The organism is Prevotella sp. TCVGH, from assembly GCF_023522295.1.
GTDB lineage: Bacteria > Bacteroidota > Bacteroidia > Bacteroidales > Bacteroidaceae > Prevotella > Prevotella timonensis.
Window position 1 is genome coordinate 1 of the sequence record NZ_QFFX01000018.1, and the last position, 52528, is coordinate 52528.

General features: G+C 42.3%; 35 protein-coding genes and 1 pseudogene. 19 read left to right on the forward strand and 17 right to left on the reverse strand.

Translation table 11 applies throughout. The features are described from left to right. Positions 1–478 precede the first annotated feature (478 nt). Positions 479–2041 carry a phosphatase PAP2 family protein gene (locus tag DEM91_RS04985; protein WP_249858173.1) on the reverse strand — a complete coding sequence of 521 codons (1563 nt, stop codon included), beginning with the start codon at positions 2039–2041 and terminating at the stop codon, positions 479–481. A gap of 298 nt (positions 2042–2339) precedes the next feature. Between DEM91_RS04985 and DEM91_RS04990 the strand changes: the two genes are divergently transcribed. Together DEM91_RS04990 and DEM91_RS04995 are read left to right on the forward strand one after the other, a co-directional pair. Beyond that, positions 2340–3017, forward strand: coding sequence for a DUF4230 domain-containing protein (locus DEM91_RS04990; protein WP_249858174.1), 678 nt, complete (start codon positions 2340–2342; stop codon positions 3015–3017). After that, entirely contained in the window at positions 2998–3645 is a 648-nt protein-coding gene (locus DEM91_RS04995; RefSeq protein WP_232504121.1) for a DUF4230 domain-containing protein, read from the forward strand. Before DEM91_RS04990 ends, DEM91_RS04995 begins: the two co-directional genes overlap by 20 nt. A 3-nt stretch (positions 3646–3648) precedes the next feature. On the opposite strand, the gene DEM91_RS05000 is transcribed toward DEM91_RS04995, so the two are convergent. After that, positions 3649–6195, reverse strand: coding sequence for a DUF5686 family protein (locus tag DEM91_RS05000; RefSeq protein ID WP_249858175.1), 2547 nt, complete (start codon positions 6193–6195; stop codon positions 3649–3651). A 258-nt stretch (positions 6196–6453) separates the two neighbouring features. Here DEM91_RS05000 and DEM91_RS05005 point away from each other — a divergent pair, with 258 nt between their 5' ends. The 5 genes from DEM91_RS05005 (at position 6454) to DEM91_RS05025 (ending at position 9835) form a co-directional block, all read left to right on the forward strand. Then, complete coding sequence (locus tag DEM91_RS05005) at positions 6454–6924, forward strand: phosphatidylglycerophosphatase A (protein ID WP_249858176.1); 471 nt, start codon at positions 6454–6456, stop codon at positions 6922–6924. Continuing rightward, positions 6912–7385 carry a GtrA family protein gene (locus DEM91_RS05010; RefSeq protein ID WP_249858177.1) on the forward strand — a complete coding sequence of 158 codons (474 nt, stop codon included), beginning with the start codon at positions 6912–6914 and terminating at the stop codon, positions 7383–7385. Before DEM91_RS05005 ends, DEM91_RS05010 begins: the two co-directional genes overlap by 13 nt. A gap of 31 nt (positions 7386–7416) precedes the next feature. Further along, a complete protein-coding gene (locus DEM91_RS05015; protein ID WP_249858178.1) occupies positions 7417–8055 on the forward strand; it encodes a CDP-alcohol phosphatidyltransferase family protein in 639 nt (212 codons plus the stop codon). Beyond that, complete coding sequence (locus DEM91_RS05020; RefSeq protein WP_249858179.1) at positions 8056–8892, forward strand: phosphatase PAP2 family protein; 837 nt, start codon at positions 8056–8058, stop codon at positions 8890–8892. Positions 8893–9019: 127 nt separating this feature from the next. Continuing rightward, a complete protein-coding gene (locus tag DEM91_RS05025; protein ID WP_249858180.1) occupies positions 9020–9835 on the forward strand; it encodes a hypothetical protein in 816 nt (271 codons plus the stop codon). A 422-nt stretch (positions 9836–10257) separates the two neighbouring features. Here the strand turns inward: DEM91_RS05025 and DEM91_RS05030 are convergent, their stop codons facing one another. Next, entirely contained in the window at positions 10258–12501 is a 2244-nt protein-coding gene (locus tag DEM91_RS05030; RefSeq protein WP_249858181.1) for an inorganic phosphate transporter, read from the reverse strand. 517 nt (positions 12502–13018) lie between these two features. Here DEM91_RS05030 and DEM91_RS05035 point away from each other — a divergent pair. The 7 genes from DEM91_RS05035 to DEM91_RS05065 all read left to right on the forward strand — a co-directional run bounded on the left by DEM91_RS05035 (position 13019) and on the right by DEM91_RS05065 (position 21049). Further along, a complete protein-coding gene (locus tag DEM91_RS05035) occupies positions 13019–14500 on the forward strand; it encodes a class I SAM-dependent RNA methyltransferase (RefSeq protein ID WP_036927364.1) in 1482 nt (493 codons plus the stop codon). Then, positions 14493–16652: a S9 family peptidase gene (locus DEM91_RS05040; protein WP_249858182.1), complete on the forward strand. Its 2160-nt coding sequence runs from the start codon at positions 14493–14495 to the stop codon at positions 16650–16652. The genes DEM91_RS05035 and DEM91_RS05040 overlap by 8 nt, the downstream gene beginning before the upstream one ends. Before the next feature lie 16 nt (positions 16653–16668). Further along, positions 16669–17937 (forward strand): phosphoribosylamine--glycine ligase, encoded by a 1269-nt coding sequence (gene purD / locus DEM91_RS05045; protein ID WP_249858183.1) that lies wholly within the window; start codon positions 16669–16671, stop codon positions 17935–17937. A 157-nt stretch (positions 17938–18094) separates the two neighbouring features. Continuing rightward, positions 18095–19024: a hypothetical protein gene (locus DEM91_RS05050; RefSeq protein ID WP_249858184.1), complete on the forward strand. Its 930-nt coding sequence runs from the start codon at positions 18095–18097 to the stop codon at positions 19022–19024. Continuing rightward, positions 19009–19461, forward strand: coding sequence for a YqaA family protein (locus DEM91_RS05055; RefSeq protein ID WP_102188875.1), 453 nt, complete (start codon positions 19009–19011; stop codon positions 19459–19461). Before DEM91_RS05050 ends, DEM91_RS05055 begins: the two co-directional genes overlap by 16 nt. 21 nt (positions 19462–19482) lie before the next feature. Beyond that, positions 19483–20310, forward strand: a complete 828-nt coding sequence (locus tag DEM91_RS05060) for a metal ABC transporter solute-binding protein, Zn/Mn family (protein ID WP_249858185.1) — start codon at positions 19483–19485, stop codon at positions 20308–20310. A gap of 4 nt (positions 20311–20314) precedes the next feature. Continuing rightward, a complete protein-coding gene (locus DEM91_RS05065) occupies positions 20315–21049 on the forward strand; it encodes a metal ABC transporter ATP-binding protein (RefSeq protein ID WP_249858186.1) in 735 nt (244 codons plus the stop codon). Positions 21050–21171: 122 nt separating this feature from the next. Here the strand turns inward: DEM91_RS05065 and pgl are convergent, their stop codons facing one another. From pgl to gnd, 3 genes are read right to left on the reverse strand one after another with little or no spacing between them, the layout of a single operon-like run. Next, a complete protein-coding gene (gene pgl / locus DEM91_RS05070) occupies positions 21172–21882 on the reverse strand; it encodes a 6-phosphogluconolactonase (protein ID WP_249858187.1) in 711 nt (236 codons plus the stop codon). Beyond that, entirely contained in the window at positions 21879–23375 is a 1497-nt protein-coding gene (gene zwf / locus DEM91_RS05075) for a glucose-6-phosphate dehydrogenase (RefSeq protein WP_249858200.1), read from the reverse strand. The genes pgl and zwf overlap by 4 nt, the downstream gene beginning before the upstream one ends. A 32-nt stretch (positions 23376–23407) precedes the next feature. Beyond that, the gene (gene gnd / locus DEM91_RS05080; RefSeq protein ID WP_249858188.1) at positions 23408–24883 is read right to left on the reverse strand and encodes a decarboxylating NADP(+)-dependent phosphogluconate dehydrogenase; all 1476 of its coding nucleotides are present in this window, start codon (positions 24881–24883) and stop codon (positions 23408–23410) included. A gap of 976 nt (positions 24884–25859) precedes the next feature. Here gnd and DEM91_RS05085 point away from each other — a divergent pair. The 4 genes from DEM91_RS05085 to DEM91_RS05100 all read left to right on the forward strand — a co-directional run bounded on the left by DEM91_RS05085 (position 25860) and on the right by DEM91_RS05100 (position 31141). Then, complete coding sequence (locus DEM91_RS05085; RefSeq protein ID WP_249858189.1) at positions 25860–29186, forward strand: DUF2723 domain-containing protein; 3327 nt, start codon at positions 25860–25862, stop codon at positions 29184–29186. A gap of 90 nt (positions 29187–29276) precedes the next feature. Further along, positions 29277–29888, forward strand: coding sequence for a polysaccharide deacetylase family protein (locus DEM91_RS05090; RefSeq protein ID WP_249858190.1), 612 nt, complete (start codon positions 29277–29279; stop codon positions 29886–29888). Beyond that, on the forward strand, positions 29866–30843 hold the full coding sequence (gene queG / locus DEM91_RS05095) for a tRNA epoxyqueuosine(34) reductase QueG (RefSeq protein WP_249858191.1): 978 nt from the start codon (positions 29866–29868) through the stop codon (positions 30841–30843). The genes DEM91_RS05090 and queG overlap by 23 nt, the downstream gene beginning before the upstream one ends. Before the next feature lie 13 nt (positions 30844–30856). Continuing rightward, positions 30857–31141 carry a hypothetical protein gene (locus DEM91_RS05100; RefSeq protein ID WP_249858192.1) on the forward strand — a complete coding sequence of 95 codons (285 nt, stop codon included), beginning with the start codon at positions 30857–30859 and terminating at the stop codon, positions 31139–31141. 137 nt (positions 31142–31278) lie between these two features. Here the strand turns inward: DEM91_RS05100 and glmM are convergent, their stop codons facing one another. The 11 genes from glmM to sucC form a co-directional block, all read right to left on the reverse strand. Then, complete coding sequence (gene glmM, locus DEM91_RS05105; RefSeq protein WP_036927556.1) at positions 31279–32661, reverse strand: phosphoglucosamine mutase; 1383 nt, start codon at positions 32659–32661, stop codon at positions 31279–31281. A gap of 51 nt (positions 32662–32712) precedes the next feature. Then, on the reverse strand, positions 32713–33351 hold the full coding sequence (locus tag DEM91_RS05110; RefSeq protein WP_249858193.1) for a DUF4827 domain-containing protein: 639 nt from the start codon (positions 33349–33351) through the stop codon (positions 32713–32715). 116 nt (positions 33352–33467) lie between these two features. After that, positions 33468–34508, reverse strand: a complete 1041-nt coding sequence (locus DEM91_RS05115; RefSeq protein WP_249858194.1) for a DHH family phosphoesterase — start codon at positions 34506–34508, stop codon at positions 33468–33470. A 167-nt stretch (positions 34509–34675) separates the two neighbouring features. Continuing rightward, positions 34676–35587 carry a hypothetical protein gene (locus DEM91_RS05120; protein ID WP_008122051.1) on the reverse strand — a complete coding sequence of 304 codons (912 nt, stop codon included), beginning with the start codon at positions 35585–35587 and terminating at the stop codon, positions 34676–34678. Between the two features lie 297 nt (positions 35588–35884). Then, a complete protein-coding gene (locus DEM91_RS05125) occupies positions 35885–38263 on the reverse strand; it encodes a BamA/TamA family outer membrane protein (protein WP_249858195.1) in 2379 nt (792 codons plus the stop codon). Then, a complete protein-coding gene (locus tag DEM91_RS05130) occupies positions 38241–42869 on the reverse strand; it encodes a translocation/assembly module TamB domain-containing protein (protein WP_249858196.1) in 4629 nt (1542 codons plus the stop codon). The genes DEM91_RS05125 and DEM91_RS05130 overlap by 23 nt, the downstream gene beginning before the upstream one ends. A 333-nt stretch (positions 42870–43202) precedes the next feature. Beyond that, the gene (locus DEM91_RS05135; RefSeq protein ID WP_249858201.1) at positions 43203–44150 is read right to left on the reverse strand and encodes a zinc ribbon domain-containing protein; all 948 of its coding nucleotides are present in this window, start codon (positions 44148–44150) and stop codon (positions 43203–43205) included. Positions 44151–44229: 79 nt separating this feature from the next. After that, complete coding sequence (locus tag DEM91_RS05140; RefSeq protein ID WP_249858197.1) at positions 44230–46104, reverse strand: peptidase U32 family protein; 1875 nt, start codon at positions 46102–46104, stop codon at positions 44230–44232. 33 nt (positions 46105–46137) lie between these two features. Beyond that, entirely contained in the window at positions 46138–47025 is an 888-nt protein-coding gene (gene metA / locus DEM91_RS05145) for a homoserine O-succinyltransferase (RefSeq protein WP_249858198.1), read from the reverse strand. Positions 47026–47852: 827 nt separating this feature from the next. Next, positions 47853–48719 (reverse strand): succinate--CoA ligase subunit alpha, encoded by an 867-nt coding sequence (gene sucD / locus DEM91_RS05150; protein WP_004350736.1) that lies wholly within the window; start codon positions 48717–48719, stop codon positions 47853–47855. A gap of 30 nt (positions 48720–48749) precedes the next feature. Next, positions 48750–49898, reverse strand: a complete 1149-nt coding sequence (gene sucC, locus DEM91_RS05155; protein ID WP_249858199.1) for an ADP-forming succinate--CoA ligase subunit beta — start codon at positions 49896–49898, stop codon at positions 48750–48752. A 236-nt stretch (positions 49899–50134) separates the two neighbouring features. On the opposite strand from sucC, the pseudogene DEM91_RS05160 reads away from it, so the two are divergent. Beyond that, positions 50135–52459: pseudogene (locus DEM91_RS05160) on the forward strand (TonB-dependent receptor); the annotation flags it as partial. Between the last annotated feature and the right edge of the window lie 69 nt (positions 52460–52528).

The window sequence follows — 52528 nt, forward strand, 5'->3', positions numbered from 1 at the left end:
AATTATTCCGTTTCCTACTCATTATCAGTCAGTTTACACCAACTTCGATATTTCTTCATTTTCGCTGATTAGTTGCATTGCTAAAGCATGCAAATTGCAGGCTTAACTCAATGCTTTAATCGCAAAAAGATGGTGAAAACAGAAAGAAAAAGAGCAGGACTAAACGTAACAAGTTCAATCACAAGAGGTTATAAAACTTTCTCATATTTCGCGTATTTGCGACCAACTTTGCTGTTGGATGTTTTCACGCGAGTTTTGAGAGGCACTTTGTAAAGATAATTCAGCATTTATAATCAGTCCAAACAGCATGCCTCCAAGTTCATATACACAGTGTTGTTGGGGCAGTTTTTCTCGAAGAGTACGCATCAATTTACCAGCAAAAAATGAGGAAAATGTGATTTGTGACGCAACTACCAACGAAACATAATGACGCCAAATTTTTAAGTTACAACGAGTAAGTTACACGCTTTATTCCTGTTCAGAATGACAAAAACATACCAAATCCTGCATGAAAGAGATGCAACGCAATCTTGTTTTTAAAGGTATGCGTGTGACTTAATTCCACTGGCTCTCCCTGTTGCTGAAATGAGTGCTTCGCTTGGAAGGTGTACTTGGGTGAAGAATAATCGTAACCGATATATCCCTTAAAAGACAAACCGGGTCGATAAGCCCAAGTTAGAGATGCCTCAGTGGAATAAACCATCGCACGAGTTGACTCTTGTGACATCAGTTCGGAGACACGAGCTTGCTGACCGTCGCCCCAACTATCAAGCGTTTTCAACAATCGAGCTTTGATTTCGGGAGAGGCAAACGCCAATTTGTTGTTGTCTGGAATAGAGTTGATTTGCGCTCTTAAATCATCTACATCCACTTGCGCAACAGCATAAACGTGTTGATCGGTTATCACTCTACGTCCAACAAGGAGCTTACTTCCAACTCGCAAACGATTAAAAATAGGATAAGAGAAATACACTCCCCCACTAAAATCAAACAATCCCATGGGATAAGCTTCTGTTCCTATCAGCTTCATATAAGAGGCAATTAACTGCTTATCTACCCCTTCGATGGACAGATAGTTGTCTGGATTGACATCAAAGGTCGCTTTGATAGGGATTGCGGTAGCTCGTATCTGTCCTCCTAATCCCACATAATTGTTCAAGAAGTACGCTCCTTCCATACTCACACTGACATTTGTTCCTAAATGCAGGTGTAAATCGAAAGCGTGATCATCAACTTGATAGTTTTTAGAAGTAGAAGACTGAACGGCAACGTGCGAAACAGAAAGCTGTTCAGTACCCATGCCAGCATCTACAGTGATGCCCAAAAAAGACGGATTTTGCTGTTCGTTGGAAGAGAAAGCTTTTAGCACACTACGTTTTTTACCTTTTCCCTTCATCAGCAAGTCTGTCACGAAGTAACCCAAATCTGTTGCTATAATACCCACGCCAGCACCTACCAACACATCTGTCACCCAGTGACGATTGTTTAATACGCGTCCAACAGCGGTTGCGGTAGCCATAGAATATCCAGCAACACTATACCATGGGCTCTGCGTTTGTCCGTATTCTTTGTGTAGAATGGTGGCCGCCATAAAAGCTGTCGCAGTATGTCCTGACGGAAAAGAATTGCTGGAAGAACCATCAGGACGTCTTTCACGAACGGTGTACTTCAGTGTATTCGTAAGACCTGCCATGAACATCGCCGAGATAGCATTACTCGCAGCTAAACGTTTCCACGAGCTTTGTCCTTCAACACCCGCTGCATGAAGTCCCCAAGTGGCAACGAGCGGAGCATATTGTGTAAAATTATCCCATGGTTGATGATAGTCTTTCTGAAACAAGTTCCGCATCTCTCTAAAATCATGTTGCCGTGATTTGATAAGAAGTCCTGCGGCAACGAATCCCAACCCTTGATAGGTGATATCAATCTTGTAATCTTTTTTTGTAGTAACGCTATCGTTTACGTGCGGACGTGGAAGCACCATACTGGCAGTAGAGTCAGGCTTTTGGGCATAAAGTGCTTGCGTCCATAAGCCCAACATACAAAGCATCAGAATGAAAATAACCCCCCGAAAAAGAGAAGACGAATAAAAAAATAAGTTTATTAGTAGATACTTTCTACACATCATACATTTGTTTCAAAATAAAGTGCAAAGGTACAGTATCTTTCTGTTTTACACAAAGTTTTTTTATTCAGCAATGATGAAATTCGTTTAAGTTATTGACAGATATCAAATTATTTTGCTATCTTTGTGCAAGGAATAAGGGATATAAGCCAGCAATACCAGTCATTGTTTGGTTCATTATCCATTTCTTTTTAATGACTATTAATTCATTGTTATGAGGTTACAGCTCATTCTCTTTTCTATCTTCATGCTATGCTGCTCTTGCTCTCGCCACAAAACAGAACAAGAGACGGTAACCATTGACACCATTCCCATGATGGTGATGCAAATACAGAAATGCTCAAAACTATATACCGCAGAATATAAGGTTCATAAAATCATCACCCATGATGACAAGATGAAGCTAAATGGCTCTTTTATGAAAAAAGATTTTAGCATTAACCTGCCATTGGGAAGTCGAAAGATAGCCATTCCGATGGATGCAACACTGAAGGCTTATATCGATTTCGCTGACTTTAATGAAGACAAGGTGAAAAGACAAGGTGACAAAATCGAGATTATCTTACCAGACCCTCATGTTACTCTCACCTCTACACGAATCAATCACGACGAAATAAAGCAATATGTTGCCCTCACTCGGAGCCGATTCAGCGATGAAGAATTATCCTCCTACGAACGGCAAGGACGAGAGGCAATTATCAAAGACATTCCTTCCATGGGTATGATGGATATGGCACGTGAGAGTGCTGCAAGGACACTTATCCCGATGATAGAACAGATGGGGTTTGAAGAGTCAAACATTACCATCTCTTTTCGTAAGCATTATACACTTAATGACATCAAGTCTTTACTTGACAAAACGACCATAGAACATGGAAACAATGCCAAATAAGCAGTTCAATCGTAACCACAGATTTTCATTGATGACACGACTCAAGATTGCAATCGCAATAGTCGTGGTGGTGTGTTTGGGCATTTTTGTCTGGAAACTCTTCTCCAGCAAGAATGGTTTCTCACTCTCTCCCAATAACGATATCAACATTACTCCTACTCAAATACAAAGTATTCGAGACATTGGGCAATGGGAGTTTTTGGCTATCAATAATGAGGAAATCATCGATACGGTGAGACATGGCTTCTTTGGAGATGCCGAATTGGTACGCATTTATTATGGAACATTACGTTTAGGAATTGATTTGCAAGACACAGATAAGGACTTCATCCGTGTTCAGGGCGACTCTATTCTCGTTCAACTCCCTCCTATAAAACTGCTGGATCATCAGTTTATTGACGAAGCCCGCACCACCTCGTTCTTCGAAAAAGGTGACTGGACCGCAAAAGACCGCGATGATATGTACCAAAGAGCGTATGAAGCGATGTTAGAAAGATGTCTTGTAGAACAGAATATCAAAAGTGCTGAACGCAATGCCAATCAACAATTTTTCCGTTTGATGAAAGCCATGGGACATGAGAATGTGATTATTAGAAATACGCCCTACATGCAGAAGCCCAAGAAGTAACACCTAAAAACTCATCATAAATCCAAATCTCACACCGTTTTTGTTGACACCTGGGTGATCGTTGTAATTAAATCTGTGAACAAAATCAATGGAGAAGACTTTAAGAACGTTATGAACACCTGCCACCAACTCCATATACGGCACCTTTTTATCCATGATGTACGAACCTTCAGGGAAGACAAAAAGGTTGTCCTGACTTTGATTTTGACTCAATGAGGGGTTATTCTTGTCGGTCACTGTACCAAACATTCCCTTGAAAGCAACGTATTCGCGCCACTTCAACCGCTTAATCAAAGGTATTCGATTTAAGATTTTACCGTTCAAGTCCCATGAGATAGACCAGAAAGCATATCGATCATTGAGAAATTCCATGTTACGCATCAACGAGAAGGTCTCCTTATGTTCAAAGAAAGAAAGGTTGACCGGTGGCATAATTAGCAAGGGGAAAGGAACCCGATCCCACTGTGCACCCACATTGATGATGCCATCTACATAGCCCCAGCTGCCCAACCATTGTCGCTTGTACATACCTAACTCCGTAAAATTTAAGCGATATTGTCCGCCTAAGAAGTTTTTTAATCCTACCGTATGTGATAAGGTAAACTCGGGACTGTCTAAGTTGATGGGAACTCTTTTCTGCTTTGTATTGATAAAAGTCTGCCCAGGACAGTATCTAACTCCGAATTTCAATTCTGTTGTTCGTATCTGGTTCATTTCTTCACCGTCTGTCAGACGAATGAAATGTAAATCTCCTGCCACTTCATTACTTTCGGCTTTGAGCGAACTGTTGACGCTGAAACCCCAATCAGTCTCATACACAAACGAAAGTTTCTGTCGGTTATAGAAGTACATCTGCTGCACCTTTTGCGTCTTGAAAGCCATAAAAGCATTGTCTTTGTTATGAATTAAAAACTTATCAGCAGGCGACATCACATCATAAGCTGTTTCAAAAATAAGGTTTCGTTGTGGAAACTCGAAAGGCGAATTCTTCTTCTTATTCAACGAATAAGTGAGTTCTGTGCCATAATATGCTTTCTTAGATTTTGTTCCGTAAGCTGCATAACCATTCCAAAAGAGGTGAGGATTTAGTGCTGCCATCGTACGTCCACTTAATCGAAAACGAAGACCATCTACGAAATTCGATGAAATCAACGTATTCACAGGACCCAAATCGAACTTACTTGGACGCTGACTACTGCTGGTTTCCACATAGTTTTCTACCAAAGCCTTAACGCCTATTATCAACCATTTAAAGTTTTTAGATTGCTCCATGCGATGCACAAACGCATCCATAGACGACTCTCCCTTGGTCAATTCCACTGCTCGATAACGATTCCAGAAGTTGTCATCTCTGACCATTGCATCGGCTTCGTGCCGGACTTTCAATCGTCCTTTGAATAATTTGTTAGGCAATTCATCAAATGCATAATCGTGCAAACGCGTATTTCGCACCACCAATGCCTTGGAAAGGAAACTCGTTAAGGATAATTCTGCCCACATATCGTCCTTCGTCAGCACCCATTCACCGTTGTCAAGTCGTGTAAATTCCTGATCTACATGTAGATTTTCTACAAAGTTTACATCGCTCTTTTTAGGCATAGTCAGCTTACATTTTTTTACATGTAATGATGAATCTGCCAAGACATACAATTCACCTCTAAAGCCAAAGTCTTGCTGATTGTTTGGAATGAATTGCAGATGATAGCACAAGTCTCTGTCCACATACACCGTATCTTCTATATAATAACGATAAAAGGAAATGGCTGTACGCCCTATCGGACTGACAAACGGATATTGGAGCAAACGGATGTAATCGTCATAGATATCTACACTCTGGAAAACATCTTTCAGAATGACATTCAAAGCATCGCCTGTTTGTAAGAGTTTGTTCACTCCTTGACTCTGTTGTCCTTTAATAATCTCTTTCTCTGATTTAGGTTCTTTTCTGTAAATGTGCTGGGTCACCGTTTCATCTACAGACACAGGAAGCACTAATTTGTTGTTGTAAGGACTGGTTTCTATCTGATCCAACACCCATTGTGACTTACCAAATCTGCCCGACTCAATATCTTCAGGCTTGACATCATTCAGCGATAAGGTGAGTTTTTGATACCTATTGTATTGATAATAAGGATAATTGTCGAGGTGACTCTGCTTCTTTGCTTCAATCACCCGCTTCATCAATTCTACTGCTGGATTATTCTTCCGAGAGTACCTCCCTCTCTTGCTCTTCACCACAACTTCATTTAAGCTTTTCGAATCTTCTTTTAATACGATTTTAAGATACGTTGGAGTGTGCGCATCTACCTTGATTGTCTGCGATTTGAAGCCCACAGAACTGAACGTGAGCACCCACCCTTCGTGTCTGGGAATGCTAAATTTACCTTCTATATCACTGGCTGCAGCCACATGATTGCCCTTATACATGGCACTGGCAAACGGAATAGCATAGCCATCTGTATCCACAATTTCACCTGTAATCTGGGCGTTGGCGGTCAACACCATCGCCATCGTCAATATCATGCATGTAATTAATCTTCTCACCTTCATCAATATCTTTCCTCATCTGATAGCACAGACGTATCGTTGTCTTTTATTTTCCTTATTCTTCAGCATCTCCTTCCAGCATCATGGACGAAGAACAGCACATTTGCTTGCGATAGTAGATGCCATTCAAGCCAAAAGCGAAGCAAGTTTTCTTACGCTCTTGAGCCATCGACTACTACATACAAAGGTATACATATTCTTGCAATTTTAATGAAAACTCTTTGGATATTAATATTTTTTCTGTTATTTTTGCACCCTAATATGAATCGTCCGCCATTATTAGCCGTAGTCTTTGGCACTGGATTCGGAAGTGGATTCTGGCCTTGGGGGCCAGGAACTGCAGGTGCATTATTGGCCTCATTGATGTGGCTAAGCATGATTCATTTCTTCTCTCCCACTGCTCTTTTTATCCTAACTTTGGCATTGATTGTCCTTGGTACTATCATTGGCACATGGGCAACGAACCAACTGGAACCTTTTTGGGGACCAGATCCCAAGCGTGTTGTCATTGATGAAATGGTGGGAGTGTGGATTCCATTACTTATCTCACCCACCAACAACTTATGGTTTGCATTGGGTGCGTTTGGTTTATTCCGCTTTTTTGATATTCTGAAGCCATTGGGAATCCGACAATTGGACCAGCGACAAGGCGGTTTTTGGGTAATGGCAGACGACATCTTAGCAGGTACTTATAGTCTAATCGTATTAGCAATTATACAATGGGCTATCTAAAGAATGCAATGGTTACGTTTGGAAAGGCACAAGTGTCGGCATGGATTGCTTCCATCGTCGACTTTTCCATCACCGTTGGTCTATCTCAGTTGGTGAACTTGTGGTATGGCTACTGCACGTTTACTGGAGCACTGATGGGAGGTATCATCAACTGTCTCATCAACTATAAGTGGGTATTTCATCCAGACGATGTAAAGAAAAAGAGTATTGTCACACGCTATATGATAGTATGGGCAGGAAGTATTGGACTCAATACCTTTGGAACATTAACCTTAACCGAGCTCACTGGCATCAATTTTGTCGTTATCAAAGCTATTGTTGCCATTGCTGTTGCTATTTTATGGAATTACCAATTACAGAAACTATTTGTATTCCGTTCGTCCAACTATATCCCCTTAAGAAAGAAAATTAGAAGAAAACGTCACCATAGTGACCTTTCTGATGCACCAACATCCAAATAGTTGGTGTCACCAGCTCTTAAACAAAACAAAAATGAAGTACAGAGATTATTTACAAGACCGCATCTATAAAATCATCAATCCCATCATTCACGGAATGATAAAGATAGGTATCACCCCCAACATGGTAACCACCATCGGATTCTTAGGAAACGTATTAGCCACCGCGATGTTTATCCTTGCCAGCGAACAAGCCACTCCTGAAGCGGGTTATGCCATGATTGGATGGGGCGGAGCCATACTTATTTTCTCAGGATTGTTTGATATGATGGACGGTCGATTGGCACGCTTAGGCAACATGTCCACTGCCTTTGGTGCTTTTTGGGATAGCACTTTGGATCGTTATAGCGAACTCTTTTCGCTCTTTGGTCTCACACTTTATCTTCTCAATACCGTAGGTACATGGGCTGGTGTCATCTCTTTCTTGGCATTGGTTGGCTCTATCATGGTGAGTTATGTACGTGCCAGAGCCGAAGGACTTGACATTGAGTGCAAAGTGGGACTGATGCAACGTCCCGAACGAGTGGTCGTTACCTCCCTCGTTGCCATACTTACGGGTATTTTTAACAGCAATGGGTGGCTCATAGGGGGCATGATTCTCATTGCCGTATTAGCCAACATCACCGCTTTTTGGCGTGTAGCGCATTGCTACAAGCTGCTCAAAAATCAATAAATGTTCAGCATTTACATCGTCATCTTATACCTTACGTTATTCGCCTATAAGCCGACACGCAAAATAGCCTTAGTATTAACGCCTTGGGCTATCTTTGGTTGTTCGTACGATTGCATGCGACTCCTCCCCAACTATGAGGTAAATCCCATTGATATTCGTGGACTATACGAAACCGAGAAACAGTGGTTTGGCATCGTAACAGCTTCTGGCACCGTGACACCCAACGAGTTTTTTGCACTTCACCACCACGCTGTCGCCGACCTCTTGGCAGGCTTTTTCTATCTTTGTTGGGTGCCTGTGCCCATTGGATTCAGCATATATCTATATATAAAAGGTGATAGTAAGAATTATCTTCGTTTCTCTACCGCCTTTCTTCTCATCAACTTTGTAGGCTTTGCAGGTTATTACATCCACCCTGCTGCCCCACCCTGGTACGTCATGCAATATGGTTTTGAACCCATACTGCATACCCCTGGCAATGTTGCTGGCTTAGGACGCTTCGACCAACTCACGGGCATCCCAGTATTCCAAGCCCTCTATGGTAAAAACTCCAACGTGTTCGCTGCCGTTCCCTCCTTGCACGCAGCCTACATGTTAGTCACCACTATTTATGCCATTATCAGCAAGCAGCGCAAGGCAACCATTGGTATTTTTGCCATTATTTGTGTGGGCATTTGGTTCACCGCTATTTATAGTGGGCATCATTATGTCATAGATGTGCTGTTGGGCATTCTCACCTGCTTTGTTGGAATAGGGATATTAGAATTTGTTTTGCTAAAGATGCCGACCATACAGCAGTTCATGAAGCAATATGTGCAGCTTATTTCGCCAAAATAACGCATCTACCCCAAATCTTTTGTAAAGTATCATTGCTATTCTATCTGTCACATTTCGTTCCAAAAATGTAGACCATACACACTTTTTTCATAAATTTGCAGTCTCACTTTAACGAAACGATTCATAGATGGACAAACGACTATTTTTTATACTTCTCATGTGTCCAATGTTTATTACGACATGGGCTACTACCACCAAAGATAACGACAAGGAACAACAATGGAGCGTGAAAGCAGGAATTGGCACTTCAGCGGCAGAAACAGAAAGTTCTGATAACCGCACTTTTTACAGCAGTCCTGATGCATCGAGCAATCTCTTCTATCTTCAAGGCGATTATTATCTCACGCCCAAACTTACGCTTTCGGGTGGAGTGTACTTTGAACAAACAGGACTACTGGATAACTTTTCGCAAGATATCGGGTTGCTACGGGTCAACACAGCAGGTCTCACAGTCGGTTCAAAATATTATTTTTTACCTAAGAAGTGGGTGGTTCAAGCATACGCAGGAGCCTTTGCACAAACCAACTTCCTTAACTTAAAATGTACTACAGGTAAAAAATATTACGTTTCTAACAATCAGTATCGGGGAGCAGGACTTGATGTTAATTACGACATTCAGCGTCCTGCATTAAGCATTGTTCCACAAGTGGGCTTAGACCTACGCATTTTTAGTTCGGTTTCTCTATGTGTAGATTTTAACTATCAGTTTGGTTTGTGGGGACATCAGCGTTGCGACTTCCGCTTTAACAGTGGACCTTTACAAGGTGTATCCAGTTCACAAACAACAAGCAACATAAAACCGGGAATATCCATTGGTGTAAAAGTAGACTTTCCGATGCGCAAATTCACCTCAGGCGAGCTTGACAATCTGCTTGAGATGCTTTTCAGTATCTTGTCTGGACCAAGAGCTCAAGATAGATATCAATCGCCTTACTTACGTTAAATGGTCACATCAAAAAGTGCTATTTGCCAACGCTTAAAACTTTGAATTATTTTTACATACGTTCAAAATACGAGCGTTTTAGTCACCAACTGTACATTTGCTCGCAAATACGCGAGTTTTGCAAACATCTGTTTATCAGCGCATTAAGCTGTTTTCACCCTTTCTCAACTTCATTAGAAGCATGCTTTAAGCGCGTTAAGTCATTGGATTAAGGCTACTAAAGTATGCGAATAGAGGCACAATTTGCATGTAATAGCGGCATTAACTCAATGGGATAACAAAAACGAAGACCGAAAAACACATTTTTAACGGCATTTTCTCGGTCTTCATTTTCTATTTTGCAACTTTCAAAAAATCAATTATTTTTACATATCACCTGTTTTTCTTCCGTATTTCATACAGTGCAACATTCTTGCTATGTCCTATTGACCTTCCATGAATTTCTTGGCTGCACGCAACTGATGACGCATATTGGTTAACAATTGTTCGCTCTCTTGTAACAAGTTGAGATACACCAATGATAGCTGGAATGTTTCGTTTCCTTCTGCCATTTGTATGCGGTCGATGTGTTGCTTACGAATACGACTCAGTTCGGTTTCAAACTGTTCTGCCTCATCCAGTACCTGTCGATAATTTTCAAAACGCCCTGTTGCGATGGTTTTCTCTGTTTGTGATATCAAATCTATCACCTTTCTGTAAATCGGTTGATATTCTTCCACCAATTCAGGTGTAATAGGTGTGAAGTTATTATCAACGTGTTCCTTAATCGGATCGAGCATACGACGCAGCACATAAATATACTGTTGCGAGGCATTGATGCCAACATGGAACCAAGTGTTGCGCTCTATGGCAATGTCCATCGGTGCTTTGCGAAGTGCCAGTAACTCTTGCCGACGATACTTCAACAAAATGGTTTTCTCGTTGTGCAAATCACGTGCAGCATGTCGCAACAAGCTGGGCTTGTCTGTCACAAAGCCTTCAATAATCGTTTTGTATTGTTCAATGGCAAAATTTGCCATATAACTTTGGGTTCTGCTCACGTGCTTGCTAAGCAAGTCCCACAAAATAACGGGGTCTTGCGTTCGCATCATCAAGCGGAAACTATTATCTTTGTCGGTATCACCCACCGATTTTCCAGTGTTATTTCTAAACAATCGATAAACCACCAAGCCCATAAAGGCTGCCTGAATGACAATGCCGCCATAGTACATGAGCAAACCAACCAAGGCAGAGGCAACAAACGCTACGCCTGCTGTGATGAACCAACCACCAATCACCGATATGACTCCAGTGACACGGAACACTGCACTCTCCCTACTCCACGCACGATCGGCAAGGCTGGAACCCATGGCAACCATGAAAGTGACGTAGGTTGTTGACAAAGGGAGCTTATAATTCGTACCAATAGTGATGAGCAGAGACGCCAACACTAAGTTCACTGCCGCACGAACCACATCGAATGCTGCCCCATGATCGAGCGTCACAGACCGCTGGTTGAAGCGATTATCCAGCCAACCTCGCACACGCTCAGGAATGATATTGCTCACATAGGTGTTGCTATTCTGCGTAAAACGCACGATACTACGGGCTGCCGCACTCGAGCCGAACATCTCGTCGCCCTCGTCTTGACGCGATAAATCCACAGAAGTTTTGATAACACGGTGGGCTTTCTTAGAAGTTGCCATTGCCACAATCATAATCAAACCAGCCAAAAGCAAATAAAAAGGAGGTGTCTTGGCACTCTCTATCAAACTGGTCATCAAGAAAGAAGTGGGAGCAGCACCGCTACTTTGTGCCATATAAGTTTGGTATGAATCAAGTCCTGCGAGAGGAACACCAATGAAGTTGACCAAGTCGTTTCCTGCAAAAGCCATTGCCAAGGCAAACGTTCCCATCAACACCACAAACTTAAAGATATTGACGCCTACCAAATGCATGAACTGCATCACGATGGCTGAACCTATAAAGGTATAAATGAGCAATGTACCAATATGCCCGTTAATCCAAGATTGAGCATCTTCGGGTATGTAGGGAGATTTTCCAACCCCTTTCATAAAAATGAAATAAGCAAGGGCTGTAAAAGCAATTCCTCCAAAGATAGCAATGGTGTAACGTGAGTGTTTCTGGTAATTAAAGGTGAACACCACACGTGTGATGTACTGCACAACAACACCAAACACAAAGGCAATGGCAACACTCACAAAGATGGCGATAATTACTTGTAAGGCTTTTTCGGTGTTCAGCAAGTCGCTAAATGCCAAACTGTCATCTCCTATCATCTTAATGGTTGCCACCATAAAGGTTGCTCCCAATAACTCGAAGACCAAAGAAACTGTGGTGGAAGTGGGCATTCCCAAGGTATTGAAGATGTCCAGTACAATGACATCGGTCACCATCACGGCTAAAAAGATAACCATCACTTCGTGAAAACTGTATTGGGCAGGATTCATAATGCCGTGACGAGCCACATCCATCATACCCGAGGACATCACCGCACCCAAGATAACACCACAAGAAGCAACGATGAGAATGGTGCGGAATGTGGCAACCTTAGCACCAACAGCCGACTGCAAGAAGTTGACAGCATCGTTGGACACACCTACAAACAAGTCAAATACTGCCAAACAAAGCAGAAAAACGACGATGCACAAATAAATTGTTAACATTGATATCAGTTAAAAATGAATAATCTTTGTTCAGTTTGCCATTGGACATCCTGATTTCTGGTGCAAAACTAATAGAGCGATGTTACAAGACTTTTAAACACATATTACAATTGTGTGACGAACGAAAATATTTAAAATATTGACTACTCTATGGGATGATTTCAATTTTATATTGTATCTTTGTACACAAAATATTGAGACAAGACATAGAGATGAGTCATGCCAATTACACTCATACGCTGAGACGCACGGTAGAACAATTATCAACATTCACTTCACTCAACAGCCTGCGCAACAGTCAACGCAACAGATACCCCCTCCCTTCAAGTAAGGCACTTGAAGTATTATTGGGTAGCATGTGGTCTTGCAAGTACAAAGAGAAATGGTCTGCAATACATGAAAAACGCTCAACGAATGTCATTGCAGGCTTTTTTGACATTCCCTTTCAAAAGAGAACACTACAACAAAGAATTAAATCACATTTTTCAATATAACCATTAATTATCAATTCAATCAAATGGAATTTGAACTCATCGCCAAAACTTTTATGGGATTAGAGCCTGTTTTGGCACAAGAGCTAACCCAACTGGGTGCAAACAATGTACAGATAGGACGCAGAATGGTGTCGTTTTCGGGCAATCAAGAAATGATGTACCGTGCCAATTTCCAACTCCATACAGCTATTCGGATTCTCAAACCCATTAAACATTTCAAAGCACGGAGTGCAGAGGATGTATACGAAGAGGTGAAACATGTAGACTGGAGTCAATACATAGAACAAGGAAAGACTTTCTCGGTAGACTCTGTTGTCTATTCTGAAGAGTTTAGAAACTCAAGATTTGTTACCTATAAAGTGAAAGATGCCATCGTAGACCAATTCCGTGAAAACACAGGAACACGTCCAAATATCTCGGTGAGCAATCCAGATATTCGGCTACATATACACATTGCCGAGGACGACGCAACACTTTCTTTGGACTCGAGTGGCGAGTCATTGCATCGAAGAGGCTATCGCCAAGAGTCAGTAGAGGCTCCTTTGAACGAGGTGTTGGCTGCCGGAATGATTATGATGACAGGCTGGAAGGGTGAAACAGATTTCATTGACCCCATGTGTGGCAGTGGTACACTACTGATAGAAGCTGCCATGATTGCTCGAAACATGAGTCCTGGCATCTTCAGAAAGGAGTTTGCATTTGAGAAATGGCCTGACTTTAACCAAGAACTTTTCGACCATATCTATAATGATGACTCGCAAGAAAGGGAGTTCGAGCATCACATCTATGGCTATGATATTGATATGAAAGCCGTGAATACTGCACGATTGAACGCAAAAGCTGCAGGCTTTACAAAAGATATTACAATAGAACAGGCTGACTTTAAGAACTTTACACAGCCCTCACAACCAAGCATCATCATCACAAACCCACCGTATGGTGAGCGTATCTCCACACCCAATTTGCTCGGAACGTACAAGATGATTGGCGAACGACTGAAACATGAATTCATGGGGAACGATGCGTGGATATTGAGTTATCGTGAGGAATGCTTTGAACAGATAGGGCTCAAGCCGTCTATCAAAATTCCTGTGTTCAACGGAAGCTTAGAGTGTGAGTTTAGAAAATATGCTATTTTCGGTGGCAGAATGAAGGATTTCCGTGCAGAAGGAGGCATTGTAAAGACTGCAGAAGAGAAGAAGGCGATGGCTGAGAAGCATCGGTTTAAGAAAAATCGCGAGTTCAAAAAACGCTTAGAAGAAAACGAAGAGAACGAAATTGCGGACATCCGTTCGTTCAAATTTCATTCTTTAGAACGAGTACAGGAAAGAGACGAGCGCAAAAAAGGCGGTAACCGTCGCAACGATCGCTCGTATGATAATGATGATATGCCTGCTTACAAAGGCAAGAAACGCTTTGACAAAGACGGACGTGGACGGTCATTTGGTAAACGAGGTGGTAAAGAACATGGAAGAAAGAATTATCAAATAGACGATTATGAATAAAACTTGGTTCAGTTTTCTTACCCTCATTGCCCTATTCGTAGGTGGACAAAAGGTTATGGGACAAAAACTATTCACACTCGAAGAGTTAAACTTTGGAGGGAAAAACTATCGAAAGTTCGTCCCAGAAAATCGCTACACTACATGGTGGGGCGATGAACTGATTCGCACAGACGCTAACCAATGCTGTGTTATCGACAAGAAATCGGGCAAGGAAACGCCTCTCTTTACCTTAGAAGACATAAAAAAACATGCCACAACCAATGATGCGAACGAGATAAAAGATTTATACAACGTCTCTTTCCCTTATCCTAACAAGTCGTTGGTATTACTACAATATGGCACTACGAGATGTTTATACAATTGGAAAACGCACAAAACAGTATGGAAAGGGAGTACTGCTAACGAGGAAATTTCTGAATGGAATCCTGTTTCAAAGGCTACCTCTTATATCCAATCTGAAAGTCATCAACTCTTTATCCGCACCGCTGATGGCAACGACACCCAGTTGACAACCGACGGAAGTCGTGAGATCGTGTATGGTCAAAGCGTACACCGTGACGAATTTGGCATACACAAAGGTATGTTTTGGGCACCCAATGGACAGAAATTGGCATTCTATCGCATGGATCAGAGCATGGTGGCTGATTACCCACAAGTGAACATTTTCGGTAGAATAGCGAAATGCGAGCCCGACAAATACCCCATGGCAGGCGAGACAAGTCACAAGGTAACGGTGTTAGTGTATGATTTAACCACAAAAAAGACGGTTACTTTGCAGGCTGGTGACCCCACCGACCGATATTTTACCAACATTGCATGGAGTCCAGACAGCAAGACCATCTATATGTTTGAGCTGAATAGAGACCAAAATGACTGTCGGTTGGTGAGCTACGATGCGCAAACAGGCAAGAAAATCGCAGAGCTTTACCGAGAGACGCACGATAAATATGTAGAGCCGCAGCACCCCATTGTATTCTTACCTTGGGACAACAACCTCTTCATCATGCAAAGTCAACGTGACGGTTACAACCATTTATATCTCTATCAATCAAACGGTAAGTTGGTAAAACAACTTACCAAAGGCAAATGGGTGGTGTTGGACGTGATAGGATTCAACGTAAAAGACAAGTCGATTGTCTATACTTCTACCGAAAAGCATGCGCTGCAAACCAACACATACACCGTGAATGTTAAGACTGGAAAGCGCAGATTGTTGGACAACGGGCGTGGCTATCACAGTCCGTCATTATCTCCTTCCGGAACATTTATCGTAGATAAGTACAGCGAACCCACCGTTCCACGCAACATCGAGATTGTCAATACTGCCAACGGAAAGCGCACCCAGTACTTTGAAGCGGCTGATCCGTGGAAAGGATATCAAGTACCAACCTTTACATGTGGCACTCTCAAAGCCGCTGACGGCACGACCGACTTGTACTATCGCATGGTGAAACCAGCCAACTTTGATGAAAACAAGAAATATCCTTTGGTGCTTTATGTGTACGGAGGACCTCATGCACACAACGTAGATGCACGTTGGCATTACGCTTCTCGCAGTTGGGAAACTTACATGGCACAGAAGGGATACATCCTCCTCATACTCGATAACAGAGGAAGTGAGCGGCGAGGAAGGGATTTTGAACAAGCAACATTCCGCCAATTAGGTCAGATAGAGATGCAAGACCAAATGAAGGGCATTGAATATGTGAAGACTTTGCCATACGTAGATGCCAACAGAATAGGCGTGCATGGTTGGAGTTTCGGTGGTTTTATGACCATTTCGCTGATGACAAATTATCCCGAAACCTTCAAAGTGGGTGTTGCTGGTGGTCCTGTTATTGATTGGAAATGGTACGAAGTGATGTATGGAGAGCGCTATATGGACACACCGCAAGCCAATCCCGAAGGTTACAGCAAGACTTCCTTGATACCACAAGCCAAGAATTTGAAAGGAAAGTTACAAATTATTCAAGGCACTAACGACAAAACGGTAGTGCCTCAACACTGCTTGTCGTTCATTGCTGAGTGTATCAAACAAGGCACTCAACCCGATTTCTTCGTCTATCCAGGTGAACCACACAATATGAGAGGACACCAAAGTGTTCACCTCCACGAACGCATTACACAGTACTTTGAAGATTATCTGAAATAAAAAAGGAAACATACGCATGAAGATATTATTATTAGGTAGTGGCGGAAGAGAACACGCCTTGGGCTGGAAAATAGCACAGAGCAAACGAGTGACACAACTATTCATCGCTCCCGGCAATGCTGGAACAAGTGAAGTAGGCACCAACGTCGACATTCAGGTGAACGATTTCGATGCCATCAAAGATTTTATTTGCAACCAAAAGATTGAAATGGTTGTCGTTGGACCCGAAGATCCACTTGTGAATGGCATCTACGATGCGTTGAAAAATGACTCTCGAACCAAAGACACCGTGGTCATAGGCCCATCGAAAGAAGGGGCAAAACTGGAAGGTAGCAAGGATTTTGCCAAGGCTTTCATGCAACGCCACCATATTCCAACCGCCCGATACCACACCTTTACGGGTGAGACGTTAGATGAAGGACTTCGCTTCTTGGAGACTTTAGAGGCTCCATACGTGTTAAAAGCCGACGGACTATGTGCTGGTAAGGGCGTTTTAATACTCCCTACGCTGGCAGAAGCACAGCGAGAATTAAAGGAAATGTTAGGTGGGATGTTTGGAAAAGCGTCGGCACGAGTCGTCATAGAGGAATATTTAAGTGGAATAGAGTGTTCTGTTTTCGTCTTAACCGATGGCAAACATTATCAAATTTTGCCAGAAGCAAAGGATTACAAGCGTATTGGTGAAGGCGATACAGGACTGAATACAGGCGGCATGGGCAGCGTCTCACCGGTCCCATTTGCAGATAATGACTGGATGAAGAAGGTGGAGGAACGAATCATTCAGCCAACGATAAAGGGACTATCTGAAGAAGGTATCGACTACAAAGGCTTTATCTTCTTTGGCTTAATCAATGTAAAAGGCGAACCCATGGTGATAGAATACAACTGTAGAATGGGCGATCCGGAGACAGAAAGCGTGATGCTGAGACTTGAAAGCGACCTTGTCGATTTGTTTGAGGGCATTGCAGAAGGCAACTTAGACAAGCGTGTTGTCACCTTTGACAAACGAGCTGCCATTTGTATCATGCTCGTTAGTGGGGGTTATCCACAAAAATATGTCAAAGGATATCCTATCTCTGGGCTTGAAGAAACAGGAGACAGCATCGTTTTTCATAGTGGAACAAAACGGGAAAACAATCAAATTGTAACTGCAGGTGGGCGAGTTTTGGCAGTTACCTCTTATGGTAAAAATAAAGAAGACGCGCTAAAAAAGAGTTTTGAAATAGCCCAAAAGATTCAATTTCAAGATAAATACTTTAGAAAAGATATTGGGCAAGATATATAAGAAGTCAAGATTTGGCACACAAACAGAGACAAGGAAGGTGTCAAGCAAAAACGTCTTTTCGCTGAAAGATAGATATGCAAGTGAACAATCATGCGGTGTGAAAATCGCACAATGCATCAACTTGCAGATATGGAAATAAGGTAGATTGGTTTTATTCATGGCAAACAGATTACAACACAAGATAGCTTGTAGCCGTTATGCATTCCCACTTACGATTGTTTACGCATGTGGGATTTGGCTATTTGGCGGACTCTTTCAACATCAGCTGTGGGTTCCATTTATCCTCATGCTCGTTACCACCGTTGTAATGGCAGAGCTTAACAACCAACATGCGCTGATACGAACATATAGTAGAATGCTATCTTGTTCGTTCCTAATCATGAGTGCGAGTACCTTACCACTATTTTTTGATATAGAAAGTGGTATTATCCAACTCTGTATGGCATTGACTTATCTTTATTTATTCAAGGCTTATCAAAACAAAATGGCGATTGGCAGCGTATTCAATGCATTCTTTTTCATTGGATTAGCCAGTGTGTGGTTCGTCCAAGCTATATTCCTTTTGCCTCTTTGGTGGCTTGCATTGCGGTTTTACATCGTTGGGATGAGTTGGCGAACATTCTTTGCTTCCCTCATTGGCGTCATCACTCCCTACTGGTTTTTGAGTGGGTATTATATCTATCAAGGTAGCTTTGAACTTCTTATCGACCATTTCAAGCAACTTTGTACGTTTGGGACACTTGCCCATCTGAACGAACTTACCCATATAGAACTAATAACATTCGGTTTCATAAGCATTCTTGGCATCATAGGATTTCTTTATTTCATCACCAATAGCTCAAAAGAAAAAATAAGGATTCGCCTGCTGTTTGCTTCCTTTGCGTTGATGATGATAAGCACAATAGCATTCATTATTTTGCAACCTGTGCATTATCCATACTTGCTTCCCATGCTCATTGTGAGCGTCGCTCCATTCATTGGGCACTATTTAACCTTTTCAGTTTCACGACTATCCGCTATAACCTCTTTGGTTATCGTCACCCTTACCCTCATCATCACAGCGTATCAAATATGGATGCATTCATAGATTTACTTGTACAGTATGGTTGTTGGGGCATGTTTCTCGCCTCCTTCTTAGCAGGTTCGGTATTGCCTTTCAGTAGCGAAGCCGTCATGATGGGGTTAATGGCAGCAGGAGTTAATACGCTTCCGCTCATCATCTATGGCACCATAGGTAATGTCCTTGGCTCTCTTCTCAATTATTACATTGGTACGTTGGGACGCTTCGACTGGATAGAGAAGTACCTACATGTGAAACCTGAAAAGCTTGAAAAAGCACAAAAGTTGATAAGTAGGTATGGCGTTTGGATGGGATTCTTTGCCTTCCTTCCTATCTTAGGCAGTGCCATCGCTATCGTTTTAGGCTTGGTAAGGTCCAACATTTGGCTCACCACCTTAGCTTTCACGGTAGGAAAGGTAATGAGATATTTGCTCATTATCTATAGTATGAATTTAGTTTTATAAACATCAATCATCGAATAACAAATGAATAAAATTATATGGATAGGCATTTTACTACTGACGCTCGTTGGCTGTGAACATGCACCTCAACATAAGGCACGGCAAATCACTGTGACCATAGAACCTTTACGCTATTTCACAGAACAGATAGCTGGCGATTATTTTGAGGTCAACACAATGGTTCCGAAGGGCGGAAACCCCGAAACGTACGAACCAACGCCGCAACAAATGATTCAATTGGCGAATAGTGACTTATATATTAAGGTGGGGAATATTGGATTTGAACGCATTTGGATGACCAAACTGAAACAAAATGCTCCGCATACCCTCATCATAGACTCTTCTTATGGCATTGAACCCGTAAGGACAGGGCAAAATGTCAGCGACCCACATACGTGGATGAGTACCAAAAACGCCATTCAAATTGCTCGAAATATTTATCAAGCTTTGGCAAAGATTGACAAGAAAAACAATGCTTATTATCAAGAGAATTTAGATAAACTCCTTCAAAAAATTAACACCACCGATCAACAAATCCGCCAGTTATTAGCAAAGAAAACATCCCGAGCATTCCTCATTTACCACCCTGCCCTCACCTATTTCGCACACGACTATCAGTTACAACAAATTCCAATAGAAATAAATGGCAGAGAACCAAGCGCATCACAGCTAAAAGAGACCATTCAGACAGCGAAGGCTCTCCATGTGAAGACCTTTTTTATTCAAAAGGAATTTGCCTCTCGCCAAACACTACTCATCAGTAAATCAATGGGAGTAGACACGACTACCATCAACCCTTTGAGTGCGCATTGGCACGAACAAATGTTACTCATTGCCTCAAAAATCAAATAGTGTAATGCAACCCATTATTCAATTAAATAACGTATTTGCAGCTTATGACAAGAAAGTCGTTCTCAAAAACATCAACTTAACCATTGATGAACACGACTTCTTAGGCATCATTGGTCCTAACGGAGGGGGCAAAACAACACTGATACGATTGATTCTCGGACTTAAAAAGCCAATGAAAGGGCAGCTTTTGTTTTATAAAGAAGGGAAGCCTGTTAAGCAATTAACAATGGGCTATCTGCCGCAATACAATGCCATCGACCCTGATTTCCCCATCTCTGTAGAAGAAGTAGTGCTATCTGGCTTAAGTAACCAAAAGAAATTGTTTCACCCCTTTACCGCCAAACATCACCTCATGGTGAGCGAAACCTTAGAAAAGATGCAGCTTTCCGAGCTTCGCAACCGTGCGATTGGAACCTTGAGCGGTGGACAGTTACAGCGTGTTCTCTTAGCACGAGCCATTGTCTCTCATCCCACAGTCTTAGTTTTAGACGAACCTAACACCTACATTGATCGGCATTTCCAAACGCAAATGTACGAGATGCTGCATCAGATTCATCGCCATTGCGCCATTCTCTTAGTGAGCCATGATATTGGAGCCGTGCTACAGAATGCTCAAAATATAGCTTATGTCAACCGAAAGCTCGATTATCATGTGGCTTCCGACCTTTCAGCAGAGGATTTGCAGGGCTGTTTTCATCAACATTCGCTATTAGATGAGAGCTGGCACAAGTCTCTCTAACCAAGGATTGCTGCATCAACTTGAAGCCATAGCAAAAGGCATTCACTATCTTACTGCATTGCCACAGCAGACAGCACAGACGACTTGAAGTGAACGCACCCTTTGTGCCACCCACTTAAAGCCTATCCTTCATCTGCAGCAGCATTATCTGTGAAGATTTCAACAGCATGCTTTGCGTGATGTGCGACATAAGCAGCAGGACCATTATTGCCCACACCTTTAATAGCCAAGACTACCGATTTTTTCTTTTCGCCTGTAACAAAAAATATCACATGCTTGGCATTCATAATGGGTTTTCCCGTGAGCGCAATTCGTTTTTGTCCTGATTCAGGATGAACACCTACCGCATAAATTTCCGAAGTAGTCAGCAAGTGTTCCTGTCCGGGAAAGATAGAAGAGGTATGTCCATCATCTCCTGCACCCAATAACACAATGTCAAAAACGGGCAGTCCGTCTTCGAGAGGCGTCTTCTTACTAACCAGTTCCGAATATCTCTTACACTCTTCTTCTGGCTTATTCTCGCCATCAATTCTATAAATGTGCGATTCTGGAACAGGCACCTTACTGAGTAAGTGCTGATATGCCATACCATAATTACTCTCAGCATCATCAGGCGCCACACAACGCTCATCAACCCAGTAGAATCGTAGCTTCTTCCAAGGCGTAAGATGCGTGTACTCTTTTGCCCAAAGATCAAACATGAGCGCAGGTGTACTACCGCCACTGAGGGCTATATGATATTCGTTTTGATCTTCTGCCTTGATTAGATTGAGTATGCGTTCTACGTGTGCACGAGCCGCTTCTGTTGGGTTTGGAAATACGTTTGTAATCATAATTCGCAATATAAATCTGTGTTCGTTAAATTTTTACATGGATTCGTCCATTCTGCAGCATGGTCACTCATCAACTTATCACTCTCTAAAGGTCCCCAAGTTCCTGCAGGATATCCATACAAAGGAGCCTCTAAGGTCTCATTCCAATATTTTAAGATAGGGTCGAAAAATCTCCACGATGCTTCTACGGCATCACTTCGAGTAAACAATGTGGGGTCGCCTTGAATACAATCATCTATCAGTCGGGCATAGGCATCCATGACTGGAGCTCCTCCTAACTGGTCGTAAGTAAAATTCATAGAAACTTCTTTCACATCAAAGCCTGCTCCAGGAACTTTCATTCCAATATTTAGAACCATGCCCTCATTAGGCTGTATGCGCAGAATGAGTTTGTTAGGACGAGGATGAGTGCCATCTGTTCGTGTAAACATCTGATGAGGTGTCTCCTTAAAGTGTACCACAATTTCCGTGACCTTGGTTGGCATTTGCTTTCCAGTCCTGATATAAAAAGGTACTCCACTCCACCGCCAATTGTCAATGTTCAAACGCATGGCAATATAAGTTTCTGTACGTGACCCAGGTGCTATGTTCTTTTCCTCCCGATAGCCCTTCTTATCTCCAGAAACAGTGTATTGACCACGCACCACGTGTTCATCGAAATCTACCTTTGTAAGGGGCTTCAAAGAATTGTAAACCTTGACGACTTCATTTCTAAAGTTATTTTCATCGAAATACAAGGGAGGTTCCATTGCAGTTAATGCCACCAATTGAATCAGGTGATTTTGCACCATATCGCGTAAAGCCCCAGACGAATCGTAGTAGCCTCCACGGTTTTCAATACCTAAATTCTCAACGGCGGTCACCTCTACATAATTCACATAATTTCTGTTCCACAACGGTTCAAAGATTCCATTGGCAAATCTAAATGCCAAAATATTCTGTGCAGTCTCCTTTCCTAAGAAGTGATCAATACGATACACTTGTTGCTCTTTGAACGCTGAAGCATAGATAGCATTCAGCGCTTGAGCTGACTCCAAACTGTACCCAAATGGTTTTTCCACAATGATGCGCGAGCCTTTGGTATTCAGTTTTGCTGCCTTTAGATGCTTAGGTATCTCTCCATAAAGAGATGGCGGTGTTGACAAGTAATACAACAGGTTGTCTGGTTGATTGGTTTTAGTCAACGCTATCAATTTTTCCTTCATCCTTTCATATCCTTCATCCTTTGCAGGGTCCATGGGAAGATAGTGCAAATGCGTCACAAACTCCTGCATCAAATGCTCGTCTTGCAGCTCTTTTTTGATGAAGTGCTGCATTTCTTCCCACATATAGGTTTGAAATGACTGATCATCGTATTTGGTTCTGGACACCCCGAGAATAGAGAAATTACCTGTAAGGCGTTGTTCCTTATACAATGTATAGAGTGCTGGAATCAATTTGCGCTTGGTCAAATCGCCCGAAGCGCCAAATATAATCATAGCAAAGTGGTTCATCATGTTTTTGTTCATACTTCTATTCTGGGTGATTATACGTTATATGTTCCCGACTTGGTTTTACCTCCATGCCCCGTCCAGTCTTCATGGAAGAACTTTCCTCGTTCACAATCCTTTCGCTCAAAGGTGTGCGCACCAAAATAATCGCGTTGAGCCTGTATCATATTGGCAGGCAAATTTTCTGACGTAAGCGAATAGAAATAATGAAGAGCCGATGAGAATGCTGGTGCTGAGATGCCTGCCTGAATGACATGAATGACGAGTTGCTTCCAGTCTGTTAACAAGGTAGCTATTTCTTGTGCGAAATACGGTGCCAACAGCAGATGCTTCGGCTTATCCTCTTGCTCATAGGCACGAGCAATATCGTTGAGGAATGAACTTCTAATGATGCAGCCTCCACGCCACATGCGTGCAATAGATGCCATGTCAAGATGCCAATCAAATGTCTGGGATGCAGCTTCTAAGACGGCAAAGCCTTGCGCATAACTCACCAATTTGGAAGCATATAAGGCAGAAAAGATTTCTTGCAACAACTGCGTTCGTGGAATATCGAGGGACTGAACTGTCGGTGCAAACTGGCGAGCAGCTTGTACACGCATTTCCTTCTGAGCAGACAAACTGCGCTCAAACACCGCTGTTCCGATGAGTCCTAATGGCATTCCTAAGTCCATTGCATTGACAACCGACCACTTACCAGTACCCTTCTGTCCTGCGGCATCTAAAATATGATCGATCAGATAATCTCCATTAGGCTCTTGATGTTTCAGAATATCAGCCGTTATCTCCACCAAATAACTATGTAACTTGTCTTGGTTCCATGCCGTAAACACATCAGACATCTCTTCATTTGTCATCCCTCCGATGTGTTTCATCGCCCAATAGGCTTCAGAGATAAGCTGCATATCACCATATTCTATGCCATTATGAATCATTTTCACAAAGTGTCCCGCACCTTGAGGACCCACCCATTGACAGCAAGGAGTGCCGTCCGACGCCTTGGCTGCAATGCTTTGTAAAATGGGTTTCACCGTTTCCCAAGCAGCATGCGAACCTCCTGGCATCATAGAAGCGCCGTGTAATGCCCCCTCTTCACCACCAGAAACACCTGTTCCGATAAAGAAGAAGCCCTTTTCTTCGCACAAACTGACACGCCGATTGGTATCCAAATAATTGGAATTTCCTCCATCTATCAAAATATCTCCGGGTGATAAATAGGGAAAGAGTTGGTTGATAACGTCGTCAACAGGTTTCCCTGCCCGCACCATCATCATTATTTTGCGAGGAGTAGCTAATGAGTCCACAAATGCCTTGATGTCTATGTAACCCTGAATGGACTTACCTTTGCCACGTCCTTGCATAAATCGCTCTACCACTCCCTCTTCTATTCCAGGAACGGTACGGTTATACACCGACACTTGCCACCCATGATTGGCCATGTTGATGGCTAAGTTTTCACCCATCACCGCCAATCCTATCATTCCTATGTCTGTCTTGTTTTGAATTTTCATCTTGTTAAATTTATGGTTACTTCATCAATAGTATGCTACTAAAAACCAATACCGCCCGAATCAAACCTTCACGGCATCCGCTTTTTTAGCAAACAGTCAACAGACTGCCTATATGATACAAATATACAACTTTATCTGGAAAACAAAAACATTGTTTTCAATTATTTTTCTGAAAAGGGGTGAACGGTTAGCATGAAGACGTATTGAAATGCATTTGCGAGGCGTACAAAAAAGTGCTTTTCTACCATGATTGGCAACAAAGTGAATCCATTTGTGAAGAACAATTGCATTTTTGATTCTTGTCACTGCATCACCAACAAACAAGAAACTATCGCCTATAAAAACAGCAAACCATAGGAATTGAGAGCGTAAGAATGCACGAATCACGGCTCATCTTTTGTGAAATATATTGACAAAGCAAGGGCTTATTCTGATTTTTCTTTTACATTTGAAAAACACGAAATAGAGAAAAATAAGGCTAAGAAAAGGCTTTATACCCCTCGAAAATACCACTTCAAGAGACTAAAGCATTGAGTTAAGCACACTGAAACAATGTTTCAATGTGCTTAAAGCATGGAGACAAGCAAACAAAAGTAATGGGTTAGTGGCATTAAAGCAATGCTCCAAGGCAGTTAAGGAGTACGCGTAAAAACGTACATGCTTGATTATAAACATTTTACATTTTCAGCATATTTCAGAAAAAGTGGTGGATGATTAGAAATATGCCAAGCATTTCGCACCAAAATCGCAAAGTCGTGAATAAAAAATTTATACAAAATAGATTTTCTCATACTTTTCTTTGTATTCAATACTTTTTAGCAATCGTAAAAACGATAATTCAATAGAATTTGTTTACCTTTGCAAAATACTATTTTTAATGTCTTGTGGTACGCTTAACGGTGAGGCTTTTCACTGGAATCGTCCACCTAAAATAGTGAAATTAGGAATGGGCAATTAATTATTCATTTATCTATCAATGAAAAAATATAGATTAGTAGACAATGTGGTAGGTTGGATAGCTTTCATGATAGCTGCTATTACCTATTGCCTTACAGTAGAGCCGACAGCCAGTTTTTGGGACTGTCCTGAGTTCATCACAACAGGGTATAAATTGGAAGTAGGACACCCTCCAGGGGCACCATTCTTCATGCTCACCGCCAATCTTTTCTCGCAGTTTGTGAGCGACCCATCGAAGGTGGCGCTCATGGTCAACATCATGAGTGCACTGTTGGGTGCTACTGGGGTGCTTTTCTTGTTTTGGACGATTACACACCTGACACGCAAACTTATTTTGAAAGATTGGAGCGAACTCACTTTGGGCAAACTTATCACCATAGAAGCCTCCGGAATGGTGGGCGCACTGATTTATTGTTTCTGTGACACGGCATGGTTCTCGGCTGTCGAAGGTGAGGTATATGCCTACTCATCGGCATTTACAGCGGTTGTGTTCTGGCTCATTTTGAAATGGGAAGACCATGCTGACGAACCTCACAGCGACCGTTGGCTGTTGCTCATCACCTATATGACGGGGCTTTCAATTGGTGTCCATCTGCTCAACTTATTGTGCATTCCAGCCATTGTATTAGTATTTGTGTACCGCAAGTTCCCAAATATCGAAGCAAAAGGCTCCATAGTGGCGCTGATGATCTCGTTTGTAGTGGTAGCGGCAGTGTTGTATGGTGTCGTTCCTGGTATCATTACCGTGGGCGGATGGTTCGAATTGTTTTTTGTGAACACATTAGGTATGCCATTTAATACAGGTGTTATCGTCTACATCTTGCTACTCGTTTCCACAGTTGTTTGGGCGATTTATGAGACTTATGTAGACCAGCATACCAAACGAATGAACATTGCTTTCTTGCTTTCCGTAGCCTTATTGGGTATTCCTTTCTATGGATATGGCTGGAAAGCCGTAGGCATTGGTATCGTAGTGTTGGCTATTTTATGGTATGCCCTCAACTATACGCAACACGTAGAGAAGAGGAAAATCCCACTCATCAGTGCCCGCATAAAGAATACTATCTTGTTAGGACTACTGATGTTAATGATAGGATATTCAAGTTATGCCCTCATTGTCATCCGTTCTGCTGCCAATCCACCGATGGATCAGAACTCACCAGAAGACATCTTTACACTGGGCAAATACTTAAGTAGAGACCAGTATGGCGACCGTCCGCTGTTCTACGGACAAGCATATACTTCTCAGGTAAAGCTTGATGTGCAAGGAAATCAGTGCATTCCTAACATGAACGAGGGAGCACCCGTATATGCACGCAAGGAAAAAGCGAGCAAAGACGAAAAAGACTCGTACTTTGTAGTGACCCATAATTCGAAATACAATTATGCACAAAACATGCTCTTCCCTCGTATGTACAGTAGCTTGTATGCACAAGCCTACGAAAGTTGGTTAGGAGGTGTAGAGGGCACACAGGTTCCTTACGACAGATGTGGCGAGAGTATCATGGTCAAAGTACCGTCACAAATGGACAATCTCCGCTTCTTCCTAAGCTATCAATGCAACTTTATGTATTGGCGATACTTCATGTGGAACTTCTCTGGACGCCAAAATGGGATGCAAGGTAACGGTGAGTTAGAGAAAGGCAACTGGATATCTGGCATACCTTTCATTGACAATCCACGACTTGGCGACCAAAGTAAATTGCCCGACGAGCTGAAGAACGACAAAGGACACAACGTGTATTACATGCTGCCCCTGCTATTGGGTGTCATTGGCTTGTTTTGGCAAGCATGGCGTGGCAAGCGAGGCATTCGCCAATTTTGGGTAGTGTTCTTCCTTTTCTTCATGACAGGACTTGCTATCGTTATCTACCTCAACCAAACGCCTATGCAACCTCGTGAGCGTGATTATGCTTATGCAGGTTCGTTCTACGCATTTGCCATTTGGTGCGGCATTGGTGTTGCAGCTATTGTCGACTTGCTGAAGAAGTATTTGAAGCTCAACGAGACACTGATTGCAAGCGTAGCCGCTGTGGCATGTCTCCTTGTACCGATACAAATGGCAAGCCAAAACTGGGATGATCACGACCGAAGTGGACGTTATATGTGTCGTGATTTCGGTCAAAACTACCTCATGACACTACAAGATAAAGGCAATCCTATTATCTTTACCAATGGCGATAACGACACATTCCCGCTCTGGTACAACCAAGATGTGGAGGGTGTGCGCACCGATGCAAGAGTTTGTAACCTCTCTTATATACAGACCGATTGGTATATTGACCAAATGAAACGACCTGCTTACGACTCTCCTGCGGTGCCTATCACTTGGCCAAGACTTGACTATTGCTCTGGAACAAATGAGGCAGTAGCGATTCAACCGTCTTTGAAAAACGAATTGAAAGAGTATTATCGTCAATATCCTGAAGAGGCGAAAAAGCAATTTGGTGAAGAACCATTCGAATTGAAGAACATCATCAAGTACTGGATGCGCTCGAAAGATTCGGACAGACAAGTGATTCCTACCGACACTGTTTATGTAACGATAGACAAAGAAGCCGTGAAGAAGAGCGGAATGATGATGGCTTCGGACACTATTCCTGACAAGATGATTATCTCTTTGGCTGGCAAACGCGCGCTGTACAAAGGCGAAATGATGATGCTGGAGATGATTGCCGAGTGCGGATGGGTGCGTCCAATCTATATTGCTATGACAGTTGGATCCGATAATTACATGAATTTAGGCGACAACTTTGTATGTGAAGGTTTGGCAAATCGTATCACACCTTTCACCACTAACAAGCCTGGCGTTAAGAACTTTGATACAGAAAAAACGTACAACAACTTGATGAATAGGTATAAGTTTGGTGGTTTAGAGAAGCCTGGACTATACATAGACGAGACAACCATGGGCATGTGTATGACTCATCGTCGTTTATTTGCTCAATTAGTAACCGAGTTGTTGAAAGAAGGAAAGACAGAGAAAGCCAAAAAGGCATTGGCTAAAGCAGAGAAAGTACTTCCAGAATACAATGTACCACATAGTTGGAAGAGTGGTTCTATTGAACTTGCTCGAGCTTATGCACTGTTAGGACAAACTGCAAAGGCAAAGGATATCTGCCAAAAGTTGTGGAAAAACCACAAACAATACGCACAATGGTATCTCAGCCTCGATGACTTTAGGTTCATGGCATCACAAAATCAGTGCCTGCTTTACTTCCAGTTGATGATGGAAGTGAACAAGGTAACCACACTGTTCGATAAAAATTTGGCTAAAAAACAGTTGGATGAACTGAACAGATTCTACACCATCTATGCTCAAAAAGGTGGTAAACCTCTTGAATAAAGATAACAATTAAGGCTGCCGAAAGTTCTACAAAGCCATTTGTAGTAAACTTTCGGCACTTTTTTAATAGTTAAAAAGAAACCTCCATTTATGTTTATTGAGCAACCTGCAAAATGGCTTCGTTGGTTATATCCCAATGCATTGTGGCGAATGGATAAGAAAGTACATGCGGTTTATCTTACCTTCGATGACGGTCCTGTGCCAGAATCAACACCTTTTATATTAGATACGCTCGCCCAATATAATGTCAAAGCAACTTTCTTTATGGTAGGTGAGAATGTTTTGCGGTACCATGATTTGTACAATCGCATCATTGAAGAGGGACATCAAGTAGGCAATCACACTTTTAACCACATGGGGTCGCTCAAGCATTGGGCACTAACTTACGGCATCAATACAGAGAAAGCGAACGAATTAATACATGCACATCTGTTTCGTCCACCGCATGGATGGATGCGATGGTCGGTATATTGGTGGCTATCGAAGCGTTATAAGATTGTGATGTGGGACTTAGTAACGCGCGATTATTCTAAATGGATGACACCTGAAGACGTGCTTAAGAACGTTAAACGTTATGCTCGAAATGGGTCAATCATTACCTTCCACGATTCTATGAAAAGCATCGACAAGCTAAAGTATGCACTACCAGAAGCGCTCAAGTGGTTGAAAGAACAAGGATATGAATTCAAAACTTTCGACTGAGATAAAACAAGAAGCGCTAAAATTGGGCTTTACAAAATGTGGAATTGCACAAGCTAAAGCCGTTGACGAATGGACTGCCACGCAATATAAGCAGTGGATTGCAGAAGAAAAGTGCGCAAGTATGGACTATATGCGCAACAACATCGAAAAGAGATTAGACCCACGAATGCTCATGGACGGCGTGAAAAGCATTGTATGTGTAGCACTTAACTACGCTCCTGCGCAATTCATGCCCGAAAAAGAATGGCAATTGGCAGCTTATGCCTATGGGCAAGATTATCATTACATTGTCAAGAATAAGCTAAGACAACTCGCTCAACACTTTGGATTTCATGAGATAACGCCTGAAAATAGTACTACCAGTAATGACGATGCTATTCATTATCGCGTGTTTTGTGACTCTGCACCCATACTGGAACGCTATTGGGCTGTGCAAGCAGGATTGGGTTGGATGGGAAAACATCATCAACTCATTGTTCCAAAGGCAGGGAGTATGTTCTTTTTAGGAGAACTATTCCTTGATATTGAGCTATCCTTTGACACGCCCATGAAAAGGCATTGTGGCAATTGTAGAGCTTGCATTGAGGCTTGTCCGTCAGGAGCAATTCAGTTAGATTCATCTTTAGATGCCAATAAATGCCTATCCTACCAGACCATAGAGAACCGAGGAGAACTGGCAGAGGGAGTAGCTAAGGATATGGGGGATATGCTTTATGGATGCGACAGATGCTTACGAGCATGCCCATGGAATCGCTTTTCAAAACCTAATGACACGCCAGAGTTGCAACCAAAGACGGAACTTTTAGAAATGACACGAGACAAATGGATGAATTTATCTTTGGAGAACTACCAAAAACTCTTCAAAAAAAGTGCGGTAAAGCGTGCCAAATACGAAGGACTAATGCGTAATATTCGAGCCATTGCATCGTTATCAAAGAACAAAAACAAAGAATAAAACACACTACACCATGTCACAAGAAATACCACTCAATACGATTGAAAAGGAGGTTGCCATCTTTTTTCACCACTATGCGCTTGAAATACTTACCAAACAGCAAATAGATATGACCAACAAGCGACAGGTGAAAGAGGCTTTGTTAGAGCATTATGAACAAATATATCCTGCATTTAGTCAAACGAAAGTATTTGAAAGATGTTTCCAGAAGGCAGATCATGAAGCAATGGTAGCGGCTTATCGCACTAATTTCTCTTTGCTCTTAGAAGGATGCTTACCCACCATTGACAACGAATAACAACCAAATCATTTAGAAGAAAGAACTGGAAAATGGGGTGAACAATAGAATAAGAAGAACAAAAGCACCAGTGCAATGGTATGACGCTGGTGCTTTTGTGTATGTTATGGGTTCGAATGAGTGCAAAATGCTAATCCTTATTGCATCTCATATACAATGTTCATGAGTTTTTGTCCTAATGCTTCTGCCTCTTCTTGCGTTGCCGCTTCACTGTAAACACGAATGATTGGCTCGGTATTGCTGGCTCTCAAGTGAACCCACTTGTCAGCGAAATCAATCTTTACACCGTCTATATCCGTCACTTTTTCATCCGCATACATCTCCTTGATACGATCCAAGATAGCACTGATATCAGTCTCTGGTGTCAGGTCAATACGGTTTTTCGCCATACAGTAGTTGGGATAAGACTTGCGAAGCTCGCTCACTTTGCAACCTTTATGTGCCAAAGAAGACAAGAACAAAGCAATGCCCACCAAGGCATCTCTACCATAATGGCTTTCAGGATATATCACTCCCCCATTGCCTTCACCACCAATAACAGCATTAACCTCTTTCATTTTGGTGGTTACATTCACTTCTCCAACCGCAGAGGCAACGTATTTACCTCCGTGTTTCTCTGTAATGTCACGCAATGCACGTGTAGAACTCAAGTTTGAAACCGTATTACCGGGGGTATGACTCAACACATAGTCAGCCACACTCACCAGCGTGTATTCCTCACCGAACATGGTTCCGTCTTCGCAAATAAATGCCAAACGGTCAACATCTGGGTCCACTACGATACCTAAGTCGTATTTCCCACTTGCCATCTCGCTCATGATACCACCAAGGTTTTTAGCCAATGGCTCTGGATTGTGCGCAAAATCACCCGTCGGTTCACCGTTAAGAAACGTGTATTGAACACCCAGTGCATCCAACAGTTTGGGCAGAATGATGCCACCTACGCTGTTGATACTATCCACCACTACATTGAACTTCGCATTTTTGATAGCAGGCAAGTCCACGAGTTTGAGTCCTAAAACATCGTCAATATGCCGCTGATCATAAGAATTATCTTCTGTGTACTTACCCAAATGGTCAACATCAGCGTATTCAAAATCTTCTTTTTCAGCAATATCCAACACCTCGTTGCCGTTAGCCTTGGTTAAGAATTCACCCTCATGGTTGAGTAGTTTCAACGCATTCCACTGTCTTGGGTTATGACTTGCAGTGATGATAATTCCTCCTGCCGATTGAGACATTCTTACTGCAAGTTCGGTGGTTGGCGTCGTTGCCAATCCTATATTGATAACGTCATAGCCCATTCCCATTAATGTTCCACACACAATGTTCTTCACCATCTCACCAGAAATGCGCGCATCACGTCCTACTACAATTGTTTGGCTATCCGACTTTCCGCTCCGACGTATGAAAGTTGCGTAAGCAGATGTAAACTTAACGATGTCCAAAGGGTTCAGCGTGTCGCCAGAACGTCCTCCAATCGTTCCTCGAATACCAGAAATAGACTTAATTAATGTCATGGTTTTTATATTTTAGAGTAAACTTTTACGCTTTAAGACACCCACTACACGTTACTTACCTCGCTGGTAGGTAATGTCGTATAGACAAGGATATACACTTTGTCGTGCATACGAATGGTTACTGGAGTGCGGCACGATTAGGCGTACGCGTGCAATCTCGTCACCCTCATGCGCTGGTCTTCCCAAACGAATGTACGAAAACGGAACTAATAACCCTGATGGAACTTCTGTGCTACGATAAGCTAAAGCCATCAAACTCTCGCCTTTTACGAAAGATGCGGTAAAGGTTCCGCTGGTATTACGCACCATCATCTTATCTACAATCGCCGAATAATAGGGACCTTGGTTGGATAGTTGAACAGAATCTGTCATCAGATTTCGTTCTTTAAAGCGACACAACACATTCGCTGTCTCACCATTCTTAATTTTCTCACCCGTTCCTTTGCGCTGAATTTGCATATACACACCGCTACTACTCAATAGCACATACTCATTTTGCGCTACATTTGTAGTATAATCTTGTGAGGCAAATGTCGTTTCTGATATCACCTTTACAGCCGAATCAGCAATAAACTTATTGATGGCGCTGCGCTCTGCTTCTTTCTGGTCTGCATAGGTTTGCCGGTCTCTACATGATGCAAAAAAGCAAACGGAAAGAATGGTTATGAGGGAAAAAACTATTTTCTTCATGATTTAATCATCTATAATTAATGTGCAAATATAAGCAAACTCGACAAAAGGACAAAGGAATACGCTTTCCTTTTAAGGAATATTGACGGTGTGAGAAGTACGCTTCCATCACTTTATTAACGCTTCAATAAATCCTCAAAATGCGTAATCGCTTGTCTCACCACTTCTTCTGCCTCACTTAAAGAGCAATGTAAACGCCCGCCACTGGCATTGACATGCCCACCTCCATTAAAATAAAGTGCTGCCATCTCATTACATGGAAAGTCGTCTACCGACCGCAAACTCACCCACACCAACTGCTCTCGGCGGTCGTCTTCGCGTAGAGAAATAGACAATTTCATTCCTTTTATCGAAAGAGGCATGTTCACCAAGCCTTCAGCATCGCCCTTGATGAAATGAAAATCACGCATTTCTTGTCGTGAAATGGCAAAATAAGATGCATGATAATCTTCAAACACGTTCAATTTCTGAAACATGATATAGCCCCGAAGACGTATAGCCCACTGGCTGTAGTTATTGAATACGTTGCGATATATCTTATCTTTGTCAAAACCCTTGGTCAACAACTGACTGATAATAAAGAAGATTTCGGGACGTGAAGAGTTGTATGTAAAGCCTCCTGTATCGGTCATCATACCACAATATATCGCTATGGCACAATCACGACTCATCAACTCGAAGCCTCCCAGCTGCCAAATCAATCTAAAAATCAGCTCACTGGTACTGCAAGCGGTGGTTTCCGACAACGACAGTACCGTTTCCATATCGGGATTTGTGTGATGATCTATCATTACACGTGGTGCAGTACAGGCATCTAACACTGTTTGCATTTCATCCACTCTATTGGTTGCGCCGAAGTCAAGGCAAAACACCAGATGGGCTTTCTCAAACAAATCCTTTACTTCTTCGGGATGCTTGTCATACCGAATCACACGATGACTATTGGGAAGCCATTGCAAAAAATCGGGATAAGCGTCTGGCATTACAACCGTAGCTTGCTTGCCACATTGATTTGTTAAATAATCACACCATGCCAAAGACGAACCCAAAGCATCGCCATCTGGTGACTTATGCCCACAGATAACAATGTGTTGTGCATCAGAGATTAGTTGCTGCAACAACTTCAACGCTGCTGGAGCAAGAATGTCAATATTCATATAAACGAAAGTGTTTTTGAGTTGTTGAGTTTCAAGTTTTTTGTTGACGGGTCAAAGCACTCGCCAATGTCTGCGTTCTTGATGTAACCAGTTACGTTGGTTTCGTGAACTTAATCACAAGGACGCATTGATAACTTCAAGCTCAACAACTCAATCACTAATAAAACTTAGAACAACCGATTGGGATATACACCCTCCTCAATTAACTTTTGAATGCGGTCAACGGTAGCCTGACGGTCAGCTGCGTAGGTCACACCAAACCATTTGCTGGTTGTATCCAGCACCTTTACCGTAGCAGTGCCTTCATGAATCAAGTTGTTGACCACTAAAGGAATGAAGAACTCTGCCTTCAAATTTTCCATATTCTTTGCGTCAGACAAGAATTCCTTAAAGTATTCATCGCTGTACTCAAAATAATCGGGTGTGAAACCCCACATATTCATCGAGACAGGGGTATTGTCTTCTACAGCAACCCACTTGCCTTCTTCGTCCTTATAACATACCTTTCCGTCTACACGCATTATCTCGGTACGCTCTACTACCTCGGTAAGATGTCCATCATTGTCCTTCGAGCAAATGCCACGTGCCACAGTTCCATTTTCAGAGAGTGTGTTACCAACACGGAAGCCCACCATTGAATATCGATTCTTTGAGCCTTCTGGCAGTTCGGAAAGGAATTTTCCCATCACCATATAGGCATCTCGATTGTAGAAGTCGTCACAGTTAATCACGCAAAATGGTTCATGTATCAAGCCTTTTGCCATCATCACGGCATGGTTAGTACCCCAAGGTTTCTGACGACCTTCAGGAACTGTGAAGCCTTCTGGTAGCTTGTCCATCGCCTGAAAGCAAACTTCAGCGGGAATATGTCCTTCGTATTTAGACAACACCTTTTGTCTAAAATCGTCTTCAAAGTCTTTTCTGATCACAAAAACGATTTTCCCAAAGCCTGCTTTGATAGCATCATAAATGGAGTAATCCATAATCGTTTCACCGTTAGGTCCTAAGCCGTCTAATTGTTTCAGACCGCCATAACGGCTACCCATACCAGCTGCAAGCAATAATAATGTAGGTTTCATTATTTATAATTTTTAGAGTTAGAATATCGACAGTAGAATAATTCTATTGTTTACTGCATTTGTTTGTCATGCAAAGATAATAAAATCCTGCACAAATGAAGACATTTCACCAGATAAATAGAAAGCTCCGTAACAACTAATTTGTGAGAGATGTCTCCTTATTGCTATCGGTCAAAGATGTAAAACAGACTGTTTTCCACACCAAAACAGACTGTTTTGCCATAGAAAACAGTCTATTTTGGATTCATACCTCAACGGCTTTTTCTGTCAACGACTTAGAGAGAATGCGCTAAAATATTAGAATGGATAGCCAATAGCGAGATGAAAACTGTTGCCGTCCCTAAACGAAGGGATGTTATAAATGCCTTTGCGCTCTGTATGGTAAGGCACATGGATACCTATACCCCAATCCAAACGAATGACAAACAACTTCATGTCGTAACGTATGCCACAACCTGTTCCTACCGCCATGTCTGTAAGTAGGCTTTTCCATCGTAGTTTCCCACCGGGTCGTTGGTCCGACTTTTGCAACGTCCAGACATTGCCTGCATCTAAAAAAATGGCTCCATAAATATCACCAAATAAGTGAGGACGGAACTCAAGGTTGGTTTGGAACTTCACATCTCCAGTTTGTTCGACATACGACATGCGCTTATTTTGGGGTCTGTATTTCCCCGGTCCTATGCTTCTTACATTGAAAGCACGAACACTGTTGGCACCTCCCACATAAAATTGTTCATAATATGGCGCTTCCGTAGCATTGCCATAACTATAAACAATGCCTGCATTGATATGCCCTACCAATGAATGATTCTCACCGATACGCCACAATTTCACAAAGTCTGTTTCTACTTTGACAAATTGAGCATAAGGGTTTTTGAACATCTTTTTATTCTTTTGGTTCCATTTTTCACCGGCAACCATGTACCCAAGAGAGAGAATATTGGCGGCTTCGCTAACAGTGGTCTTCCATGCAATCGGACTACGATAGCCACGAGGACTGGTATATTGATAAGAATAGCTCATCTTCGGCACAAACTGATCGCGCATAGAAATCTGTAAATATGGATTCTTGTCCAAGAGAACCCTAAACGAGTCTGTCTGACTGGTCATGTATTCGTAAGACAACGTCAGTGGGCTAAACTCATGATAAGACTGAGGTGAGGTGTTAAATTGATAGGTTAAATCGCCAGAGATGACATGCCGCTTGAAAAAATCTGCACGATTCAAAATGTTATTCGACATTCTTAAAATCGTCACTGGAACCCCATAAAAACGACGTTTTCTTATCTTTCTACCTTCATCTTTTCGCAGACTATCTCGGAAAGAACGCCTTTGAGCTGTCCAAAAGAGATTCTTCGGTGTCAACATTCGTGGGAAGATAACAGAAATATCTCCACCATATTCGTACGAATTCATTTTAGACGAGGAGCCTTCTGCATGATGTCCTGTTTGCCACTCATACGACCCATGCAAATTGATATCTAACTTTTCTGCACCTCGGAAGGCATTCAGTTTAGTGAAACCCAACACCAGTTCAGGGCCAAAGCGATTGGATGTTTTTCCTTTGGCATTGGCATTGACATAAAAACTATAACGCTTGTCGAAAACACAATCGATATCTACATCGAGTGTGTCACACAGAGGCGAATGATTTCGGGGCGTAAATTTGAAACTACTGTAATTAAATAGTCCTGTTGCGTGCATGTAATCATTCGACATCTCTTGGTTAGAAAGCCGATAAAGCTGCCCCGGACGCAACTTCAAAGCAGAATATATCACTCCGGGACGTAGCGGAGCTTTACTTCCATGATAGTGCAAAGTAAAGATACGTTGTTGGAGCGAATCGGTCAGCTCTTCGGTAAACTCATTTCGTAAATTCACATTCACCTTACCAATATACCACTGACGCTTCACCATTGCATCCAAACTGTCAGCTTGCTGATAACGCAGTTGTACCTTGCAAGGTGCTTGTAAGGTATCTGCCAAATAAGAAGCATCGGTTGGTTTGGCATAATAATAACCATTGTTGCGCAACAAACGACTGATACGTTGACGCTCTGCTTCGAGTGCTGGCACACTAAAGGGACTCCCTTTCTTGATGAGCGCATCTTCATGTGTTGCCCGAATTAAGCTATCTGCATGGGGTGTAAAGTTCAGATAGCGAATGGAGTCCAATTGCCATAATGGTCCCATGTGGACACGATATGCCACTTTGGCTTTCTTGGGATGGTTCTGTGGCACAATCTCATAGTCTACTTTCCCATGGAAGTAACCCAATTTCTTTAATTGGAGTTCACCTACCGACTTCCGAAGAGCTGGATTTACTTGGCTCAAGAGTTTGGGTCTTGACCCAAAAGCACGTGTTAACCATCGACTAACGGCACTGGTGTCTGGAGACAGTGCATTCCATATCCATAGTCTGACAGGGAATGGAGTTCGGTAATAACTACTTCCAAGAAAAGCACCTGTAGGAGCTGTTGCCAGTACCGACTCCATTTCAGACTTGGTGTATTCTGCATGTTCGCTCTTCTCAGCATCATCAAATTCTATCTTCTTCAGTCCTGTAAAGAGTTGTTCACCATCAGGAATAGCACTGGTGGTAGAACATGCCGTAACTATCAATGATAGAAGTGCGCACAAGAGAATAAAATTATTGCATTTTCTGTATTTCATTTGGGATAGAATCTTTCTTTTGAGGTTGTATAGGGTCAAAGACTTTTTTATCACTCTTGAACCTAAAAATATCTTTGAAATGTGCCAATTTACGACGCCATGTAAAACCTACGCCATATTCCCCGATGAGCCCTTCCAACCAATCGTAGGTGTTGTTGTTATAAAACAGGCGGAGATACTGACTTGCATTCTGGTTCAAACGGTATTCAAGTTCCACGTTGTCAAAGAAATACTCATCTCTATCCGCCATTATCTCTTCTCCTGACGATACCTTTCCACCTACAATCACACGCAATCTGTTGTTCCACAAGCGTTTTGAAAAGCGGAAATTATAATCTGTATGTATACCACCCGTGGCAGTGGTGCTATTGTCAATGCTCATTCCCAAGTCAAGTCCCATGGAACGCATGGCTGACCCAGCAATGTCATTGATTTGCGATTCGAGATAAGAACTCAAAGCATTGTTCATCGAGAACGAAGCCATATTGCCATCAGTGAGATACATCCCTGACACCAACATGGTGATGGCGACCTTACCTCTGCCCTCCACAGTCATGGTGTTCAGTTCGTCTTGTATGGTAACATCATTTGGAGCATTGATGATAAATTCGATGCCAGGATTGTCTAAGTTTTGAGACAACTTCACTCCACAATCAAAGTCCACCACTCTACCCGCTCCAGTTCCCTCGTTCACTGTTGCCTTGATATCCTCAGTAGCAGTGATATGAAGCTTTGGATTCATGGGATCGCCCGAAAATTCTATATAACTACCGTTTTGAATGTCGAACGTTTTGAGGGGTATGACAGGCAGAGAGTATTTCATTTCTCCTGTATTCAGCGTGTAACGACCTGTTAGTTGAAAATTATCTACAGGATTATAATTCATTCGAAGTTCACCGCCACCTTGCAAATCTATATAATTGGTATGGTCAGCATTGAGCATACAAACAATGTGTGCCGCCTCATCAATCGTTGTAGCTAAGGACATATCAAACCCTCTCAGTTTAGGACGTTGAACCACTTCTACGACAGAATCTTTGAAATTGGTGAATTTCACCAGCTCTTCTAACTGGTTGTCGGTTGACAATTCACTGTCTCTAAGCACATAAGTCATATCCGTTGTCCCTAAAACATTCAGCACACCTCGCATGCGAAGGTTATCAACAGGGCCTCGCATCGTACCTAAGAAGTCGACGAAGGCTTTGCCATAGGCTTGTGAACGTGGGTTTTCTCTGGCATCAATGATTTCAAAGTTTTGGGCTCTCATGCGAATATTGAGCATCATCTTATCCAAATTAGAGAAGTCGAACGTTCCATAAATATTCAGAGGACTATTGTTATTGGCAAACAACTCAAAGTTTTCGAACTTTAACTGGCTATGAGCTATCTTCACTGGGTCATTGGCAAAGCGCATCTCTATGCCATAAGGCTCACTGAAAATATAAGAAGAATCCAAGAATACCTCACCATCAATATCAGGTTTCGAAGCCGTACCCGTGAGCATGATATCGCCATCTGCATAGCCTCGCAACCCTATAATCCTGTCAGGAATAAAGCCATTTACCAACTGAAGTGGCAATCGTTCCAAGGTGAGTTTGGCGTCCAAACGATCCCTTTTTCCATAAGTACCAGACACCTTCGCTACTTCTTGTCCCTCACTATAAAGCACACCATCGATGAAATGAGAGCCGTCAGACTTAGGCATATATACAAATTCAGAACTCAGATTGCCCATTGGACTCTTCTCATAGTACATATCTTGCACTCCGACAGATGAAGAAATAGACAATTGATCTTTGGTTTGAATGACGTGGAAATCACCATTTAGCGTTCCGGCAATATTGGGTACATAAGGAATTGCACTCAAGATATTTTGCAAAGTAACTTTATGTACAGAGAACGTAACATCTTGCAACACATCTGCATGGTCGTCGTTAGACAATATCTGTACGCCAGTACCGTCTTTCGAGCGTAGGCTCATTTGCGCAGAGATACGCTTATTCTTGCCAATAAATAGATAATTATCTTGATTGACGTCAAAATCTTTATAACCTAAAACTTGCTTGGTGCTATCCAAATGGGTGCGTATTCCATTCGGCTCTAACTCAGCCGACAGACCTAATGCGATACCCAAACGCCCTTGTTCATCAAATAATTTTGTACGAAGACTTGTTCCTTTTTCACTCAAGTTGCCTTGTGCTATGGCTTTGAAAACATATTGGGGATTGAAAGCATTGTTTTCGATTCGGGCAGCGTATGTAGTACCTTCCTCATTGGAATTCAACGTTAGATTTACTGTATCCAACTGGATGCTATCAATCAATAGCTTTTCAATAAGTAACCGTCCATCTAAGCCCTCATGAGGCGATGAAAAGAAGTCTACCGAGGCTTGATTTAATTCGATACCATACTTTCGCATGAAGTTGACCAATACATTTTTGTTACCTGTATGAAGGTGAAAATTAGCATTGGGTAAATGGGCTCGCAATTTTGGTTCATCAATCAAGTTCTCCTTTAGCTGTCGCTGCACTTCCTTCATAAAGCCATTACTGTGGCTAAGTAATCGTTGATACCCATATCCACTCTGTAACATCAATTGAAAATCTCCTGTTTGGAAGTTCACATCTGTCGTATCTCGTCGCGTCAAGACATTCAGATTGATGGGTTCAGCATGGTAACGACGCCCGTTATCAAGGATAGTGAGGTCAGCAATATGGCCAGCAAGACGATAGTTGTTGTTGAAATCAGTGGAGATGTTTAACTTGCTTTTCAGACCTACAACAAGAGAGTCGTCCATCAGTCGATGTAAGTCAAGATGCCGTAAGTCTGTTTGCAGATTGGCTTGTACATGTCTCGAACTTGTCAACGCATCAAACTTAACGTCGCCTCTCATGAAAGAATTGTTGCTATGTATCAATCCTTTCGCATGCCCATTCTTTACAGTGACATCGGCAGTTGTCGCATCCAACTGATACTTATCATACGAAAATTTATCAATTTGAGCTTTGGCAATCAGTTTCGTCTTAGGAGACAAGAAATCAAAGCCATGTCCTTTCAAGTCAATTTTCCCCGAGAAAGGATGTAAACCTTGATTGGGCAGGAAATGTTGTAACGGCAATCGACTTGCATTAAGCTTCGCTTGATAACTCTGTTTCGATGCATCCAACTGTACGTTGGCATTCAAGACGCCCCCTCCCTGTTGCGCCTTAAAGGTAGAAGTGTATTGTTGACCATTTACTGCTACGTGTCCTTTGAAGTCAATATTTTGCGGAATGGTGACACGCTTACGAGTTGCTGGACTCATAAAGGCTTTTACAAAATCAAGCTTTCCAGTGCTCACGTTCAACATGGCATCAGCTTTCAAGTGGTCAATGTCGTTGAGATTGGCAACATAACCTGTCGCCTTTGCTTTGAAAGCTGTAGGCAAATTCACCCGTAAATCATGGAAATTCATGCGTTGAAGGTTGCCCTGAACCTTCCCATCTATCACCAAAGGAGAGCGAGGCCATTGCTTTCGAACATCCACAGGAATACTTCCCATGAATCTTATCAAATCGTTTTTGCCCAAAGACGCATGAAGTGTCAAATTCAGCTTACCTGGATTTTGACTTGCAAAGCTATTCAAATCCATGTCAGCATCTGCCAATAAATTGGATGATGATGTTTTCATCTTGACCTGATGCATATACAGCTTTGTAGAATCTAATGCCAATGCACCAGACAACTTCTGTAAATCAAAGCCACTTTTCTCCTTAAAAGCCATTTGGCGGACATTCAATTTGAGCTTTGACGCATAATATTGAAGCGCATCTATACCTACCTCAATATTACTTAGAGCAAGATGATTATAATCTATTCCTTTCGTTCTGCCCTTCCATTTATTATCATAATTCAGCTCACCATCTGTCCAATCGAACCTTCCTACTTGATAATTTCCTTCTCCAAGGTCAAAGAAACCTTTTGAAACCTTTGCTTTTCCAAGGTATGTTCGCACTTGAAGAGTATCTCCTGGGAAATGAACAGTAACATCCGTGTGACGGACTTGTAAATCATCTACATTTATTTTCCAAATTGATTTGGACTGACTGGTATCTTCGGGAACAGTATCTGGCAAGGTAACCACTAACTTTGCATCTTCCAAAGCTAATTTATCAACATTGACAACCGAACCACTGATGTCTATTCCATGACTGACCAATGCCAACTGTCCGATAGTGCCACGAACATGAGCTGCAGCAATAAAATCGGATGAATTGAGGTGTAAGCCTTCAAACTTCAGCTCATCAATCTCCACTTTCTTTTTGAACAAAGGCAACAACTGTACGTCTGCGACCATTCGTTGCGCAAACCCAATCGTGTCTTTCATCTGTGGTAGGGAGTCATTGGGCCTGATAATAAGCACGTTCTCCATGCTTAAATCAAGTGGAAATGCCAACCTCACCTTGTCTATCGACACCTCTAAGCCCAACTTCTTAGAAGCATAACGGGTCGTTTGTTGTACCAACCATTGCTGTACAGGTGGCATATAGAGCAGGATTGCAACGAGGGTAAGTAGCAATGCTGGAATACCTATGATGCTTACAATCCAAATAAGTGCTTTTTTCATAAATACATTGTCAATTGAGTCGTATCATTCAACGGGCACACGATATTATTGCAAAGTAAACATTTTTTAATGTAAAATCCGAATTTTCTACCCTCTTTTTATCCTAAAGTTTTGATTTTTGCAGCAAAGATGAATGTGCAAACAACTTTTTCTTGTAAAAAATCGTCTCTCATTGACAATCATTAAACCTTAAAAAGGCTCTCGAAAAACTATCCGAGAACCTTTTTACCTAACGAATTCTTACTTAAATATTCAACAATCTGTTAAGTGCAAAAGTAGCTAAAAAAGTCATTTGCTCCAATCCTTATTTATGATGAATTATCAAGTTTGCCCCTATGCGTTATATGCACCACAGTGAGGACATCTGCCTTTGCTTGGAATAGGTTGCCCACAATGACCACAAACATATTGAGGGCGGGCATGATGGAGATATTGGCGAACTGCAAAAACAACGTATAGCAGGAGCAATGGATAACCAATATAATACAAAGTCGTCAGTCCAAAGACAATATAATTGACCGCACACACTGCCAAAAGCCCACTCAAATACATCACAGCATCGGTAAAAGGGAGTCGATGACGAACATCGTCCACAGCTGCCAATCCCACGATAAGCATTCCCCAAACCATACATAGAAACACCATTAACAATCCGGGTACTGAAAATGGATTGAGTGTGGGATGATAATAAAAGTGACGCCACATGTCAGGAGCGAAATTTTGAATGCTGGCATACAAGGTAGAAGCAATAGCTACCATGATACAAAGCAAGGTTGGATAGAACGAGGGGATGTCCTTAAAATGCACAATCCATGCTTTTTCTTGGAACAGGCGACGCATCCAGTAGGCTATGGCTATCAAGGAAATAACAATCAAGAAAATGAGTAGGTGAGTATCCGAGAAGGTAGAGATGAACTGTGAAATAGGATCGTCAGGGACGACACTCGGTAAGAGTTGCGTTTCATGTATCCATCCAAAGGTATGTTGGTCGCTCGCAAGCTGCACCCATACTGAATCTACGCTGTCTGTGGGAAGCATACGAATGTCTGCCACCACCACATGACTATGGCGTTTTAACACCAATGTATCCACGAGCAAGCCTGACAACACCTCTTCGGGCTGTTGTTCAAACAAGACAAGTGAATCACTCTTCACTATAAAATTATAGTTGTTGGTATAATGATGCGATGAGTAGAAGTGTAAAGAGTCTACTTGATCCTGACTCAAAGGTATCAATGCTTCCGATTTTTGTGCAGGCCGATGATAACACGAACTCAACATGACTACCCCAAGTAGTCCTATGAGTCCTATTTTTCCCAAGTAAAAACTTGGATGAAAGATGGCAAAAAATCCGTTCCTCTTATTCATCTGCATAAACGTTCATTTGACATTCGTCACACTTAAACTCCAATCTAAACATCTTTCCGTCTGCCAATCTAAGTCTGAGTGGCTCTTTCCATGTGGGTTTCTTACCACCCTTGCGTACACAATAGCCCAAACTATAACGTAAACAGTGGCGGCACTGCATTATCAACACAGCCTGCTGCGCTGTAGATTGCGACTTACTTTGTGGGTTCACCTCGTATGCGTCTTCTATCATCGTGAGTCCTTGACGCTTGTAAAAGGATTTGGCAACAGAGTTAGAGATGTTGTAAATATAAGGAAACTTTTGATATTCGGGCTGCCAAATCAATCGTGCCTTCTTGCGCACAATAGTCTTTGGCGCTGCAGAAGAAACCGACTGCTCTATTTCAAGTTGTGCGATAACCTGCCTGCGCAAGGTTGCCAAGACACTCGAGGGAATAAAATAACGCACTACCTCTTCATCCAATTCGATATGCGCTGCCACATAAGGGGTGTTTCCCAACTTCCCCAGCTGGCGTAAAATGTTATCACGCTGAGGCTTTTGAGCGAGCTGTGTCTCTATTTCCACCACTTCTTTTGCCGATCGGAGCCCTTTCCCACTCGCTTTTAACATCAAACCGTGGTCAGACATCGACAGAGATAACGAAATGGGTATCTTACGTTCAGCCGTTTTTCCTGATAGAATTTTATTAAAAGCCTCATCATTATTGCGATACAACGACATGCCTGATTTCAATTGGGTTGGCATTTTCAAGGGATAAAGACGGTTGCCTTTCGCTCGATTCACACGAAATCCCTCCAATTCTCCCCTGTCATTGATGAAACACAAACCGTCACCATTAGCGAAACTCGCTGTACCTGCTACATTGAAAGAGCCATGCGACAACTCTTTTACCTTGCCAACATACTCGCCCAAAGCCTTAGGCGTTAGAGGAGAGTAAATGTCTGGTTGCCGCTGATGCAAGAAATAATTGGTATATCCACGGTTAAAAGTCTTCTTTAAATTAGGTGTAAACGAGTACGACACCTCCCCTATTGAGGCTCTACGGTAGTCGCCCGAGCGTCGTTCTATCATCTTGTTGAGTTGTTGAGAATATGCAGCAACCACATTTTTTACATAGTCAATATCCTTCAACCTACCTTCTATCTTAAATGAACACACGCCTGCGTCCGCCAAGTCCTCCAACTCATCTATCTGACTCAAATCTTTGAGTGACAAAAGATGCCGCTGATGCACAATTTCCTGACCGTTCGCATCTATTAAATCGAACTTCATTCTACAAAATTGTGCACACGTTCCTCGGTTCGCACTTCTGTGAAAACAGTGCTGCGAAGCGTAACAAAGCCCCGAATAGCTCACACACAAAGCCCCATGCACAAAAGCTTCGAGTTGCATTTCAGGCACTTGTTGGTGTATCTCCCTTATTTCTTGCAATGAGAGTTCACGTGCCAACACCGCTCGTTCAAAACCTATGCTCTGCAACCAAGCCACTTTCTCCGCTGTGCGGTTGTCTGTTTGCGTGCTGGCGTGTAGTGCTGGCACATACGACCCATCGCTTGGCACCAACTGCAATATTGCCATATCCTGCACCAATAGCGCATCTACCTTGGCGTTGCACAATGCTCGCAAGAGAATTTTAGTGTCGTCCAACTCCGTTTCATAGATAATTGTATTCACCGTCACATACACCTTTGCGCCAAACTGGTGGGCATACAAACACAATTCACGGATGTCATCAATATCATTGCCCACCGATGCACGTGCTCCGAACTTCATTGCGCCGATATACACGGCATCGGCACCATGGTCAATGGCAGCCTTTCCGCATTCCAAGTTTTTGGCAGGAGCCAAGAGTTCTAACGTTCGCATGATGTTGCTTTTTATTGATACGTATGCTGAAAATTATCTCAAATACTCGTTAATCCAATTCATAAATAACAAATGTGCATGTGCTCGCCACGTAACAACAGGACTCTTTGCAGGGTCATCGTCCAAGTAATAATGTTTGGGCAGTTCCACATCGTTGCGTTTTCCTAAGTCTCGCAGGTATTCTTGGTCGAGTGTACGAGGAGCATACTCCAAATGTCCCGTGATAAAGAACTCCTTTCCACCCTTCGTCATACACATACTCACCCCACTCTCTTCCGACTCTACCAACAACGTCAGTTCAGGATGCTGGAGGATATCCTCCTTCCTAATCTCGGTATGGCGACTGTGCGGCATACAGAACACATCATCAAACCCGCGGAAAATGGGTACTTCGGGATGTAGCACCCGTTGAGGAAAGATGCCAAACATTTTCTTAGGAAGCGCATATTTGTTGATACCTTCATGAAAATACAAGCCCGCTTGCGCCGCCCAACATATATATAAGGTGGATTTGAGCGAAGCCCTCGCCCATGAAAATATCTGAGTCAGCTCGTCCCAATAATCCACTTCTTCAAAATTCAAATGCTCTACAGGTGCGCCAGTCACGATGAGTCCATCGAACGACTGCGATGACAATTCGTCAAAATAATGATAGTAAGCATCCATGTGAGCCGCTGGCACATGCGTTGGCGTATGCGACCGAAGCCTCATCCACGCCACTTCAATATCCAAAGGTGATGCCGACAGCAACCGTAGAATATCGGTTTCGGTCTGCAACTTGGTAGGCATCAGGTTCAATACGGCTATCTTGATAGGAGCAGTATGTAGGCGCTGCTCCCTGAAATCTGCGACATCTACCGAGATGTTTTCAGATTTCAAGCGTTCGATAGCTGGAAAATGGGATGGAAGATATAACGACATGCACGCAATGATAACAGAGTATGAACGATTGACAACCATATAAAGCGGTTGCGATGCAAAGGTACAAAAAAGGGGAAAGAAAGACTCATTTACGACCGTTCTTTTTCTTAAAACAGCTAAATATCGCACACCATCTCTAGCACTCTACCATTGAAGAGTTATATTTTTACAACGAAGAGCACCCGTAATACAGCATTTATAATATTATGGATACGTTGTATAGGAGGATAATAAATGCTGAATTTTCTTTACAAAGTGCCTCTCAAAACTCGCATGAAATCATCCAACAGCAAAGTTGGTCGCAAATATGCGAATTATGCGAAAGTTTCATAACCTCTTGTTACTGAACTTATTACTCTTAAACCTGCGCTTTTTCCTCCTATTTTCATCCTTTTTTGGCGATTAAAGCATTGAGATAAGCCTGCAATTTGCATGCTTTAAGGTTGCTGAAGCATGTGAATAACACCTCTAATGTATGTTTCCAAGATCATTAAATCAACGTTTCAACTTAAAAAGGCATTTATTTTGCTCAAATCAGCCCATTTTTGTCGTTCGTTTGCCTATTGATTTTTTCTATTTTGAAGATTTTAGATGGTCGTTTTTTGGTAAAATAACAAGACAAAAACAATAATTTTCTTTACCAAAATATGGCAAGGGATAAAAGACAAGTTCTTTTGCATAAAGCCCCTTATAGTATGTAAATAAAAGTGATATCTACATGCTATAAGAGGCTTACCTTGATGTTTGAATTTCAATATCAGGAATAAGTAGAAAAGACAAGTGTGACACATCATCTTATCATACTTGCTCTCTGATATTGACAACTGTTACATACGCTCTTTCAACAAGGCAGGAATTTCGCAGGTTTCGCGAGCCACTGGCACGCCTGCGGCTTCAAAGGCAGCAATCTTCTCGGCTGCCGTTCCCGAACCACTGGAAATAATGGCACCTGCATGTCCCATTTGTTTGCCCTTCGGAGCCTCGCGTCCAGAGATGAAAGCCACCACGGGTTTGGTCACATGCTGCTTGATATAGTCGGCTGCACGCTCTTCTGCGTCGCCACCAATCTCACCAATAAGGGCGATACTGTCTGTCTCTGGGTCGTTTTGGAACATCTCCAACAAGTCTTGGAAATACAAACCCACGATAGGATCACCACCTACACCTACTGCGGTAGACTGTCCAAAGCCGGCAGCAGTGAGGTCGGCAACCACCTGATAGGTTAATGTTCCACTTCGACTAATCACACCCGTGTGCCCCTTCTTAAAGATATTGGTTGGCATAATGCCCACCATACTTTCTTCAGGAGAAATCAATCCCGGGCAGTTAGGACCTATCAACTTGGCTCCTTTGTCGGAGATGTAACGATAAGCCTCTACGACATCGAGCGTTGGTACGCCCTCTGTAATACAAATAATCAACTGAATGCCGGCATCGGCAGCCTCGAGCATGGCATCTTTGGCAAAGGCTGCTGGCACAAAAATCACCGAAGTGTTGGCACCCGTAGCTTTGACTGCATCTTTTACCGTATTAAAAACAGGAATCCCTGCAACCTCTTGTCCAGCCTTGCCAGGCGAAGTTCCACCTACCACATTGGTTCCATACTCCTTCATTTTCGTGGCATGGAAACTGCCATCGCGTCCTGTAATTCCTTGGACAATTAACTTTGTATCGTGATTAATTAATATACTCATCGCTTTATAGATTTAACATGGTTAGATATCTTATTTGTTCATGCACTGTTGAGCCAACTCTACGGCTTTTTTACCAGCCTCGCTCATGGTCTTAGCCACATGGAACTTGGTTCCTTTCAATAGCTCGCGACCCTCCGCTTCATTGGTACCAGTGAGTCGAATAACGATTGGCATGTCGGTATCGAGCATCTTAAACGCTTCGATTAATCCCTTTGCTACGTCGTCGCAACGCGTAATACCACCAAAGATATTGATGAGAACCACCCGTACATGACTGTCACTGAGCAAGAGTTTCATCGCCTCGACAATCTTCGTAGGATTAGAACTACCGCCAATATCCAAGAAGTTGGCAGGATTACCGCCATACAGCTTAATCATATCCATGGTTGCCATTGCCAGTCCGGCACCGTTGACCATGCATCCAATCTCACCACCAAGGTTGACATAACTAAATCCTTTGTCTTTAGCATCTTGCTCCTTGCGCTCTTCTGCCGTAGGCTCAAAGAGTTCGAAAACATCAGGATGACGATACAAAGCATTGTTGTCGAAAGTCATCTTGGCATCAATCGCTTTCACCTCTCCACTCTTGGTCACTACTAATGGATTGATTTCTGCCAACGAAGCATCTTTCTCTTTGAAGAGACGGTACAGATTTTGGAAAACTGGAACGGCCTGCTTCACCAACGCTTTGTCATCGAAAAGACAGAAAGCAGCTTCTCTTGCCAAGTAATCGGGCATGCCAATGAGCGGGTCAATGGGTATCTTATGGATTTTTTCGGGTGTATTTTTAGCAACCGACTCGATGTCCATACCACCTTCACGACTTAACATCAGAATGGCAGACTTTACTTTTCGGTCGATGACAATACTTACATAATACTCTGACGCAATATCAATAGCCTCGCCTACCAAGATACGATCGACGGTAAAGCCTTTGATATCCATGCCTAAAATTTGAGAAGCATATTCTCTAAGTTGTTCTTCTCCGTTAGCAACCTTCACGCCGCCAGCCTTTCCACGACCACCTGTATGCACTTGTGCCTTTACAACTGCACGCTCTGATCCTAAGGATTGGTAAGCTGATACGGCCTCATCGACCGTCCGACACAATACACTCTTGTCTACTGGCAAATGGTACTGTGCAAACAAGGCTTTCGCCTGATATTCATGAACCTTCATGGCAATTTGTTTTGTTAGTAAATAGTTTTGTTAACTTTGCAAATATAAATATATTTTCTAAGGGACACAAAAAAAATCAAAATAATCAAACATTTTTATATTTCAATAGCAATTGGGTTAAGATTGTTTATCGTCAGTCAGCCCAAGAATAGTTTTTTGAAACAAGATTAAACCTTTCGAAGAGAAATACATCTAAAGAACATAACGCATCAATTATTTTTTTTGAAGTTACACTGATGAAGCGAACGCTATTTTTATTATTGATATTATTCATTACTTCCATTGCTGCAATAGGTCAAGAACGAAAGGTTACAGGAACTCTCAAGGATAAAGACACGGGAAATCCGATGACACAAACGACTATTCAATTATTAAAATTGGATAGTACTTTTGTCCTCGGAACACTGTCAAACGAACAAGGGAAATTTATATTAACCGTACCCAAAAACGGTAAATATATCCTGAAGATATCGAGCGTCGGTCACAAAGTCCTCTTTAAGAATTTCCATCTGTCGCAAGACAAGAACCTTGATTTAGGAATCATCAACATGCAAACAGATGCAGTCTTGTTAAAAGGAGCCACAATCACAGGGCAAGCCATGAAAGTTGTGGTGAAAGAGGACACATTTATCTATAATGCTTCTGCTTACCGGACACCCGACGGAGCGGTTGCGGAAGAATTAGTAAAGCGCATTCCTGGTGCACAAGTGGATGATGATGGGAAGATTACCATCAACGGAAAAGAGGTAAAAAAGATTTTAGTCGACGGAAAAGAATTCATGACGGGCGATACAAAAACGGCAATGAAGAATCTTCCTACCAGCGTCATAGAACAAATAAGGACTTTCGACGAGAAGAGTGATTTGTCTAAAGTGACAGGAATTGATGACGGTAACGAACAAACTGTACTCGATTTTGGATTGAAAAAAGGAGCTAACAAAGGTTGGATAAGTAATGTAGATTTGGCATTAGGCACGAAAACTCGCTATGCGGAACGACTCATGGCTGCTTATTTCAAAGACAATCTGCGCATCATGGGATTTGGTAATGCAAACAATTCAAACGATATGGGCTTTGGTGGTCGTGGTGGAGGATTTGGAAGAAACAGAAATGGACTTAATGCGAGGAAAATGTCAGGCTTCAATATTAATTATGAAGAAAAAGACAAATTGAAGTTAAATGGAAGCATTCGTTGGAATCATTCAGACGATGACGTTGCCACCCGCTCATCAATAGAGAACTTTGTTAGTAAAACAGGAGCTTTCTCCAATAACATCAACCAGAGCTATAACCGCAGAAATAGTTGGAATGCAAATATGAGATTAGAATGGATGCCTGACACCATGACTAACATCATGTTTAGACCAAGGCTGAGTTACACGGAGAACGATGGTAGAAGTTGGAGAAATTCGGCATCGTTTCAAGACGATCCGTACTTGTATGTAACCGACCCGCTTGCGCTGGAATCATTGGACGCGTTGGCTGAGAAAAACTTAGTCGTCAACAAGCGTCGCCTTCAAGCTGTGAATTATGGAAAGAACAAACAGTTAGGAGGCGCCTTGCAAATCAATCGGAAGTTTGGTCAGAAAGGCAGAAATGCAACCCTTCGCGCCGATGCCTATTACACAGAAAATGACAATACGAACTTGTCGACGAACAATGTACACCTTTATAAAATAAAAGATGCACTGGGAAACGATTCCACTTATCAAACCAATCGGTACAATCTCACACCTACCAAGAATTGGAATTACAGTTTACAAGCGACTTACAGTGAACCTCTGTGGAAGGCAACGTTCTTACAATTGAGTTATAAATTCAACTATAGCTATTACAAAAGCGACCGATCGACGTATGACTTCAGTAACTTAGGCGAGTCGTTCTTTCAAGACATCACACCCACGTATCGCAACTGGGACAGCTACTTAAGTAGACTTGAAAAGCCATACGAGAGCTACGAGAATAGAGAGCTAAGCAGATTTTCTGAATATCAAAACTACACCCATGATTTAGAGTTGATGTTCAGAATGATTCGGGAAAAATATCACTTCAATATAGGTATGATGTTGCAGCCCCAAAAATCACATTTCATACAACATTATCAAAGCATCAACGCCGATACCACACGTACTGTCAACAATTTAACGCCAACCTTGGGATTTAGATACCAATTCTCCAAGGTGAGTAACTTAAAGGTAGATTATCGAGGTTATACGTCACAACCAGCATTGACTGATATGTTGGACATCACGGATGATAGTGATCCGTTGAACATTACGAAAGGAAATCCAGGACTGAAACCGTCTTTCACCAATAACCTTCGAGCAACCTACAACAATTATATCAAAAAGTATCAACAAAGTGTCATGACCTTTTTGCACTATCAAACCACGAGCAATAGCATCAGTAGCAAAGTAACGTATGACGAAACCACAGGTGGACGAACTGTAAGACCTGAGAATATCAATGGAAATTGGAACATCAATGGTGGACTGATGTACAATCGTTCCATAGACACCACAGGTATCTGGAATGTCAACACATGGACACAAGTAAGTTACTATGTTTGCAAAGGCTAACACACGGAGACAAGTCGGATGCCGCTCTTCGGAGGCTTCGCGCCTCCGGCC

Coding starts and splice junctions, on each gene's coding strand:
- DEM91_RS04985 (WP_249858173.1), bottom strand. CDS start 2,041: ATGTTGGGCTTATGGACGCAAGCACTTTATGCCCAAAAGCCTGACTCT.
- DEM91_RS05050 (WP_249858184.1), top strand. CDS start 18,095: ATGGCAAACAGATTACAACACAAGATAGCTTGTAGCCGTTATGCATTC.
- pgl (WP_249858187.1), bottom strand. CDS start 21,882: ATGATTACAAACGTATTTCCAAACCCAACAGAAGCGGCTCGTGCACAC.
- DEM91_RS05090 (WP_249858190.1), top strand. CDS start 29,277: ATGTTTATTGAGCAACCTGCAAAATGGCTTCGTTGGTTATATCCCAAT.
- metA (WP_249858198.1), bottom strand. CDS start 47,025: ATGTCGTTATATCTTCCATCCCATTTTCCAGCTATCGAACGCTTGAAA.
- DEM91_RS05025 (WP_249858180.1), top strand. CDS start 9,020: ATGGACAAACGACTATTTTTTATACTTCTCATGTGTCCAATGTTTATT.
- DEM91_RS05085 (WP_249858189.1), top strand. CDS start 25,860: ATGAAAAAATATAGATTAGTAGACAATGTGGTAGGTTGGATAGCTTTC.
- DEM91_RS05140 (WP_249858197.1), bottom strand. CDS start 46,104: ATGCGAACGTTAGAACTCTTGGCTCCTGCCAAAAACTTGGAATGCGGA.
- DEM91_RS05015 (WP_249858178.1), top strand. CDS start 7,417: ATGAAGTACAGAGATTATTTACAAGACCGCATCTATAAAATCATCAAT.
- DEM91_RS05120 (WP_008122051.1), bottom strand. CDS start 35,587: ATGAAACCTACATTATTATTGCTTGCAGCTGGTATGGGTAGCCGTTAT.
- DEM91_RS04990 (WP_249858174.1), top strand. CDS start 2,340: ATGAGGTTACAGCTCATTCTCTTTTCTATCTTCATGCTATGCTGCTCT.
- DEM91_RS05000 (WP_249858175.1), bottom strand. CDS start 6,195: ATGAAGGTGAGAAGATTAATTACATGCATGATATTGACGATGGCGATG.
- DEM91_RS05055 (WP_102188875.1), top strand. CDS start 19,009: ATGGATGCATTCATAGATTTACTTGTACAGTATGGTTGTTGGGGCATG.
- DEM91_RS05135 (WP_249858201.1), bottom strand. CDS start 44,150: ATGTTGAGTTCGTGTTATCATCGGCCTGCACAAAAATCGGAAGCATTG.
- zwf (WP_249858200.1), bottom strand. CDS start 23,375: ATGAACCACTTTGCTATGATTATATTTGGCGCTTCGGGCGATTTGACC.
- DEM91_RS04995 (WP_232504121.1), top strand. CDS start 2,998: ATGGAAACAATGCCAAATAAGCAGTTCAATCGTAACCACAGATTTTCA.
- DEM91_RS05100 (WP_249858192.1), top strand. CDS start 30,857: ATGTCACAAGAAATACCACTCAATACGATTGAAAAGGAGGTTGCCATC.
- sucD (WP_004350736.1), bottom strand. CDS start 48,719: ATGAGTATATTAATTAATCACGATACAAAGTTAATTGTCCAAGGAATT.
- purD (WP_249858183.1), top strand. CDS start 16,669: ATGAAGATATTATTATTAGGTAGTGGCGGAAGAGAACACGCCTTGGGC.
- DEM91_RS05005 (WP_249858176.1), top strand. CDS start 6,454: ATGAATCGTCCGCCATTATTAGCCGTAGTCTTTGGCACTGGATTCGGA.
- DEM91_RS05010 (WP_249858177.1), top strand. CDS start 6,912: ATGGGCTATCTAAAGAATGCAATGGTTACGTTTGGAAAGGCACAAGTG.
- DEM91_RS05060 (WP_249858185.1), top strand. CDS start 19,483: ATGAATAAAATTATATGGATAGGCATTTTACTACTGACGCTCGTTGGC.
- queG (WP_249858191.1), top strand. CDS start 29,866: ATGAATTCAAAACTTTCGACTGAGATAAAACAAGAAGCGCTAAAATTG.
- DEM91_RS05130 (WP_249858196.1), bottom strand. CDS start 42,869: ATGAAAAAAGCACTTATTTGGATTGTAAGCATCATAGGTATTCCAGCA.
- sucC (WP_249858199.1), bottom strand. CDS start 49,898: ATGAAGGTTCATGAATATCAGGCGAAAGCCTTGTTTGCACAGTACCAT.
- DEM91_RS05035 (WP_036927364.1), top strand. CDS start 13,019: ATGGAATTTGAACTCATCGCCAAAACTTTTATGGGATTAGAGCCTGTT.
- glmM (WP_036927556.1), bottom strand. CDS start 32,661: ATGACATTAATTAAGTCTATTTCTGGTATTCGAGGAACGATTGGAGGA.
- DEM91_RS05115 (WP_249858194.1), bottom strand. CDS start 34,508: ATGAATATTGACATTCTTGCTCCAGCAGCGTTGAAGTTGTTGCAGCAA.
- DEM91_RS05065 (WP_249858186.1), top strand. CDS start 20,315: ATGCAACCCATTATTCAATTAAATAACGTATTTGCAGCTTATGACAAG.
- DEM91_RS05040 (WP_249858182.1), top strand. CDS start 14,493: ATGAATAAAACTTGGTTCAGTTTTCTTACCCTCATTGCCCTATTCGTA.
- DEM91_RS05020 (WP_249858179.1), top strand. CDS start 8,056: ATGTTCAGCATTTACATCGTCATCTTATACCTTACGTTATTCGCCTAT.
- gnd (WP_249858188.1), bottom strand. CDS start 24,883: ATGAAAATTCAAAACAAGACAGACATAGGAATGATAGGATTGGCGGTG.
- DEM91_RS05125 (WP_249858195.1), bottom strand. CDS start 38,263: ATGAAATACAGAAAATGCAATAATTTTATTCTCTTGTGCGCACTTCTA.
- DEM91_RS05110 (WP_249858193.1), bottom strand. CDS start 33,351: ATGAAGAAAATAGTTTTTTCCCTCATAACCATTCTTTCCGTTTGCTTT.
- DEM91_RS05030 (WP_249858181.1), bottom strand. CDS start 12,501: ATGTTAACAATTTATTTGTGCATCGTCGTTTTTCTGCTTTGTTTGGCA.